The sequence below is a fragment of the Yersinia frederiksenii ATCC 33641 genome (assembly GCF_000754805.1).
GTDB classification, from domain to species: Bacteria; Pseudomonadota; Gammaproteobacteria; order Enterobacterales; family Enterobacteriaceae; genus Yersinia; species Yersinia frederiksenii.
Window position 1 is genome coordinate 55721 of sequence record NZ_KN150731.1, and the last position, 57671, is coordinate 113391.

A 57671-nucleotide genomic window follows, 5' to 3' on the forward strand; every position below is an offset into this window, starting at 1 on the left:
TCTTCCACTTCTACCATCAATTCTGATGGGCAAACCAATGCAGACTGGGCTGCCGTTTCCAGCAAAATAAATCAATCAATTAGCGATTCCATTAGTCAGTATCAGAAAGGGCAGACTACCCCTGCGATGATGGCGGTGCAGGATACCTATTTTGATTTATTTGAAGCCAGTGGCATGGAGAACAAAGTTGGCTCGCGCGATGCGGCATTTAAATCGACGTTAGAAGGGCACTTCACTCGGTTAGTCAGTTTGATGAAAGCCGGCCAGCCAGTCGAACAGTTACAATCTGAAGCCCAAGCCTTGCAAAAGGATCTGGCCAGTGCAGTAGAGATGCTCGGTGGCGGGGATGAAACGGATTGGAGTCTGTTTATTTACAGCCTGCTTATCATTGTCCGCGAAGGTCTGGAAGCCTTACTGATTGTGGCTGCTATCGTTGCCTATCTGGTGAAAAACAACCATCAGGACAAATTACCACTGATTCGCCAATCTGTTGTGGTGGCCTTAATCGCCAGTGTGCTGACTGCCTTTGTCTTCCAATGGCTATTTGCCAATTCAGGGCAAAGCCGTGAACTCTTGGAAGGTTTCACCATGATGATCGCCGTGGTGATGCTGTTCTCCATGAGCTATTGGTTGCTTTCGAAGACGGAGGCACGCCAATGGAAAGCCTATCTTGAAGGTAAATTCTCCAAATCTCTCAGTAGTGGCTCAATGATAGGGTTGTGGCTGACCAGTTTCTTGGCGGTATACCGCGAAGGGGCTGAAACTGTCTTGTTCTATCTGGCCCTGATGGGCGACGCCAGCACAGCAAGTGGTCACTTATCGATTTTAGCCGGTTTTGGCGTTGGCTGTGTCATCTTACTGGCCGCTTATCTGGTTATGCGTTTTACCGTAGTCAAATTGCCACTGAAGCCTTTCTTCATGTTTACTGGCGGCTTTATGTATCTAATGGCGTTTGTGTTTGCCGGTAAGAGTGTTCTTGAACTGATTGAAGGCAAATTGTTTGAGCCAACGCTATTGCCGGGCGTTCCTGAAATTAGTTGGTTAGGAATCTATCCATATCTGGAAACCTTGATTCCTCAAGGGATACTACTGATTGCTGCTCTGGTCGCCCTGTGGGTGATGCAACGGCGTGGTCGTGCTATCCCAGCATAATGGTCCGGCATGATGCCGGTGTGAAGAACGACAATGTATTTATCATTTGATACCAGAGGGTGTGCTACATGACCATGAAGAAAACGATTATTGCCAGCAGTATCATCGCCAGCATTTTTGCAGCCCCGGCTGCTTTTGCTTTTAAAGAGTATCCAGCCGGCGAACCTATCAAGATTAATGATATGGAAATTGCTGCAGTTTACTTACAGCCGATTGATATGGAACCGCGCGGCATGGGCTTGCCAGCAGCGAAGGCAGACATCCATTTGGAAGCGGATATCCATGCTACCGAAGGTAATAAAAATGGTTTCGGTGCTGGTGAATGGATGCCATACCTGACTATTGCCTATACCTTAGTAAATACCGACACCGGCGCTAAACAAGAAGGCACGTTTATGCCAATGGTCGCCAGCGACGGCCCACATTATGGGGCTAACATCAAAATGATGGGCGTGGGTAACTATAAAGTGACTTATCATATCAGCGAGCCATCTAAAGCGGGTCTGCATCGCCACACCGACAGTGAAACTGGTGTTGGTCGCTGGTGGAAACCGTTTGATGTGAGCTACGACTTCAAATATACCGGTTTGAATTGATAATGATGACCGCGATAGCTAATACCGTTATCGCGGTTTTTTTTCATGGCTGAAAGCTTAAGCATTGTTGTTATCAATCCCTGCCCAAGGTGTGCTCATGAGTTATTTTTTTGTTTCCGTATTACAAGCTTTTTTACCTGTGGCGCTATTGCTGGGGCTCAGTTGGGCGGTTCGGCCTGCACCCGCGCTAAATCGGGTCATATGGATAACAATACTCATGGCTATCGTAGGGATGTGGGCCAGTAACCATTACCCTAAATCTCAGCAATTACAGCTAGTGTTGGCTGTGGTTCAGCTTATTGCATTATTGTTATTCCTGTTCAGTCAATTGATTCTCCGCCAATCATTAGGCTATCTCTGGCAGGCTCTGTTGGTATTGGGGGCGGCATTCAATTGGGGTAATAACCCGAATCTGGGAGCCTTTACCAATACTCATGTAATCAATACTGATCTACTGCTTAATTTGGCAGCTATAGTGGTGGCGTTCGCTTGGGTTGTCTTCAGTGCGGTACTGCTGTTGATGATGATTAAGCAATTACCGCGTTGTCGCTGGCTGTTACTGATACTGTTAACGCTATTATTGATTTTGCCGCTCAGTGGCGATGCGATTCTGTTGTTGATGAAGTTACAGGTTATGCCGTTAACTAAATCACTTCTTAGCTATGTTGCGTTAGTCACTAATGGGCATGCCTGGTTGAGCTACGTTTGCGCGCTGCTATTGGCGTTTACCACGCTGTGCTATTTAATGCCACTGCGTCATGCCAGTAGGGTTGTCAGCGAAAATGCAGAACCTATTGCTCACCGCAAGGCCTTGGCCGATTATCGCAATGTACGCCGTATTTTGGTCTTCTCTTTACTGGCGTGGGTCGTGGTGGCGGGCGCTCAGCTCTACTGGGATAAAGTTGCCTCGCAACCACCTCAATTGTCTGAAGCTTTGCCCGTCACATTAGCGGCTGATGGGTTGGTTCATATTCCGGTTGAACAAGTGCGAGATGGCAAATTACACCGTTTTGTCTGGATTGCTGATGATGGCAAAGCCGTGCGTTTTTTCATTATTAACCGCTATCCGGACCGGTTACGCCTTAGCGTTGTTTTTGATGCCTGCCTCTTATGTGGCGATCAGGGCTACGTGATGGAGGGTAATCAGGTTATTTGTGTCGCCTGTGCTGTGCATATATTCATACCATCAATTGGCAAAGCAGGGGGGTGTAATCCCATCCCGCTGGAAGATTGGAAAAGTGATGATAAAGAGTTAGTGATTCCTAGGGCTTCTCTTGAGATGGGGGTTAATTATTTCACCACTGTCGTCACCTTAGATGTAATTGATCCAGTTGATAAAAGTCACCTAACCAACCAAAAAGCCGAATATAAATACAGTTATGGCGACAAAACTTATTTCTTCTCATCTGAGGCGAATTACAACCGTTTCCGTGAACATCCGGAGCAATTTGTCACTCCGGTTGAAGACAGTAGCGATATGCAGGAGAGCCGATAATTATGCTGTGGCGCATGCTAAAGCAGTCTTGGTTTAGGAATGTTCGGCGCAAATCACTGGCGGTATTCACGGTATTTCTTGCCGCAGGGTTGATTTCCTCACTGCTGGCGGTGTCAATCGATATTGGCGATAAAATGTCGCGTGAGCTCAAATCCTATGGTGCCAATATTCTGATAGAACCAGCGGGCCAGGTGGCGCTGCCATCATTATTTGGTGAGAAAAGTAACCCGTTAACTGGGCAGGATTTTCTGGACCAGGCAGAGTTACCCAATATTAAGGATATTTTTTGGCGCAATAATATTGTGGGTTTCGCTCCATTGTTGAGCGGTGAAACCGAAGTCAATGGCCAGAGTATCCCGCTACTGGGAACCTATTTTAATCACCCGGTAGATGTGCCCGATGAAGAGGATTATCACACCGGTCAGCAGATTATCAGCCCTTATTGGCAGGTTAATGGGAGTTGGCCGCAAGAGCCAGTCAAAGCCGGTGCCACCGAAGTTCAAGCCTTGCTCGGCAAACAACTGGCACAACAAACCGGCTGGAAAATAGGCGACGAGTTGCATCTTAACGGTGTTTCCGGCCCGTTAACCGTGAAGATAAGCGGAGTGCTGAGCAGTGGTGGTGAAGAAGAAGGGCGGTTGGTGTTGCCACTTGCTGCTGTCCAGTTGCTGTTAGGGCTGCCGGGGAAAATTCAGGCCGTGAGGGTTTCGGCCCTGACGGTACCAGAAAATGAATTATCACGTAAGGCACGTGACAATCTTGAAGCACTGAATGCCGAAGAGTACGACTTGTGGTATTGCACCGCCTATGTTTCTTCAATTGCCCATCAACTTGAAGAGGCAATATCTGGCTCTGTAGTGCGCCCTATCTGGCAAGTTGCTGCCTCTGAAGGGGTGGTGATTGAAAAAATACAGTTGTTGTTGGCGGTAGTCACACTGGCGGCGCTGATTGCGGCTGCGATGGGGATCGCATCACTGATGACCAGCACCATTATGGAGCGGGCGAAAGAGATTGGTTTAATGAAAGCCTTGGGGGCTCGGCAGTGGCAAATTCTGATGCTGTTCTATCTTGAAGCCGCAATCAGCGGCCTTATTGGCGGCTTAGCCGGTTGTCTGGCCGGTTGGGGATTGGCAAAAACTATCGGCTTGATGCTATTTGGCGCGCCGCTGAGTTTTGCCTGGATGGTTGTGCCTTGTGTATTGGTGATATCGGTGTTGATTGCCGTCATTGGAACCTGGTTCCCCGCTCGGCGAATTGCCCGTCTTTACCCGGTAGAGGTGCTCTATGGCCGCTAATCAACGGGTAGCATTGGATGGTATGTTTTGGCGGTTAGTGTTGCGTGCATTGCGCCTGCGAATGCAGCGGGTCAGTGTGGTATTTGCCGCTCTGACGGTTGGCGCGGCGATTGTGACGGCAATGTCGGCAGTTTATTTCGATATCAATGCCAAAATGAGCCAGGAATTACGTACTTTCGGTGCGAACTTTTATATTGGTCCAGGACACGGCAGCACATTTGAGCAGGAGCAGTTCCAGCCGATTATTGATGCTGCGCCGCAAGGGCTGATTAATGCCTCAAGTCCCTACATTTATGGTATGGCGCGCACTGAGCTGGAAAAAGTCGTGTTGATGGGAGTGTGGTTTGAATCTCTACAACAACTGGTGCCTTACTGGCAAGTGAGTGGTAATTGGATTGGGGTCAGTTTTGATGATCGCAACGCCATGATTGGCGTCAAACTTGCCGAGCGCTTGCATGTGAAAGTGGGCGATACCATCACGTTGATAAATGAAGGTGAACGTCAGCGCCTGCAAGTCAAAGGTATTGTGGAGTCAGGTGACGCCACGGATAACATGCTGATCGTCAATCTGGAGTTGGCGCAGAAATGGCTTCATCAACCGGGGCGCATCAGCAACGCGCTGTTGAGTGTCAGTAATGATGTGGGCCAGGTCGAGACCTTTGCCAGCCACCTTCGTGAGCAATATCCGGACCTTGAAATTAGGCCGATTCGTAAGGTTTCCGCTTCTGAGGGGCAGGTGCTCGATAAGATCAAAGGGCTGATGGGATTGGTCTCGGTGGTTATCCTCATTTTGTCATCTTTATGTGTCAATACCACATTAATGGCGATAGTGGGTGAGCGCTCGAAAGAGTTTGCTTTGCAAAAAGCGCTGGGCGCCAGCGGCGGGGATATTATTCGTCAAATGCTGACCGAAACCTTGATTATATCGCTGGCTGCCGCAGTCTGTGGTGCCCTGTTAGGTTATGTGCTAGCACAGGTCTTGGGGCAAACGGTATTTAGTGCGGCGATTGCTTTGCGTGCACCGGTATTACCGCTGACGTTGGTATTGTCATTGTTAGTGGCCGCTGTGGCGGCAATTGTTCCCACCCGCCGGGCTATTCATATTGAACCCGCTAAAGTCCTGAAAGGAGAGTAGCAAATGACATCGTCGCTAACACGGGTGAAACCTGAATACGCCGCAGATGCGGTGATTGAAACCCGGCACTTATATAAGCGTTTTGGCCAGGTGACGGCACTTGAGGACATCAATATCCGTATTAATCGTGGTGAGTTTGTCGCCATCATGGGGGCATCAGGTTCAGGTAAAACCACATTAATGAACATTCTGACTTGTCTGGACACGGTCAGTGAGGGGCAAGTCCTGCTAGATGGCATTGATGCTGCGGGTCTGGATGAAGAAGGGCGCAGAAAGTTTAGGGCAGACAAGATAGGCTTGGTTTTTCAACAATTCCATCTTATCCCTTATCTAACCGCACTAGAAAATATCATGCTGGCGCAGCATTACCACAGTGTGGTGGATGAAGATGCCGCTCGGCAAGTATTAGAACACGTTGGGATGACACCACGTATGAGCCATTTGCCCAGCCAGCTTTCGGGTGGTGAGCAGCAACGAGTCTGTATTGCACGGGCATTGGTCAATCAGCCTCCCATCATATTTGCTGATGAACCTACGGGTAACCTTGATGAAGAGAATGAACAGCGGGTATTAGACTTACTTAACCATATTCATCGCCAGGGTAGAACTATTGTTATGGTTACCCACAATCCAGATTTAGGGTGTGTTGCTGACCGCATAATTCGGCTCCAGCACGGTAAATATCTTAATGAAGAGAGCCGTCATCATGTGGCGTAATCGATTAAAAGCAGCTGGGTTGTGCGGTTTACTGTTATTACTCAGTGCCTGTAAACAAGAGGAAGTCGCTGTGGGTGAGGTCGCTCCCCAATTGGCCGCTTATGACCTGCAGGGCAAACCGGTTGCACTTGATCAGTGGAAAGGCAAACAGGTATACCTTAATTTTTGGTCGGCAAGCTGTGGCGGCTGTCTGGCTGAGATGGCAGCTTTAGATAAGCTGAGTCACGAATACCATAATGATATTGTGGTTGTAGCCATTAATACTGATCCTGAACAGGTGGATATTAATCCGGTATTAGCCCAGCGTAATATCAGTTACCCCGTCATTCGCGATCAATTGGGTATCACCCAAGAACGCTATCAAGTCATTGGTACACCAACTTCCTTTATGATTGACCGTAATGGCAAGGTGACACAATTGCATCAGGGCGCACGTAATGAGAAAGACCTCGCTACGCTGTTCCAACAATGGGCGGCGGGGGCGTAATGAAGGTATGGCTGCTGGCCATGAGTGCGGTGATGTTCAGTGCAACCATTCAGGCTGCAACTGACGGCGAGCATATCTACAAACAAACCTGCTCAAGCTGCCACGGACGTATGGCTGACCGCAAAGGTTTGGATAAAGCGCCACCCTTGATATCACTCTCTCGCGATGAAATCGTCGATGGGCTAACTGCTCGACGCGATGGCAAAATTGTTGGCAGGGGTAACAAAGCCAAAGCTCATCTCACTGATGAAGATATTCAAAAGTTGGCCGATCACATTGATAGATTAAAAACCGCGAAGCCTAAAACAGCACTTCAGTAAACGAGTACCGGTTAGTCTATCATTCGCCGTTAACAATCGTGGTGATAAAATAAAGATACGCAATAGCGCCTCGCCCGTTTGTGGAATTTCGCCGCTTCATCTGTTGACATTAATGCTGTATTGTATGTTGCATATTAAATGCATCTTTAAGTTATCTGAGGAATATCAGCATGGAAAATAGATCTGATTTGCTTTGTTATAAACAATTGCCGGTCTGGAACAGTGCCGGCGTGCCAGCGATGTTTCGTGAAAAGCATAATACTAAAGCAGGAACTTGGGCCAAACTGACCATTCTGAGTGGCGAAATGGATTTTCTGATCCTTGATGAAGCAGATAATACCTTGGAGAGGCATACATTTTCTTGTGAGCATCAACCACCGTTTATTGAGCCGCAAGTGTGGCATCGTATTGCGGGGTGTTCAGATGACCTGCAATGCCAGCTTAGTTTTTATTGCACTCCGGAAGATTTTTACCATAAGAAATACAATTTAACACCGACACATTCCGAAGTGATTGATGCAGTGAAAACCGTTAAACCAGGGAAAGCACTGGATTTAGGCTGTGGTTCTGGGCGTAATTCACTGTATCTGAACTTATTAGGTTTTGATGTCACCGCCGTGGATAAAAATGGCGATAGCATTAGCAATTTACAGCAGATCATTGCACAAGAAGAACTGCAAAATATTACCGCCAGTACTTACAATATCAATGAAGCTGGTTTAGATAATCGCTACGATTTTATTCTCTCAACTGTGGTGTTGATGTTCCTACAACCGGAGAGAATTCCACATATTATCAATAATATGCAAGAGTGCACTTTACCCGGCGGCTATAACCTGATTATCTCCGCTATGTCGACCGAGGATTTCCCTTGTACCGTGCCTTTCTCCTTCACATTAAAATCAGGTGAGCTCAGTCAGTACTATAAAGACTGGGACATTATTAAATACAATGAAGACGTTGGGCAACTGCATAAGACTGATGCACAAGGCAACCGGATAAAACTGCGTTTTGCCACTTTATTGGCGAAAAAACCATAATTATAGCGTTGCCCATAACTTGCTGCCTCGCGATTTCTAGCGCTCGATGAAATAACCCGCTATCTAGCGAGGCGGTAAGTTGGGTTCATTGCCTAAACAGCTGACAATATAGTCAATAAACACCCGTAATTTGGCGGGTAAATAACGCGTCGGTGGATAGAGAAGCCATAAACCACCACTGTATGAACTGATAAATCGCCATTCTGGTAATACCTGCACGATGAGCCCCTGTTGCAATGCTGTTCTGGCGGTAAAATAAGGCAAGCTGCCAATACCAAGATGTTGTAATACCGCATCCAGTCTGACACCCGTATGGTTCGCTGCATAGCGACCTTGCACGGCAACTGTAATCGCTTTGCTACCTTGGCGGAATTTCCAGCGCGCGTCTCCCGGTGTTTCGCCCAAATAAATACAACTGTGATGGGCTAAATCGTGAGGGTGCAACGGTACTCCATGAGTAGCGAGATATTCTGGGGTCGCACACAATAAATGCTCGATATTCATTAATTGTCGTCCCACCATCCCTGGTGGCGGCTGATTGGTAATTCGAATAGCTAAATCCACATGTTCGTCAATGAGGTCAACGTAGCGGTCATCTAATATTAACTGCACATTTATCTTGCTGTAGCGGCGTAAAAACTCAGGTAGATGAGGATGAATGACAAAGCGCCCAACAGCTTTGGGTACGCTAATCCGAATAAGCCCTTCGGGCTCTTGATTATATTGACCACCGACCTCCATGACCGAGTTGGCGGCATTAAGCATTGCATTACAGCGCTTGAAAACCTCCTCACCACTGTCACTCAGACGCAATTTCCGCGTCGTCCGCTGTAATAAACGGATTGTCAGTGCCTTCTCAAGTCGGCTAACACTGCGGCTAATTGCTGAGGTTGAAACGCCCAGTTGGCGGGCGACGGCTGAAAAACTACCGGTTTCAACTACTTTGACAAAAATAGCCATTTCACTGAGCAGAGAGAGGAAGATTTGTGCTCACAGCGCAATAGTCCTTTGATGAGGTAACGGATTATCACAGCAGACTGACATCAATATAATCATAATGGAAATGATAAAAGGATATTGAACATGACAACCTGTCTATTTTTTGAGAACGATATACTGGCTACGCAAGTTAATGTTTTGAGCTGTACACCCGATGGGGAGCAGTTTGCCGTCATATTGTCAGCGACAATCTTTCATCCACAAGGTGGTGGGCAGCCGTCAGATACCGGCTACATTGGTGATAATCGGGTCGTTCGCGTTGTTCAACAGCAACAGCAATTAATCCACTACCTGGAAACCCCCATCACATTGGGATGTCATGATGCCCATGTTGATAGTGAGCGCCGTTTGCTGAATACACGGATGCATTCGGCAGGACATCTTATTGGCAATATTGGTGAAATTTATGGCTGGCTTCCGGTGAAAGCACATCATTGGCCGGGAGAAGGGCGGGTGTCGTTTAAACGAGCAGAGGCTCCACAGCCGATTGATATTGATGCCATTCAGAGGGTATTAGAAAAATTTATTCGTCAGGATTGGCCTAGAGAAATTTCAGTGCAGGGGGATTTTCGTGAGGTAGGTTTTGGCGAGTTACCTGCCTATGCTTGTGGCGGTACTCATGTCGGTTCATTGCAAGTGTTGGGTAAAGTTACTGTGCTGTCTATTTCGGAAAAAAAGGGAATTATGTCAGTCAACTATACAGTTGATTAATATATAGACACATATCGTTTAGATGACTACCTGTTATTTAAATTATGGTCTCGTCAGGTAACGCTGTTGAGAATTATCAATTAACTTCATTGATAATCATTATCACTAAATGTAATAATATAATCTATATCGTGTCGTGGAGTATGGATTGTGTCGAATGCAGCTGAAGTGATTTACTCTTCAACACTGGCGATTTCTGATGAAGTCGCCAGTTTGTTTGCTAGTACATTCGTGCACTTTTCTGAATCATTTTATGTTGATGCCGATATTCCCAAAGAAAGCATGTTGTTAGACCAATGGGCGGCTGAAAATAGTTTGCCGAAATTGATGCAAGCTTATGAAAACCACTACTACAGCGACACGGAACTTAATCCGAATCATAAAGCTCTGCACTCACTATGGGGACAGTGGTATTTCGGTTTAGTTATCCCGCCTATGATATTGATGCTGCTGGCATTGCCTAAAGCGATAGATACTCGCCCAGAGAGAATCAGAATCAAGTTTCATGCAACAGGACGGCCGGAGGCTATTTACTATCAACATGACTGGCTGGATAAGTCACCGTCATCGTTGCTGGAACGGCTCTATTTATTACTCGATCATCATATTATTCCTGTTATGCAGAGAATAGAGCGCCAACCCAAAGCAAACATCCGATTAATATGGAATAACATCGGTTATTTGATGTTTTGGTACTTGCGTGAGTTTGGTAATAAGCTGGGTACTATTGATGGTTACGACAATATTATTGCAAATTTATTCCTCACCTCAAGTCTACCCGATGGTCGGGATAATCCTCTTTATCGTACTGTTATTCCACGTAATGGTGGTATGGAACGCCGTACTTGCTGTCAACGTAACAAATTGCCCGGCGTCGGCAATTGCCTCGATTGCCCATTAGAATCGCAGCCATAACCGGTATATGATTCAGCTTACAGAAAATGTAAGTGTTGAAGGGCATATCGGTGAATACAACGTTAGTTAATAAAAATTCAGTCAATCAAGAAAAAATTGCCCATTTAAATGCAGTGAGTCACAAAGCTCGCGCGGTGATGGAGCGAGAGGGGCTTGATGCTCTGGTCGTCACTGTTTGTGATAATTTCTATTATCTCACTGGGTTCGCAAGTTTCTTTATGTACACATTCCGGCACACCGGTGCAGCTGTCGCGATTATGTTTCGCGATGCAAGTATTCCTTCACATGTCATCATGAATGAGTTTGAGGCTGCCAGCGCACATTTCGATATGCCTAATAGGGTACTGAAAACCTTTCCTGTATGGGTTGATGTTGATGATCCGCGTAATCCACTTAATCATCAGAAAAAGAGTGAGCGGCCCATCGGCCCACCTATTGAGGCCGTTTTTAATTTAGTCAAATTGGCTCTCGATAATGCAGGTGTATTGGATAAGAAAATTGCTATTGAATTACATGCCATGTCCTATGGTGGTAAACGTGTTTTAGATCAAGTGGCTCCAGGATTAAAGCTGGTTGATTCGACGCCACTGTTTAATGAAATAAGAATGATCAAAAGCCCGTGGGAAATTCAACATCTACGTAAGAGTGCTGAAATCACTGAATATGGCATTGCCAGTGCGGCTAAGCATATTCGTGTTGGGTGCACCGCAGCAGAATTGACTGCAGCATTTAAAGCCGCAGTGATGAGTCATCCGGAGACAAACTTCTCTCGTTTTAATCTTATTTCTGTTGGTGATAATTTCTCACCTAAAATGTTGGCTGATGAAACACCAGCAAAGTTTGGCGATTTAATTAAATTTGACTGCGGCGTGGATGTGGCAGGCTACGGCGCTGATCTGGCGCGTACATTTGTACTGGGGGAGCCAGACCCACTAACACAGCAGATATATGACACTATTCGAACCGGGCATGAGCACATGTTATCGATGGTTGCTCCTGGCGTGAAGTTGAAAGATGTTTTTGACTCCACTATGGAGGTGATTAAAAAGTCTGGTTTGCCTCATTATAATCGTGGCCATCTTGGGCATGGCGATGGTGTATTTTTGGGGTTGGAAGAGGCACCGTTTGTCAGTACATTGGCAACTGAAACCTTTTGCCCAGGAATGGTACTCAGCCTTGAGACACCTTATTACGGCATAGGGATTGGTTCGATTATGCTGGAAGATATGATACTCATTACCGATGACGGCTTTGAGTTTTTGAGTAAACTAGACCGCGATCTGCTGCATTTTAATTAAGTTGTGGGTTAAATTCATTTAAAAAATAGACTCTATAGTTTTAATGAGAGTCTATTTTATTTCACTAATAAGATAACAGAGATATCTTAAAAACCAGAAGAAAAATACGCATATAAAATATAGGGTTAAGGATTGTTGCTGTTTTAAACTCTCACTTGGTTCAATTTTTTCAGCAGTATCCAATTTTGTACAATTTTATTGTTTAATTATAGCGGCAGTGATAATTTACTAAATGTTAATAGAATTCGTTACCAGACTAAAAATATAAAGAATCTTTTAGAGATTCAAAATTCTAAGTAGCAAAAAACTCCATAAAACAGCCCTGAAATCAAATCGTGCTATCTTTTAACAGGATACTGTATCGCAGCATTTGGTTAGTAAAAATATTTAGTCTTCATTTTTTGCTTTCTTGAAGAATTTTCCACTAAGATTAATCTTAATTGCATCTGAAATAACGCACATTCAACATTTTCACCTCTATTAATCGCTGGAATAACAATATGCTATAATAATTCGACAATAGTATTTTCTTTCAACTATCCTATGTAACATGCTGTAATACATTCAAAGGACTTCATTTCATCATAATTTGATAATGAAAATGGATGTTCGCGAAGTAGCTTTCCTTGATCATCAAACAAGTTGCTGGCTTAAGGGTTATATAATGTATAACGCATTTACGACACTGCTGCGCCCGTTGCACCGGCACAGAATTACTTTATTAGCGCTATTAATTTCTGGCCTTTCAGTTAATCCTGTTTTGGCAGACACACAGTATGACTCATTAATCATTGAAGCCAGAGCAGGGAATACCTCGCCGGTCCTCGATTACTTACAAAAAGAATCCAAAGCTAGAGCGCTTAATAGCGGTCAGGTAGACGACTGGCTACAAATCGCCGGTTGGGCAGGACGTGATCAGGAAGTGATTGACGTCTACGAGAGATACCATACCTCAATGAACCTCTCCTCGCGTGGTTTAGCCTCGGCAGCCCGCGCGTATCGCAACGAAAAACGTTGGGATCAAGCGCTGGCCTTGTGGCAAAGCAGTTTAAAGAAAGACCCCACCAACCCTGACCTTATCACCGGCATGATCATGACCCAGGCTGATTCTGGACGCGGGGGAGAGGCGCTGAAGCAAGCTACCGAATTAACTGAGCGTGATCCTACCGCCAAAAACTACATGACTTTGTCCTACCTGAACCGCGCAACCAACCGTAATTATGATGCATTGCAGGCTTCCAGCGAGGCGGTGCGATTGGCACCTGAATCTGAAGAGGTATTAAAAAATCACCTCGAGATTCTGCAAAGGAACCGTATTGCTGATCCAGCACTACGACTTGCTCGCGAAAATCCGAAATTAGTGTCGGCTGAAGAGTATCGCCAACTGGAGCGGGATGCTGCTGCTGAGCAAGTTCGGATGGCGGTGCTGCCAACGCGCAGTGAAACCGAGCGTTTTTATATCGCCGACCAAGCGCTTGCTGACTACCAGGATTTGTTAACTCGCTGGAGTAAAGACCCTGAAGCACAGGCTGACTATCAACGAGCACGTATTGACCGATTGGGCGCATTATTGGTTCGTCGTAATACAGCTGAATTAATTAAAGAATATGAAGCGATGGAAGCGGAAGGCTACAAAATGCCAGACTACGCTCGTCGCTGGGCGGCCTCTGCTTATATTGACCGCCGGATGCCAGAAAAAGCCAGCCCGATCCTCACCAGTTTGTATTACGCCGATGGTAAAACATTCCGTAACAGTGATGACTTACTTGATGCCGACGATCTCTATTACTCTCTGAATGAAAGCGAACAATTAGATAAAGCGCATCAATTCGCTAAGAACTATAGCGAACAAACGCCTTATCAGGTTGGGGTGTACGGTTTGCCAGGTAAAGAGCCCAATGATGATTGGATGGAAGGCCAGACACTGCTGGTTCAATCACTGGTGGCGCTCAATGATCTGCCTGCCGCACAAAAAAAACTGGAGACGCTATCCAGTACTGCACCGGCTAACCAGAATTTACGTATTGCCTTAGCTGGTGTTTATCTGGCCAGAGATTTACCGCGTAAATCTGAACAAGAATTGAAAGCGGTAGAGTCATTGGCTCCCCGCAGCCTTATTTTAGAACGCGCGCAGGCTGAGACGGCGATGGATTTGCAGGAATGGCGCCAGATGGAGTTGCTCACGGACGATGTGATTGCCCGTTCGCCAGAAGATGTCCCATCACAGGAATTAGATCGTCAACGCAAAGTTCATAACATGTATGAATTGCGTGTAAGAGGTAACCGAACTATTTCTTCAAACAGTCCAGTCACTGGCAACAAAGATTATGGCATTGAAACGCTGCTGTATAGCCCACCTATTGCTGACAACTGGCGAGTATTCGGTGGTGGCAGCTTTGACAACTCACAATTTGAAGAAGGAACCGGCATTAACCGGGTTATGCGGTTAGGGGGAGAGTGGACTTCTCGCGACCATTGGGTTGAGGCCGAAGTGAATAACCAGAATTACGGTTTTGGTAATAAAACCGGTGCACGTTTATCGACTTGGTATGATTTTAATGACCACTGGCGGGTGGGGGGGCAGGTCGAAAGATTGGCCAAAGACACTCCGTTGCGTGCTCTAAAAAACAACATTTACGCCAATAGCGCTTCAGCGTTTGTACTCTGGAAAGCTGATGATCGACGTGACGTCGAGTTTAATGTGACGCCGTCAGATTATTCAGATGGTAACAAACGGTGGGAATATGAACTCAATGGACGCCAGCGCATCTGGACTGGACCTTACTTGACCGCAGATTTCAATTTAGGTTTGGCGGCGAGCACCAATACTAAAGAAGACGTGATTTACTATAACCCGAAGAGTGATTTTACTTACCTTCCCGCGGTGACGATAAATCACATTATGTACCGTCATTATAAAACAGTCTGGAGCCAGCAAGTGCAACTCGGTGTTGGTGGCTATTGGGAGAAAAACTACGGCAACGGCCTGGTTAGCACCGCAAGTTATGGGCAGCGTGTTCAATGGAATGATGTTGTTGATGCAGGAGTGGCCGTTACCTACGACAAACGCCCCTATGATGGCACCCGTGAGCACGATCTCTCGCTCGCTTTCGATTTGAATTACCGTTTCTAAGGGGCGCTCCATGGCGAAGGTATTAATTTTTATTCGAATATTTGTAATTGGGATGATAACGCTACTGGCTGCTGTCTGTTATGCAGAAAAACCGGTATTTGTCCCACCAGCCGAGCGTGCATTACCATTCAGCGAAAGACCGTGGCAGAAGAATACCTTTGTGGTCATTGCTTACCACGATGTTGAAGATGATTCCGCCGACCAACGTTATTTGTCGGTACGCAGCAGCGCACTCAATGAGCAATTGGCTTGGTTAAAAGACAATCGTTATAACGTGGTTTCTGTGGATCAAATCCTTGCAGCCCGCAATGGCGGCGCACCTTTACCTGATAAGGCCATTTTACTCACTTTTGATGATGGCTATAGCAGTTTTTACACCCGGGTTTATCCATTATTAGAAGCTAATAATCTGAGTGCAGTGCTAGCCCCTGTTGGGACGTGGATCGACACGCCGTCCAATAAAAAGGTGGATTTTGGTGGCTTAAGTACTGACCGAAGTCGCTTCCTGACCTGGAAACAGATCAGTGAAATGTCAAAATCAAAATTGATTGAAATCGGTGCGCATACTTATGCCTCACATTATGGCGTGATAGCCAATCCACAGGGGAATACCGAACCGGCTGCGGCTAATCTAATGTATGACCCTAAGACCAAAAAGTATGAAACTGAAACTGCCTTTAAGCAGCGGATGGAAAAAGATATTTCGCTGATCACTCAGCGCATCACTCAAGCTTCGGGGAAACCACCACGGGTTTGGGTTTGGCCTTACGGTGCGGCCAATGGCACAGTGATCAGCATTTTGCGTCAACATGGCTACCAGATGGCGATGACTCTGGAGCCGGGCATTGCTAACGTCAATGACCTGATGAATATTCCGCGTATTCTGATCAGTAATAATCCATCCTTAAAAGATTTTGCCCAGTTGGTCACCTCCGTACAGGAAAAAGACATCATGCGGGTCGCGCATGTCGATTTGGATTATCTCTACGATCCAGACCCCGTACAGGAAAGGGAGAATCTCGATAAATTAGTACAGCGAATTTCTGATTTACGGGTGACGACCGTGTTTTTACAAGCATTCTCTGATCCGAAAGGGGATGGCAATATTCGCCAGGTTTACTTCCCAAATCGCTGGATACCGATGCGGCAAGACCTGTTCAACCGTGTGGCGTGGCAACTTGCGTCACGTCCCGATGTTGATGTTTATGCCTGGATGCCGGTATTAGCATTTGAGATGGACCCGTCTCTACCGCGGATTCAGCGTATTGATCCAAAAACAGGCAAAACCAGTATCGACCCGGACCAATACCGTCGCTTATCGCCATTTAGCCCGGAAGTCAGACAGCGCATTATTGATATCTACCGCGATATGGCTTACAGCGCGCCGATTGATGGGGTCCTGTATCACGACGATGCCGTCATGTCTGATTTCGAAGATGCGTCCCCGGATGCTATCCGTGCATACGAAAAAGCCGGTTTCCCAGGCTCGATTGTTGAAATACGTAATGATCCAGAAACCATGGCACGCTGGACTCGCTATAAGAGTAAATACTTGGTTGATTTCACCAATGAATTGACTCGTCAAGTGCGTGACGTTCGTGGCCCGCAAGTGAAGTCAGCCCGTAATATATTTGCTATGCCGATTTTAGAACCGGAAAGTGAAGCATGGTTTGCCCAAAATCTTGATGATTTCTTGGCTAACTATGATTGGGTTGCCCCAATGGCAATGCCGTTAATGGAGAAAGTGCCACTATCAGAATCTAACGAGTGGCTCTCTCAATTGGTTAATAAAGTTGCGCAGCGCCCAGGCGCACTGAATAAGACTGTATTTGAACTGCAATCGAAGGACTGGACCAAACCTGAAGACAAAAATGCCATCAGTGGTCCGATACTGGCGGGATGGATGCGTCAGTTGCAGTTAAATGGCGCGCAAAATTTTGGTTACTATCCGGATAACTTTATCACTGGCGAACCACCGCTAAAAGATGTCCGCCCTGTGCTATCTTCTGCCTGGTATCCTTTATATGATCGATAGAATTATTGCGTTACTCATCCTATGTCTGGTACTGAGTATTCCTGCGGGGATGATCCTGCTCTTTACTGGCGATGTTCTGCTGAACTTTGTTTTCTTCTATCCGCTCTTTATGTCCGGAATTTGGATAACTGGCGGTGTTTATTTCTGGCTACGTCGTGAAAGACATTGGCCGTGGGGCGATGATGTGCCTCCACCGGAGCTGAAAGGCAATCCGTTGGTATCCATTTTAATTCCTTGCTTTAATGAGGGATTGAATGCACGGGAAACTATTCACGCGGCATTGGCACAGACTTACACCAATATTGAAGTTATCGCCATCAACGATGGTTCCAGTGATGACACTGCACAAGTGTTAGATGCGATGTTGGTGGAAGACCCACGTCTACGTGTTATTCACCTGGCCCATAACCAAGGTAAGGCCATTGCCCTGCGCATGGGGACGGCGGCGGCACGTAGCGAATATCTGGTGTGTATCGATGGCGATGCCTTGTTGGACAAGAATGCCGTGCCTTATCTGGTCGCACCACTCATTGCGAATCCACGTACGGGTGCGGTAACCGGGAACCCACGTATCCGTACACGTTCAACCTTGATTGGGCGTGTTCAGGTTGGTGAGTTTTCCTCTATCATCGGGCTGATTAAGCGGACTCAACGAGTTTACGGTCAAGTATTCACAGTATCGGGTGTTGTCGCGGCTTTCCGTCGTAGGGCATTGGCCGATGTGGGCTACTGGAGCCCGGATATGATTACCGAAGACATCGATATCAGTTGGAAATTGCAAATAAGACACTGGTCGGTGTTCTTTGAACCACGGGGCCTGTGTTGGATTTTGATGCCAGAAACCTTACGAGGTCTATGGAAGCAACGTCTGCGTTGGGCCCAAGGTGGGGCTGAAGTCTTCCTGAAGAATATGTTCAAGCTGTGGCGCTGGCGTAATCGTCGGATGTGGCTGTTATTCCTTGAGTATTCACTGTCGATCACTTGGGCGTTTACCTATCTGTTCAGTATTATTCTGTTCCTGCTGGGCTTGGTTATTACATTGCCACCGGGAATTCATGTGCAGACGGTCTTCCCACCAGCGTTTACCGGAATGGTATTGGCCCTGACCTGTCTGTTGCAGTTTGCTATCAGCTTGGTGATTGAGCGGCGCTATGAACCTAAATTAGGGAATTCGCTATTCTGGATTATCTGGTATCCAATGGTTTACTGGATGTTAAGTCTGTTCACCACAGTGGTTTCGTTCCCCAAAGTCATGCTCAATACCAAGCGTAAACGTGCGCGTTGGGTGAGCCCAGACCGCGGGATCGGGAGGGTTAAACCATGAGTGCACCTTTGATTCATACCGAACAGCGGACGATCCCCCGCTGGATCGATATTATTATTACGGCTTTGGCTTGGTTTGGTTTTATCTTCCTATTCGTGAAGGGCTTCTTGGATATGATCCATCGAGCACCGAATATGGGGCCGATTCCATTCAGAGTGTATATTCTGGCAGGTCTAACGACCTTGGCATTGTATGCGGCGATTGCTGCATTTAATGCTGTGGTGCTGATTGTTTGGGCTAAATATAACCAGGTGCGTTTTCAGGTTGAACGCCGTGGGCATCGGCCACATCTCAATGACGATGAATTGGCTGACAGCATGGAAATGTCAGGTGACATGATTGCCCAATTAAAAGCCGGTTCCTGTCTTACGTTGTATAACGATGAACACGGGCAACTGTTAGAAGTCAAAGAAGGGTTACAGCTCCCCACTGTTGCGCCGGTAGTTAATTTACGCCGTGGGTAAGAGTTAATTATTCTGAATACCTGATAGTCAGTGTCTGTGCGCTTATATCGGGTATTCAGTACCAGTCTTATATTCCTCCTTTAGCATAAATATCATCAATTTCTACTTTCCTATATTACTTCCGCTTTATATATTGCTATGATTTAGTGGAATTTATCTTGGCCGATAATGTTCGGATGATAATTATTGGTATTCCTCTGGCAGTTGATTACAACGGGAGTATGGAATGAAACAAAACCACTTCGGACAAACTATCGGAGCAAAATTAGCGCATTGGCAATCGGCGCAGCGACCTCAGCGGGATATTTTGCCCGGTCATTTTTGTTATCTGGCTCCGGTAGATGCAGATAAGCATGAAAAGTGTCTATATCAGGCATATCACATGGTAAAAGAAGCGAGTGATTGGACTTATTTTTATTGTGAACGGCCTGAAAATGAAGATGATTTCCACCAATATCTACAAACATTAATTAATGCTAAAGATGCTTTTCATTACACAGTGGTTGATGCGCAATCAGGTCTTGCATTAGGAACTGTTGGGTTACAACGAATTGATGAAAATAATGGTGTTATTGAGATAGGGTCAGTTAATTGGTCACCGCGATTAAAACGTCATTCAGCGGGCACTGAGGCCATCTATTTATTATTACATTATGTCTTCGATAAGTTAGGTTATCGCCGGTGTGAGTGGAAATGTGATTCATTGAATGAGCCATCGAATGCGGCAGCATCCCGGTTCGGTTTTCAGTATGAAGGACAATTCCGGCAAGCTATTGTGACAAAAGGGCGTAATAGGGACACCAATTGGTATGCCATAACGGATCGTGAATGGCCATTAATTAAGCAGGCATTTAATGATTGGTTATCTATGGATAATTTTGATGGACAAGGAAAGCAAAAAACAAGATTACAAGAATTAAGAATCAGTCGATAGTGATTGCAAGGTTAATTATAGCTGACATTATCTTGTTGTATTCTTTGACTATTATTAATACTCACCTTTACTTAAAACACACATAAGAACAGTAAAGGTGGAATAATAAACCAAGTTTAATACGGGGAGCTTTGCAGGGCTAAATAGTATAGCGCGGAGTAAAGAATAATCAGAGTAAAAAATGAGCAAACGGTAAAAATATATTTTTTTACATTTAGATATCGCGAAAATTAAGAGTGTCATTATACTGTAATCATCTGGCGGTATTTTTCACACGGTGCACAGCTTAGGCTGTTGTTTATCACTGCGGGGATCGCTAATGGTAGAGTCCATGATTGGGCTGTTAAGACAAGACCAAAGTTTCATGCAAGCGACTCGTTGTTACGAGGGCTCTCTCTTCGACTCTAAAATTTCAGTAGTACAGCCATTACCTGTTCCAGCTATTTTTATATTAAAAATACTCTCGTTCCCTCAGCTCTTGTTCCTGGCATTAATATTACGTAATAACTCCCCTTGCGATACCGTAATCCCTCAAATGCTATTCTTACTCAAGTTATTTGGGGGCGTACATAATTCGCATTTTTCATCGGCTATTATTGGCTGCAAAGGAAGCCAAAACCTCATCTGTATGTGAAACATAATCGCGCAGGCAATTTCTGCTGCGGTAGGTGAATCAAACTGAAAGGTGCCACTATGGGAAGACAGAAAGCAGTGATCAAAGCTCGTCGTGAAGCGAAACGCGTAATTAGACGTGATTCACGTAGTCATCGTCAGCGTGAGGAAGAAAACGTGACATCGTTAGTACAAATGGGCGGTGTTGAATCAATAGGTATGGCACGGGATAGCCGTGATACCTCCGTTATTCAGGCGCGTACGGAAGCTCAAGGTCATTACTTATCAGCCATAGAAAGTAAACTACTCATCTTCGCCACCGGTGAAGCAGGGTGTGGTAAAACCTTTATCAGCGCAGCCAAGGCTGCTGAAGCATTAATTCACAAAGAAGTTGATCGAATCATTGTGACGCGGCCTGTACTACAGGCAGATGAGGATCTGGGTTTTCTACCTGGTGATATCTCTGAGAAGTTCGCGCCTTATTTCCGTCCGGTGTATGACATTCTGTTGCGCCGACTCGGCTCTTCTTTCCTGCAATATTGCCTGCGGCCAGAGATTGGCAAGGTAGAAATTGCGCCTTTCGCCTATATGCGTGGGCGTACCTTTGAGAATGCGGTGGTGATCCTCGATGAGGCACAAAACGTAACCGCCAGCCAAATGAAGATGTTTCTGACCCGTCTTGGCGAAAATGTCACGGTTATCGTTAATGGTGATATCACCCAATGCGACCTTCCGCGAGGAGTGAAATCAGGCCTTAGCGATGCGCTGGAGCGTTTTGCTGAGGATGAAATGATTGGCATCATTCGCTTCGATAAACAGGACTGTGTCCGTTCTGCACTGTGTCAGCACACCTTAAATGCCTATTCATAACTCAAGATTATGAATAGATGACCCGATAAAAAAGGGCCGGCGTGTTAAGCGCTGGCCCTTTGCTTATTTAACAATTTTTTAAGTCATATCGCTACAGCATAATTGTCATCATATAAGCGGCAAATAGCGCCAGATGAGCAGTGCCGTTAAGCACGTTGGTTCTGCCGGTGGAGAATGAAATCTGTGACAGGATCAACACACTGACCATCACCACAATGTGAGGCGCTTCCAGACCAAAGGTCAACTCTTGCCCGGTCAGTACTGCAATCAAGGTTACCGCAGGAACCGTCAGAGAAATGGTTGCCAGCACTGAACCAAAGAACAGATTCATAGCCCGTTGTACCTGATTGGCTAACACTGCTTTCAAAGCACCCAAACCTTCAGGTGACAGGATAAGCAAGGCTATCAGGAAACCGGTAAATTTAGCCGGGGCATTCAATTCTGTGAGCAGGGCTTCCAATGGGTTGGCATCAAACTTAGTCACTGCAATGACGGCAACCAAGTGAATCAAAAGCCAAATTGTGTGCCATAGGCTGCTATGAGATGAAGGCTTACCGTGGTGAGGGTCATCTCCTTCATCCTCATGTTCATAAACAAACAGGCTTTGGTGTGTTTTTGTTTGAATCAGCAGGAAAACACCATACATCGCCGCTGAAATGGCCGCGACGACCAGTGATTGCGCCACACTAAAATTCCCACCGGGCAAGGTGCTTGGCAGCACCAACACAATGATAGCTAACGGGAATATAGCCATCAGATACTGTTTGATGCCGACCAGATTGACGTGTTGGGTAGCAAATTTGCGGCCACCAAGTAATAAGGACACCCCAACCAATCCCCCAATAACAATCATGATGATGGAATAGAGAGTATCGCGCATCAGCGCTGGTGCAGCATCGCCGGTTGCCATCATCGCTGAGATCAAACTGACCTCAAGCATGACCACTGACAGACTGAGGATCAACGAGCCATAGGGTTCACCCAACCGGTGTGCCAATACGTCGGCATGACGCACGACACTAAATGCACTGCTCAGAATACCGACCAGTGCAATCAGGTTAATAATGATGACGGCAGAAAAATTGCTGGTATTACCCCAGATATTAAGAATAACCAGCGCAATAATAGGCAGAATAAGGGAGTATTCGTGATGGCGAGATTTAGATCGGCCAGGATCATTTTGCGACTTCATTTCGAGCACACTCCTAGTAACTTTACTGCATTAAACAGGCATTAGAGCCATTTAACGGTAATTAAGTGCCATATTGCAGGCTAAGTAGCTTTAAGACTAACAAATAACAGGGAATTGTCGCAGAAAATTTACAAGGTTTTAACGGGGAAGGGTAAAAAGAAAGATATCAAAATGGACATAGCAGAGTAATGTCCATTGATTTATAGAGATAAATGTAGCTTAGTCGTCGATATTGTCCATCACTTCATGGCGCTTGTGGTGATAATCTTCTTCATTCAGCCCTTCGCGCCAGTAGGGAACGGCATAAAGTTGTTGGCGTTCACAGCCTTTTTCACGGCGCAGATAACGGCGCAGTGCCACGACAAGTCTATCCTCACCCGCCAGCCAGAATGTGGCTTCGTCCATTAGCAAATCTAGCGAGCAAAATTGGGTGATGACATCATCCGTTTTCTCGGTGCCTCCGATGACCCAGCTCAGTTCAACACCCACGGGTTTAATCAGATTGAGCACATCGGCTGGTGTATCCACACGAATAATGGCATGGCCTTGTGCGTCGGCAGGCAATGTTTCCAATAATGCGGCAATAGCCGGGAGTGATGAGGGGTCGCCCACCAAATAGCTGTATGTCGCTGTTGGCAACATCGTTTCAGGACCACCTGGATTGGTCATTCCCATCCAGTCACCGATTTTAGCATTACGAGCAAAATTCACCGCCGGGCCATGATGGTCATGAAGGGCAAATTCAATATCGATCTCACCTTGTTCAGGGCGGACAGCGCGCACTGAATAGGTACGAACAATGGGGCGAACATCTGCTGCCGGCCAAACTGGACCTTTGTCACTTAGAACCGGCAATTCCGGCTTTGTTTGGTGTGCTAGCGGCAGGAAAACTTTCAGATGCGCGCCAGCACAATCCGACGGGTAATTTTCTAATGTGGGACTATGAAAGGTAATTCGGCGCAAATGTGGGGAGGTATCGACAATCTTTTTTACCTGTATCAGGCGCGGCGGAGTTGGGCGATATTTGGATTTTGCTACGGTTGATTCTGTCGTCACAGTTTGTCCTTCTTATTTTATGGTGTTTTATTCTGGTCTATCAGCCAGTAAGGGCTAGGGTAGTGGGCTAAATGATACCATCAACCAATGTTAATGATAATTATTTGCATAAAAAGAATGTAAGGGAAACGAAAAACATCGTGCCCACGGGAGTGGGACAGAATCATAAACTAACAAAGATGGTATTTAGCGGATGGCTTGCACCATAGCCGTGCGCCGAAAATGTATCCTTAAGCGCAACATGGTGACCACTGAAGGTCACAATACTCCAGATAAACAAGGTGAGAATCGCCGGTAAATAGAGGCCAATGGTGTAAGTAAGCTCATCGGGTCATCTCCTGTGCCGCATTCCTGTAACTTGAAATCAATTGGGCATATATTAAAAAGTAGTTGAATATAGCGAATTCTATTTATTGTCTTGGGCTTCACCAAATTTCAAAATTCTCGACGAAAGTGTATTGTCCTGATAAATAATATTATTTTTTCTCTTCTAATTAAAACTCCGTGTTCAGCATCAGCCTTTTGCGTGACTTAGTACAAAAAAACATAAGAAACGGTTTTTTTGTATTTGTTTGTCACCGTTATCCCTCGTAAATCTGTGTATCAATCAGGATAAAATGAAAGAGGCTTAGTGTGAATTTCCAGCAGCTTAAAATTATTCGGGAATCAGCCCGTTGCAATTACAATTTGACTGAAGTTGCCAACACATTATTTACCTCACAATCGGGTGTTAGTCGGCATATCCGAGAGCTAGAAGAGGAGTTGGGTATTGAAATATTTATCCGACGCGGTAAGCGCTTGCTAGGGATGACCGAGCCGGGCAAAGAGTTGCTAACGGTAGCGGAACGTATGTTAAATGATGCCAACCAAATTCGCCGTTTGGCTGATGTATTCAGTAATAATGATAGTGGTCAGTTACATATCGCGACCACTCATACCCAAGCACGTTATAGCTTGCCACGAGTGATTAAAGAGTTTCGTCTGCTGTATCCACAGGTCAAACTGGTTATCAGTCAGGGAACTCCACAAGAGATTGCCGCAATGTTGCAATCCGGTGAGGCGGACATTGGGATCGCCACTGAGCTGCTGCTGAGTGATGAGTCAGTGGCTGTATTCCCTTATTATCGCTGGCACCACGCGATTGTCGTACCGGAGAACCACCCGCTCACTCAAGAGAGCCATATCACACTGGAAACCTTAAGTCGTTTGCCATTAATAACCTATCGCCAAGGGATTACCGGGCGCTCTCGTTTGGATAATGCCTTCAAAAATGCTGGACTGATACCGGACATCGCACTGAGCGCACAAGATTCTGATGTGATTAAAACTTATGTCGAATTGGGACTGGGGGTCGGTATTCTGGCCGATATGTCCTATGAAGCACATCGCGATAAGGGGTTAGTGCGGCTGAATGCCGAGCATCTCTTTGATGCTAATACCGTTTGGTTAGGGCTAAAACGCGGTCAGTTACAACGTAACTTTATCTGGTTCTTTATCCAGCTCTGTAATCCAACACTGTCTCTGGATGATATTAAAGAGAAAGTGTTGGCTGAGGCGGCAGATGAAGTGGTGATCGATTACCAGATTTAGTGGCACTGGCTAACGGCTTGGGTGAAACATCAGTCAAGGTCATCGTTGTCAGGGGTAAACCGCACCCGAACTTCTGTTCCTCCTTCATCACGCTGACGAATCACACAATGCCCATTCAAGCTAGCAGCGCGGTCCTGCATGATGATCAAGCCGTAGTGATTTGGCCGTTCACTGGCTTGATCAATTCCACAGCCATTGTCGATAATTGACATAATCACTTCGCCTGCTTCGACGGTGACACTCACAGTGGCTTCACTGGCATGCGCATGTTTATAGATATTATTGAGTGCTTCGCGGGCAATATTGACCATGTGGATAGCTTGGTGGTCGGGAATCAACCCTGAAGGTAAATTAAAGTTGAAAGCGATAGGTAAACCGGCCCGTTCACTGAACTCGTTAACCAAGGTTTGCAGCGCGGCTTGTAATGTCGCCTCATTCAATTTCAGACGAAATGTGGTCAGTAACTCACGTAATTGGCGATAGGCGGTATTCAGTTCATCGCGCATTTGCTGCACCAATAGCTTGCTGGGTTCAGCTAAGTCTGGGGATTGCATCTGCAAACAGCTAACTTGTATTTTCAAGCAAGAGAGAGACTGGGCGATAGAGTCATGTAGCTCGCGGGCGATTGCCGAGCGCTCTTCCATTAGCAGCAATTGTTGTTGATGTCTGGCCTGACTTTCCAAGGCCAATGTACTGGTCAGTTGCTCGACCAGCATGTTGACCAGTTGCTGTTGATCAGAGTTAAGGGGTTTATCTGATGGCAGTTTTGCCAGCAGCAAACCATATTGACCGAGCTTATCACTCAAACTCCAACTCAGTGACTCACGTGATGTCGCCTGGCTCAGGGCTGCGGCTGGGCCGCTAATGGTTAATTGGGTAGGGCGATTTTGCGGTGGTAAATATTCACCATCGGCATGATCAGTGAGATGAGCACGATAAAGATGGTTTTCATACAAACAGATCTGAACATTTTCCAGTGGTGTCAGTGTTTGCAATTGCTCAATAATCGGTACTAAACGTTCCCCCAAAGGCTGGTGGGTATGCAGTTGGCGGCTGCTGTGATAGAGAAATGCCAACACCTGATTCTTCTGCTGTAAGTCGGCAGTTTTCTGGGCGACCCGTTGTTCCAAGTCATTGTAAATAAATGACAGTTCCTGCGACATTCGATTCAGTGCTGTGCCGAGCATTCCCATCTCGTCACGTTGATATGAGAGGGTGTAGCGCTTGCTGAAATCACCTCGGCCAATGGCATTAGCCATTGAAATTAACTGTAGCCATGGGCGTAATAAGCGGCGGCGTAAATAGTAAATAGTCGCGAGCAGCAGCCCCAGAGTCAGCACGATAAACACCAACTGGATCATGGTGACTAACAGCAGGCGCTGCTCTGTTTTATGGTCAATGGCTAATACCAGAGCATCAAGTTGATGAACGAAATCAGCCACACTGGTAGAGACGTCAGTGGGCTGTTTGGCTTGTAGCAACTGCGGCTTTAAGGTGGTTTGCCAGTAGCGCTCAATTTGTCGATATTGGCTGGTCAGCCCCTCTCGTTGAAGTGCATGCTGTAAATCGCTGCTGGTTTTGTCTTGCTCCAGTGCCGCCAGATAGGGTAAGTCATCCTGATCCAGCGGCACCATTGACAGTAGCCGGTAGCTTTGCATGCGCAGTGAACCCGCTTTATTGATGGCGTGCGCGTTACCCTGAATGCTTTGTGCCATCCATGATGAGATAGTCATGCCAGCCAGCCCCAACATACCCAGCAGTATCATCAGCAAAGCTATCTGATTAACTAATGGGATTAGATAACGTTTCATAAAGTGGAATTCCTTTAACCAATAAACGTGGCAACCTTGCCGCTTGGGTGACTCATCAGCATGAGGTTTAGTGAGATTTCATGCCAGCAGCAGTCATCATCATACGGAACAGCATAGAGACTGCCAATAACGCCAGCACGCTAGTGCACCAGATAAGCAGCATCCAGCCTACTTTCTTCCACCAAGGTGATTTTACCTGCGCCAAAGGTTGCGAGGGTGACGGTGATTTCATCATTCAGTGATAGCCCTGTTCGTGATTGATTTTCCCTCTGAATACGTAATAACTCCAGAAGGTGTAAACCAGAATGATTGGGATAATAAAGAGTGCACCAACCAGCATGAATCCCAAACTTTGTGGCGGAGCCGCGGCTTGCCATAACGTAATTGATGGCGGAATAAGGTATGGCCAGATACTGATACCCAAGCCGCTATACCCCAAGAACACCAGCAATAGTGTCAGTAGGAAGGGGGCATAATGACCCTCATGACTGACTGAGCGCAGCAACGCCCAACTGGCCAGTAACACTAATAATGGTACCGGCAGGAACCAGAACAGATTGGGTAAGCTGAACCAACGCGCGGCAATTTGTGGGTGTGCCAGTGGTGTCCATAGGCTAATGATGGCAATAATTAACAGCAGCATCAGTGTCAGTGGGATTGCCAGTTTATGCATGACTTGCTGGACATGGCCTTCGGTTTTCATGATGAGCCAGGTACAACCCAATAGGGCATAAGCGATAACCAGACCCAAGCCACAAAACAGGGCAAAGGGAGTAAACCAATCAAATTGACCGCCACTGTAACTGCGGCCGGTGACTGGGAAGCCGTGAATAAAAGCACCTACTACCATTCCTTGTGTAAAGGTGGCAATTATCGAGCCGCCGATAAAGGCTTTATCCCAAATATGCTGTTTTTCCAGGCTGGCTTTAAAGCGAAATTCAAATGCCACACCACGAAAAATGAGCCCCAATAACATCAGGGTTAATGGGATTGCCAGTGCATCCAAAATAACCGCATAGGCCAGAGGAAACGCGCCCAGAAGGGCAGCCCCACCAAGTACTAGCCAGGTTTCGTTGCCATCCCATACCGGGGCGACGCTGTTCATCATCAGATCCCGGTCACGGCTGTTTTTGACCAGCGGAAATAAGATCCCGATACCCAAATCAAAGCCATCCATAACCACATACATCATGGTGCTGAATACAATAATGACAAACCAAATCAGTGGAAGATCAATGCCCATGATGAGCTCCTGTTATTGGCCCTTTGCGGATGAGCCGCATCATGTAGGCATAGCCCACACCAAACACCGAACCATAGACCACGATGAAGATAAGCAGACTGATACTCATATGTATTTCACCGTGGGATGAAACCGCATCGCTAGTGCGCTGTAAGCCATAGACAATCCAGGGCTGACGACCCACTTCGGTAGTAAACCAGCCCGCCAGAATGGCAATCAGCCCTGACGGCCCCATCCACAGCACGAAATAGAGAAAAGGGCGAGATTGATACAATTTGCCACGCCAACGTAGCCATAAACTGCAAAAACCAGCCAAAATCATCAACATGCCTAATCCGACCATAATGCGAAATGACCAGAATACAATGGTGGAGTTGGGCCGATCTTCCGGTGGGAATGATTTCAGCGCCGGGATCTGTTTGTCTAAACTGTGTGTCAGGATCAAACTCCCTAAATAAGGAACTTTCAGCGCAAAATGGGTTTTCTCCTGTTTCATATCTGGCCAGCCAAACAGAATCAATGGGGTGGACTCGCCGGTCTTGTTTTCCCAATGGCCTTCAATGGCTGCAATCTTAGCCGGTTGATATTCCAGCGTATTCAGACCGTGGGCATCCCCGATAACTGCTTGAAGTGGGGCGACAATTAGCGCCATCCACATCGCCATTGAGAGCATTTTTCGCATCGCGGGAGTGTCGCGCTTACGCAATAGATGCCAGGCAGCAGAAGCCCCGACAAAGAATGCGGAGGCAAGGAAAGCGGCGGTTGACATGTGTAGCAGCCGATAGGGGAATGACGGATTAAATATCACTTTTAACCAGTCAACCGGCACCACTTGCCCATTGATAACTTCAAAGCCTTGAGGGGTTTGCATCCAGCTATTGGAGGCCAGTATCCAGAAGGTCGACATTAAGGTCCCCAATGCCACCATGCAGGTGGCAAAGAAGTGCAAACCGGGGCCAACACGATTCCAGCCAAACAGCATGACACCAAGGAAACCCGCCTCAAGGAAGAATGCGGTTAACACTTCATAGGTCAACAAGGGGCCGGTGATGCTGCCAGCAAATTCAGAGAAAAAGCTCCAGTTGGTGCCAAATTGGTAAGCCATTACCAGGCCAGAAACCACGCCCATACCAAAGTTGACGGCAAAGATTTTTGACCAGAAATGATACAGGTCGCGGTAATCCTCATTTTTGGTTTTGAGCCATAAACCTTCCAGTACCGCCAGAAAGCTGGCTAAACCAATAGTGATTGCCGGGAAGATAATGTGGAATGAAATGGTGAAAGCGAATTGGATTCTGGCCAACTCGAGAGCGGTTAAGCCAAACATAGCGACCTCGCTGCAAGCATGGTACTGCCTCATTAATCTGTAAAATGAATCATGCGCACAATGGTTATTCGTTGGAGTAGCCATTGGCGATTATTTCGCGGAGTAAACTTGGCAGTTAGTTAACCATAAGTTAAAGTGGCTATAATAGTGACAATTAATTCAATCTTACCTATAACAGTTGGCCTATGACTCGATATGAACAGTTAGCACAACAAATTCGGGCACAAATACAGTCCAAGGTTTGGCAAGCCGGTGACAAACTGCCCTCGTTACGCGAAAGTTGTAAGCAATCAGGTTTAAGTTTAATGACCGTGGTGCAGTCTTATCAGTTGCTGGAAAGCCAGGGCTGGATCGTGGCACGCCCGCAATCGGGGTATTATGTTGCTTCACGCCCAACCCAATTACCCCAACCCCAGCGGGGTAAAAAACTGCATTTAGATGAACAGGTCGACATTAATACCTTTATCTTTGATGTGTTACAGGCAGGAAAAGATCCGGCAATTATGCCCTTTGGCTCAGCATTTCCCGATCCCAGTTTATTGTTACAGCCGCGTCTATCACGTGCTCTGGCCGGTGTTGCTCGCAAGATATCACCGCAGAGCTCGGTGACTAATTTACCACCAGGCAATGAAAGTTTGCGTCGCAATATCGCTCAGCGTTATGCCGTCAGTGGGATGAATGTTTCACCCGAAGAGATTGTAATTACGGCGGGCGCGATGGAGTCACTGAGCCTGAGTTTACAAGCCGTTACTCAGCCCGGAGATTGGGTGGTTATCGAGTCGCCGGCATTTTATGGTGCCTTGCAGGCAATAGAGCGTTTGCGCTTAAAAGCCATTGCTATTACCACGCACCCGCAGCACGGCATAGACTTGGATTCGCTTGAGCAGGTCATCAGTCAGTACCCCATCAAAGCCTGCTGGCTGATGACGCATTTTCAGAACCCATTGGGTTGCAGTATGTCTTGGCCACAGAAAAAACGGCTGGTGGCGCTGTTACAACAAAATAATATCTCGCTGATTGAAGATGATGTTTATGGGGAGCTGTATTTCGGTGCTGAGCGGCCATTACCAGCAAAAGCACTCGATCAACACCGGCAAATTCTACACTGTTCCTCATTTTCTAAATGTTTGGCACCGGGGTTTCGCGTGGGATGGGTGGCGGCAGGGGAACATGCGCAGCGGATCCAGCATCTGCAACTTATGAGTACCGTCTCTGCCAGCGTGCCAACCCAGTTGGCGATTGCGGATTATCTGACTCAAGGCGGCTACGATACCCACCTGCGACGCTTACGCCGGGTCATGGAGCAGCGGTTAAATGCGCTACGTCAGGCGGTAGTCGAGCATTTCCCGAAAAATGTTAAAATCAGCCATCCTGATGGGGGGTATTTTCTGTGGTTAGAGCTGGAGCCCCCTTTTAATGCCAGTGAATTATACCGGCGAGCACTGGAGCAGGGAGTCAGCATTGCACCGGGTCGAATGTTTACCACGGGCAACCAATTTGACCACTGTTTCCGCCTTAATGCTTCTTTTGCCTGGTCAGAGCAGAGCGAAAAAGCCATCCGTATTCTGGCCTTGCTGATTACCCAATTAACCAGTAGCACAGAACGCCGCACTCGCTAACCGCATCGCTATTTCCCGCCAATATATGATGCTGGCGGCACCAAAAAAAGGTGCTAAGCCAGCATAATTCTCTACAGATACTGTCACCCTCCGTTATGCATAAACAGCTTAGCTCTATACTTTCAGTCCCTGATCTTGGTAGCAGAAATGCACTTAATTGATGCATTCACTGCCCATTTATAGGGCGTAGGCAATCTCTAATGTTATTTTCATGTTGCTAAAATGTGATCCGGTAGAGCAAAAATCAAAATTGATATCGAATGCATATAATTTCGAGAAACCCTAACAAATCGCTCATTAAATCCCCTTTAATGCAGTATGAATGCGGGCAATTTGCATAATTATGCATTATAAATTATTGTTTTTATAGAATTTATACAATTTATTCACATCAAGACTGGTGTGGCATGAAAGCTGCTGTACACTTTATATCAGGTGAATATATTTCATTTTTCATTGTTAACAGAGTAAGAGAATTTTGTTGGCCGATGCAGCAAACCCTAGCCACAAGTCTCTCAACCCAATATTTACGCTGATTAAAGAGGCCAATATGGAACAGCCAATCGCGGTTACCCGACAGTCTTTTGATGAATGGATCGTCCCAACCTATGCTCCGGCAGAATTTATTGTGGTGCGAGGAGAAGGTGCGACGCTGTGGGATCAGCAGGGCAAATCTTATATCGATTTTGCTGGCGGTATTGCCGTAAATGCTTTGGGGCATGGGCATCCGGCGGTTAAAGCCGCGCTGGTGGAGCAAGCGGATAAAGTGTGGCATTTGGGCAATGGTTATACCAACGAGCCGGTGCTACGTCTGGCGAAACAACTGATTGACGCCACTTTCGCGGAGAAAGTGTTTTTCTGTAACTCCGGGGCTGAGGCTAATGAAGCGGCCCTGAAGCTGGCTCGTAAGTATGCACTGGATAACTTTGCCAATAAGCCGGGGCAACAAGGCGAGAAGAACCAGATTGTCGCTTTCAGAAATGCATTTCATGGCCGGACATTGTTTACGGTTTCTGCTGGCGGGCAACCGAAATACTCACAGGATTTTGCGCCGTTACCTGGAGGCATCAGCCATGGCATTTTTAATGACTTAGCCTCGGCACAAGCCCTTATTACCGATCAAACCTGTGCCGTTATTGTGGAGCCAATCCAAGGTGAGGGCGGTGTGTTACCCGCAGATAGAGAATTCCTGCATGGCTTGCGCGCGTTATGCGACCGGCATAATGCGTTATTGATTTTTGATGAGGTACAAACCGGTGTTGGCCGTACCGGAGAGCTCTATGCCTACATGCACTATGGCGTCACTCCTGATGTGTTGACCAGTGCCAAAGCACTTGGTGGAGGGTTCCCCATCGCGGCGATGCTGACAACAACTAAATATGCCAGTGCGCTGAATGTTGGTAGTCATGGAACCACTTACGGTGGTAATCCGCTGGCTTGTGCGGTGGCGGGCACTGTTTTATCCCTGATTAATACGCCGGAAGTGTTGACCGGTGTGAAAGAAAGGCACCAGTGGTTCTTGGATGGACTGGCTGAAATTAATGCGCGTTACAAGGTGTTTGCAGAAATTCGCGGGCGTGGGTTACTCATTGGCTGTGTGCTCAACAGTGATTATGCCGGTAAGTCAAAAGAGATAGTTCAGGCTGCCGCTCAGCATGGATTGATGGCCTTGATTGCAGGCCCGGATGTGGTGCGTTTTGCTCCGTCACTGATTATTTCGCAGCAAGATATTAAAGAAGGCTTAGCTCGACTTGCTCTGGGTATCGAGCAGGTCTGTCGCAAGGCTAAGTCGTAACATTTATGCAGTCAGCAAGGGACCTTGAATATGATGATTATTCGCCCGGTAGAGCGCCGTGATTTAGCTGATATTTTGGAATTGGCTGGAAAAACCGGTGTTGGCATGACCTCACTGCCACAAAATGAACCACATCTGGCGGCTCGGATTGAGCGCGCATTGAATACCTGGCAAGGTTCTTTGGCTGCGGGTGAACAAGGTTATTTGTTCGTGCTCGAAGATAGCGAGCGCGGGAAAGTGGTGGGTGTTAGCGCTATTGAAGTAGCGGTGGGGATGAATGACCCTTGGTATAATTTCCGGGTCGGGACACTGGTGCATGCTTCCAAAACGCTCAATGTGTATAAATCAGTGCCGACCCTATTTCTGAGTAACGACCACACGGGTTATAGCGAATTATGCACACTGTTTCTTGATCCTGAATATCGTAAGGATAAAAACGGCCCTTTCTTATCTAAAGTCCGGTTTTTGTTTATCGCCGCATTTCGTCAGTATTTTTCACGCAAAGTGATTGCAGAGATGCGGGGTTACACTGATGAACAAGGCCGCTCACCATTTTGGGAGAATGTCGGTCGCCATTTCTTCTCGATTGAATTTGCCAAAGCAGACTACCTCAGTGGCACGGGGCAGAAAGCATTTATTGCTGAATTGATGCCCAAACATCCGCTGTATGTTGATTTTTTGGCGGAAGAAGCCCGTGCAGTGATTGGTCAGGTTCATCCTCATACTGCCCCAGCGCGTGCGGTACTTGAGACTGAAGGTCTGCAATATCAAGGATATGTCGATATCTTTGATGGTGGGCCGACCTTGGAAGCCAACACTGACGAAGTCCGGGCGGTGCGTGATAGCACTAAACGAAAAGTGGTTATCGATGATGTCGATATCGACCCAAGCGGCAGCACCTATCTTGTGGCAAATGACCGTTATCAATATTTCCGCTCAATATTGATTAACACTCATCTATCAGACGAATTACTGCATTTAACCACTGAAAATGCAGCCGCACTGGGCGTCGTGGCCGGTGATTCAGTTCGGATAGTCAGCCTTTTTGCTTCGGAGACCCGAAAATGACCCATCCTGCACTGTTTATTCAGGGGGAGTGGCGCACCGGCAAAGGTGCTCATTTCGATAAGCATGACCCTATGGACCAGCAATTATTATGGCAAGCGCGTGCGGCTGACAGTGCTGATGTTGCCACGGCTTGCCACGCGGCACGAAAAGCCTTCCCTGCCTGGGCGCGTGCACCACTGGAACAGCGAGTGGAAGTGGTACAGCGCTTTGCAGCATTACTTGAGCAGCATAAACAGCAACTGGCGCGCACTATTAGTCTGGAAACGAGTAAGCCACATTGGGAGACGTTGACAGAAGTGCAGGCGATGATTGGTAAAGTGGCCATTTCATTGCAAGCCTATCAAGCCCGAACGGGCAGCAGCCAAACCCCCATGGCCGATGGGCTTTCAGTGTTACGTCACCGACCTCATGGCGTGCTAGCGGTATTTGGTCCCTACAATTTCCCTGGGCATTTACCTAATGGACATATTGTTCCTGCATTGTTGGCAGGTAACACGGTGGTGTTCAAACCCAGTGAGCTGACACCACTGACGGCAGAAGAAACGGTCAAATTATGGCAGTTGGCGGGCATTCCTGATGGCGTCATCAATTTAGTACAAGGTGGGCGAGAAACTGGCGAAGCACTGGCGGCTCAAGCTGATATTGATGGCTTGTTGTTTACCGGCAGTGCCAATACCGGCTATCACCTGCACCGTCAACTGGCGGGCCAACCAGAGAAAATTCTGGCACTGGAAATGGGCGGGAATAATGCATTGATTGTTGAGCAGGTAACCGACCGTGATGCTGCGGTGAACCTTGCTATTCAGTCCGCTTTTATTTCCGCCGGTCAGCGCTGCACCTGCTCGCGCCGCTTGTTAGTGAAGCGCGGTGCGGATGGCGATGCTTTTTTACAGCGGTTTGTCGCGGTCGCTAAAGCGCTACGTATTGGTCGCTGGGATATGCAACCCGCTCCTTTCATGGGGGCAGTCATTTCATCTCAGGCGGCAGAAAAAATGCTGGCAGCGCAACAACATTTGATAGCACTCGGGGGCACGCCTCTGTTAACCATGACTCGCCCCGATAGTCAAAGTGCGGTATTGACGCCGGGTATTATTGATATTACTGATGTCAGCGATGTTCCCGATGAAGAGTATTTCGGGCCGCTGGTGAGTGTTATTCGCTATAGCGATTTTAATCAGGCGCTACAGATTGCTAATCAGACTCGATTTGGCTTAGCCATTGGCCTGGTCTCAGACGATCGCCAGCAATTTGATCAACTGCTGCTGGAGGCCCGTGCGGGGATTGTTAACTGGAATAAGCCACTGACCGGAGCTTCAAGTGCCGCGCCATTTGGCGGGATAGGGGCATCAGGTAATCATAGGCCAAGTGCATTTTATGCTGCTGATTATTGTGCCTGGCCAATGGCTTCACTAGAAAGCGAAAGCCTGACATTGCCAGCAACACTGTCGCCGGGTATCACTTTCGACCTGCCTGATAGCCATTTTTCACCTGAGATCAAATAGGCCAATAAGGATAATACGATGGCTGGATATGAAGTTAACTTTGATGGATTAGTCGGGCTGACACATCATTATGCTGGATTGTCTTTTGGTAATGAAGCTTCTGCCAGGCATCAAAATAACATTTCCAACCCCCGACTGGCGGCAAAGCAGGGCTTGCTGAAGATGAAAGCTTTGGCTGACTTGGGGTACAAACAAGGTGTTTTGCCCCCACAAGAACGCCCAGCGATCAATGTTTTGCGTCAGCTCGGTTTTAGTGGCTCAGATGAACAGGTATTGAGCGAGGTTGCGCGCAAATCTCCACGTTTGCTCTCTGCGGTAAGCTCCGCGTCATCCATGTGGACGGCCAATGCCGCAACTGTTTCCCCGTCGGCAGACAGCACTGACGGGCGAGTTCACTTTACCGTGGCCAATTTGAATAATAAGTTTCATCGGGCAATAGAGGTTGATACCACCGTCGCGATATTAAAAGGTGTTTTCGATAATCACCGGCACTTTGTGCATCATGATGCCTTGCCGTCGGTAGAGTTATTCGGCGATGAGGGGGCGGCGAATCATAATCGTCTGGGGGGGGAATATGACCGTCCGGCGATTCAGGTGTTCGTATATGGCCGTAAAGGGTTGGAAAACGGTGATGCACCAAGCCGATATCCAGCCCGTCAGACTGTGGAAGCCAGTCAAGCTATTGCGCGTTTACATTTGCTAGACGCGGATCGTACGGTTTTTGTGCAACAAAACCCCGCAGTGATTGATCAAGGGGTATTCCATAACGATGTCATCGCGGTCAGCAATCAAAACGTGCTATTCCACCATCAGCATGCATTTATATCCGGCATCAATGTTATTGAAGATATTCACCGAAAAATGGGGCTAATCGAGCAACAACTGGTGTCGATTGAAGTGCCCGCGGCACAGGTGTCGGTAGCGCAAGCGGTATCGACCTATCTGTTTAACAGCCAGTTGCTGAGTAAGCCAAACGGCAAAATGTTGTTGGTTATTCCACAAGAATCACAAGAAAGCCCAGCAGTGTGGCGATATCTTTCTGAATTGATTAATAGTGGTGGGCCAATTGATGAAGTGAGGATATTCGACTTACGCGAAAGCATGCGCAATGGCGGGGGGCCAGCTTGTTTGCGCTTGCGAGTGGCGCTAAACAGCGCGGAATTGCAGGCGGTGAATAGCAGAGTCATGCTGACGCCAGCACTGTTTGTTACGCTGAATAATTGGGTTGACCAGCATTATCGCGATCATTTGCAATTTAAGGACTTAGCTGACCCGCAATTGTTACAAGAAGGGCGGCAGGCACTGGATGAGCTGACAAGAATACTCAACCTTGGCTCGATATACCCGTTCCAACGTAATTAGCGGCATAAGCCATAAAGCAGCATAGAAAGGGAAGAAAATGCCAGATTTCTTGTCGGTCACACTATCGGGTCATTCACCGTCTATCAGCGATGGTGAAACGCCAAGCCTTAAGTGGCAATGGCTGGGTGAAGGGATATTGATGCTGACGCCTCACGGTAGCCATACACAGTCAGTGGTGTTATCAGCAGGCATTCATGGAAATGAAACTGCACCAATTGAGATTTTAAACCAATTGGTATCAGACTTATTAGCAGGAAAATTATCTTTGGCAGTACGTCTGTTAGTGATACTCGGTAATCCGCCAGCAATCAGAGCCGGTGAGCGTTATCTCGTTGCGGATATCAACCGTATGTTTGGCCAGCGCTATCAGAACTATCCAGCCAGTGATGAGACATTGCGCGCCGAAATACTTGAGCAAAAAGTTATCGAGTTCTTTGCTGCTGACTCGAAATCAGCCCGGCTGCATTATGATTTACACACGGCAATTCGTGCTTCTTATCATACCCGCTTTGGGTTGCTCCCTTATCAACCCACACCATACTCATCAGCAATGCTACGTTGGCTACAGGATATTGAGCTAGATGCATTAGTTATGCACACCTCAGCGGGAGGAACCTTTGCGCATTTTAGTAGCGAGCATTGCCAGGCTGCTAGTTGCACGTTGGAGCTTGGTAAAGCACTGCCCTTTGGGGAGAATCAGCTTGAACAATTTAAGATGGTCATCGCTGGCTTACGCACCTTAGTTAGCGGTGGGTGCCTGCCACAGCGATCTACAGGAGAAATGATATTTTATCGTGTGACGAAATCACTGCTCAAGCAGCAGCCAGATTTTAGATTATGGGTCGCGGATGATGCTGTGAATTTTGCGCGATTTAACCAAGGTACCTTGTTGGTAGAACAACATAATGAGTGCTATCGCGTTGAACATGAATACGAGTGGATTCTGTTTCCAAATCCGCGAGTCGCATTGGGATTACGTGCGGGGATCATGTTGGTGCAAATGGCGGAAGATGAACTGCCGCAAGTATAAGTCAGGCTCTATTATTAATACCGAAAAATATAGTTACGTGGGGTAATATCACCAAGGTGAGTTTTACTTAATCTAAATTTAAAGTTATATATCGTTTTTAACATACAAAAAGACGAGCTGCTAGTGTTAACTGCTCGTTTTTTATTCACCTTGCTAAATGTCTTCCCATTTTATTCTTTATAAATAATCTATCGCTTACTAAAACCCGTCTAATTAGAATTGAGTTAAAACCACATTTTTTATAAATCTATTAATGGTATTGATGTTTTATTCAATTATCACTGCACCAAATGTGACGTTCATCTCTTTGCTGTTTGTATTTTAAATAGTCAATTAATCACTTTGAATATATAAAAAATGCATGGGAATTGTGATATCAACTCCATTTTACAAAACTAATCACCGAATAGAACAAAAAAGAAACAAATTGAAATGACTTTGCACTAATTTAGTGCTAATGCACCATTTTAGTTATATGTAATTACTTAAAAACTCAATTAATCAAAGGGTTATGAAAAGTTCCGTTAAAAATATTTTGTTACAATTAATTACCTATCTATACCTATATATCTTCAATTTTACCGTTTTAACTTTTCGTGCTTAATGATAATGTCTATTCGCTTTACAAAGACAGGTAATTATAAAAAATTAAAAGTTAACTTTTATGAGGCTGAAAAATTAATTCAGCCCGCGGGTTAACTTTATTAAAAATTTAAAGGAAAAATAATGATAAAGCGCAGTATTCTGGCCTTGGCGGTCACTTTGAGTATGGTTCCAACTCTGTCAAACGCGGCTGAGATTTATAATAAAGATGGCAACAAGTTGGATCTTTATGGCCGTGTAGCCGCTAAGTATCTTTTTTCAAATCATAATAACGCCGATGATACTTATGTGCGTTTTGGTTTTAAGGGTGAAACACAAATCAATAGCCAACTGACCGGTTTCGGCCAGTGGGAATATAACGTTGCCGCTAAAAATGCTGAGTCTCAAGGTGATAAAGGCAACAAAACTCGTTTGGGCTTTGCGGGTTTAAAATTTGCTGAATTCGGCTCTTTCGATTATGGCCGTAATTATGGCGTAGTGTACGACGCACTGGCTTATACCGACATGTTGCCAGAATTCGGCGGTGACTCAATCGCTTACACTGATAACTACATGACAGGCCGTTCAACCGGCCTGGCAACTTACCGTAACTCTGACTTCTTCGGTATGGTGAAAGGCCTGAACGTTGCAGCTCAGTATCAAGGTCGTAACGATGACGGCGATACTAGCAAGAATGAGCGTGCAATTCAGAAAGCTAACGGCGACGGTTTCGGTTTGTCTGTTGACTATCAAGACATCGAAGGCAGTGGTGTTGGTTTCGTAGCAGCATACTCCTCTTCTAACCGTACGTTGGGCCAGAAGAATCTAGCTGACAGTGCTACCGGTGACAAAGCTCAGGCTTGGGCCACTGCGTTGAAATATGATGCAAACCAAGTGTATCTGGCAGCAATGTACGGTGAAACGCTGAACATGACTCCTTATAAGGCACTGATTGCCAACAAAACCCAAAACGTAGAATTGGTTGCTCAGTATCAATTCGAAAATGGTCTTCGCCCGTCTATCGCCTATGTTCAGTCTAAAGGCAAAGACTTGGCCGTAGTAGGTGATGCTGATTTGCTGAAATATGCTGAAATTGGTGTGACTTACTACATGAACAAGAACATGTTTGCTTATGTTGACTACCAGATTAACTTGCTCGATCAAGACAACAACCCACTGGGTCTGGGCACCGATGATACCGTTGCTGTTAACTTAACTTACCGTTTCTAAGTTAATTTAAGCAGTAAATATTACCCTTTTCTGTGTCGGAAATTGGTGAATGGAAAGGCGAGGATAACCTCGCCTTTTTTGCATATTCAAACTTGCTAATCTCAGTAAATGCAAGGAATAGCTAGGGTATGGCCAAACATTAGCGCGGGTAGTGCTCTTTACCCCACTTCAGCATGGTACTCACCAGTTGTTGAAGTAATTGCTGTAGATGAACAGCCCGTTCTGGCAGATAGGAGTAAGGTTCAGTTTCAGACATATAGTTTAACTGTGATAACTCAAGTTGCACTGCATGTTGATGATTCTGCGGTTGGCCATATGCTCGTGTAATATAACCGCCCTTAAAGCGACCATTTAAAACATGGCTGAATGTGGTTTGATGTTTGCAGCATTCGATTAATTTCTGACTTAGCGATGGGTTACAGCTGGCTCCGCTATTTGTGCCAAAATTCAAATCGGGCAGTTGTCCTTCAAATAACCGCGGAATAACCGAGGCAATTGAGTGTGCATCTAACAGTAATGCATAACCAAACTCAGCTTTAAGCCGTGCCAGTTCTCGCTGAAGTTGCTGGTGGTAGGGACGCCAGATTTGTAGTAGGTAGGAGTGACGTTCCTGCGATGACGGAGTTTTATCCGCCATAAAGCACGGGCGCCCATCAAATAGAGTGTCAGGAAATAGACCAGTAGTTGCCGTGGTATAGAGTGGTTGATCGTCCTCCGGGCGGTTCAGGTCTACAACCAAACGGGAATAATTGCCTATCACTATGCTGGCACCGATATCACGGGCAAAGTCATAGAGACGAGGAATATGCCAGTCAGTATCTGAAAGTGGGCGAGCAGCCTCTGTCAAGCCTGCTTCAACTACGGGAGTTAACCGTGTTCCTGCATGTGGAATACTGATTAACAAAGGTAATTTACCGGTATGAAAACTCAAAGGCTCAGGTAGGTTCATCAACGGATATCTCCTTGAAAAACGGCTGTTGCAGGCAGTTGACCGCCAAGCCAGTAAGCCAGTTCGGCAGGGTGCGATAATGGCCAATGCACCCAGTTTGCCAATTTACCTGCTTCGAGCGTGCCCTGAGAGTCTTGTAATCCAAGCGCTTGAGCTGCATGGCACGTGATACCAGCCAGAGCTTCTTCAGGAGTCATCCGGAATAATGTACATGCCATATTAAGCATCAAGCGCAAGGAAAGTGCTGGAGATGTGCCGGGGTTAGCATCACTGGCCAATGCCATTGGTACGTTATATTGACGAAATAGTTCAATTGGCGGGCATTGAGTTTCCCGCAGCAGATAATAGGCACCGGGTAGCAATACCGCGACGGTGCCCGCTTTACTCATTGCCTGAACATCAGACTCAGTTGCATATTCAAGGTGGTCTGCGGAAAGTGCATTAAATTTGGCTGCCAGAGTACTGCCATTAAGGGCAGAAAGTTGCTCTGCATGGAGTTTGACGGGCAAGCCAACTAGCTGTGCGGCTAAAAATACACGTTCAACTTGTGCAGGAGAAAATGCCAGATGTTCACAAAATGCATCTACGGCATCAGCCAGACCTTCAGCAGCAATGTGAGGAATGATGGTATTACATACAAAATCAATATAGTCATCAGCCCGGCCTGAATATTCAGGAGGTAATGCATGTGCAGCCAGACAGGTTGTTTTAACTGTAATTGGCAAGAGTTCACCCAATTTGCGGGCAACACGCAGCATTTTTATTTCACTTTCAAGGCTAAGACCGTAACCGGATTTTATCTCAATGCAGGTCACACCTTCTGCGAGTAGAGGTTTTAGGCGAAATAAAGCTTGTTCGAGCAATTGCTGCTCGCTGGTATTTCGTGTCGCTCGGACTGTTGACACAATACCACCGCCATTAGCGGCAATCTCGGCATAGCTCACACCATTGAGGCGTTGTTCGAACTCTGTACTGCGATCGCCACCAAAAACCAGATGGGTATGACAATCAATTAATCCGGGGGTTATTAGGCCACCTTGATAGACGACTTCTCGTGATGCAATGACTGAGGGCAATTCGTTATGCGGCCCAATCCAGACTATTTTGCCGTCAGTGACTGCCATCGCCCCTTGCGGTATCAGGTGATACTTCCCTCCACACATGGTCACGATATCGGCACCATACCACAGACTGTCACAGTGAATTGTTAACACCATCTGACTCCCTAAGAATGCACAGAATTAAGTTGTATATACAATTATGGACAACCTAGCGTATAAATTCACTATCGGCAAGATAGGGATTTAAACAATTGCGTAACACTTCGCAGTTCTTGCAGAGAAATAAAATTGATCAGGACGTCACGGTACCTTGTGCGGTAAAACGGCCATAGAGTTGATAACGGGAACCGGGATAGAGCAGTTGAGCGGCGGTCACAATTGCTTTTCCGTACCAGGTTCTGCGGCGAATCAATAAGCAGGGCTCATGTTCACTTAGTTGTAGTAACTGCCGTTCGGTTTGATTTGGGGTCACCGCTTCAACAATGTGTTCACCTTCGGTTAATGGGGCGACTTGGGTGAGGTAGCTGTAAGGCGTTATTTGATTGAAGTCCTGCTTCATATAATCAGGGGCAGTGTTCGGATTGACACAACGGTTTTCGACTTGAATGGGGATGTCGTTTTCATAATGAACAATTTGTGAGTAGAACAGTTGTTGGCCGGGTTGAATACTCAAAGCAACCGCTTCTTCAGGGCTTGCGGGGCGCGCCTCTAATTGTAAGATTTTACTGCTGTGACGATGACCGCGAGCAGTAATTTCGTCGGCAATATTATGGACCTCAAGTAAGGCACTGTGCGCTTTTGCCTCGGCAACAAAGGTACCCACGCCTTGCATTCGGATGAGGAAACCTTCATTGGTGAGCTCACGTAGCGCCCGGTTAATGGTCATGCGGCTGACCCTTAACTCGGTAACAAGCTCGCTTTCTGAAGGAACACGTTGATGTGGCTGCCAGACACCTGTTTTTATCTGGCGAATGATAGCCAACTTAACCCGTTGATAAATTGGCGCGGGAATATCGTCCATTGCGGTACTTAATTTTAAGAGAGTTTGCTGTTCCGCCACGATATTAACCTCATTAAATAAGAGAATTTATAGGCTAAGTCTACGGTTGAAATTAGCCGGTGTATATGTATATACAAGTAAGTGATTTAATTAATTGACGCAGCTGCTGCTTGGCGCGTTTAACTCTGAACCAAATTTTTGGGATATCGCTATGCCAGTTTATTTTACCAAACGTGCTTTTTTATCTGATGGATGGGCAACTGACGTACAGATTACGGTCGATGAACAAGGGGTTATTCAGCGTATTATTACCGGCAGCAGCAATGAAGGTTGTCAGATTTTATCCGGGCCAATAGTACCGGGAATGCCAAATCTTCACTCTCATGCTTTCCAGCGCATGATGTCTGGGTTAGCTGAGGTGGCGGGTCATCCGCAGGACAGCTTTTGGACTTGGCGGGATCTGATGTATCGGTTGGTACAGCAACTGACACCAGAACAAGTTGGAATAATTGCTCGTCAGCTGTATATAGAAATGTTGAAAGGTGGCTATACCCAAGTTGCCGAATTCCATTATTTACATCATGGCCCTGACGGCATTCCTTACAGTAACCCCGGAGAAATGACATCACAGCTGAGCCAAGCCGCACAAGATGCCGGAATAGGGATGACTTTGTTACCCGTGTTATACAGTTATGCAGGGTTTGGGGCTCAACCCGCTCAACAGGGGCAACGTCGTTTTATCCAAAACACAGAAAGTTATCTCAAGCAGCAGCAAGTGATTCGCCAACAGCTGGCAAATCAACCACTGCAAAATCAAGGGCTCTGCTTCCACTCATTACGTGCCGTGGAACTAAGCCAAATGCAGGAAATTTTGCAAGTTTCGGACAAGCAGTTACCTGTGCATATTCATATTGCGGAGCAGCAAAAAGAGGTTAATGACTGCCTGGCCTGGAGTGGGCAACGGCCTGTCACCTGGTTATACGATAATTTACCTGTTGATAGTCGTTGGTGTTTGATTCACGCCACACATCTGGATGAAACCGAGCTTGTGCGTCTGGCGAGTAGCCAGGCTGTCGCTGGTTTATGTCCCACAACGGAAGCTAATTTAGGGGATGGTATTTTCCCCGCAGTAGATTATTTAGATTATCAAGGGCGATGGGGAATAGGTTCTGATAGCCATGTTTCGCTCAATGTGGTGGAGGAATTACGTTGGCTGGAATATGGTCAACGTCTACGGGATCAACGTCGTAATCGTCTAACGAATGAAAAGTATCCTGCGGTGGCCGATTTACTTTATAGCCAAGCTTTGGCGGGGGGGCGGCAAGCTTGTGCCAGTAAAATTGCGCAGCTGGCTGAGGGGTATCGTGCTGATTGGTTAGTTTTGGATGGCGACGATCCTTACATTGCTGGTACAGAGTCTGCTTCATTGTTGAATCGGTGGTTATTTGCGGGGGATAAATCGCAAATTCGGGATGTTTATGTGGCGGGAAAAGCGGTAATAGTGGATAGATATCATCCAATGCAACAGCAAACTGCACAGGATTTTCTGGCTGTATTGAAAGCCTGTCAACAGGAGGTCTGATGAGCTTTACCGTTTTTGATTTTGCCAGCTTACCCGTAAGTCGTTGGCGAAATGGTGGCGGAGAAACCCGTGAAATTGTGTGTTGGCCAGTCGGCGGCGATGATTTTGCCTGGCGCGCCAGTATCGCGACTATTGAACAAGATGGTCCATTCTCGGTATTCCCCGATATAGACCGGTCCATTACATTGCTCTCTGGAGAGGGTGTTGTGTTGTCCAGCCCAAACTGGGAAGCTCACACACTTTCACAGCCATTACAGCCTTTTGCTTTTCCCGGGGATATTCCTATCTATGCACATTTACTCGGGGGGAGCAGCCAGGATTTTAACATTATGACTCGACGAGGTTGCTGGCAGTCTTCAGTAACATCTATTAACTCAGCACAAGAGCTACCCGTATCTCATGGTGGGTTGATTTATGTTGTGAAAGGGAAATGGCTCATTAGTCACACTGAAACACATGAATTAACCGCTTCACAAGGATGCTGGTGGTTACCTGCTATCAAGGGGGGACAACTGCAACCACTGGTTGCTGGCAGTTGTTTATTGTGGGTAGACTTACTTCCCGAGAGATAGAGTACTTAATCAGTTTGATTGTTTAAGGAATTAATTATAATCAATTGATTTTAAATAATAAATTTAGATGGCTTTCATCAGAAATGTCCAGTTTATGCTCGGCACTTGAGAGTGAATGGGCATAAATTCTGGGTTTTTCTGTTTTTCTGTTTTTCTGTTTTTCTCTTCTCCTCTTCTTCCCATCTGATTAAATCTGCCATAGATAACTTGGCTGTAGTTTAACCGTGCGTTTAATCACGGGTTGGCGCTCAAATTACCAGCATTTGTTAGATCCCTGTCATAGTTTTGTTATTTGCTCGATGCAAAACACATATTTCGGTTGTTTGGTGTTAAAAATTTCAATAATCTTTATTTTGAAATAAACATTTAATAAATAGGAGGAGGTGTAACTAGAAAAAGAAAACTCATTAACTCATTAACTCATTAATTTATATTAAGTTATGAGGGCTGTAGGCCGGGGATGGGGCGGTTGCATTCACGGAAAGCGTACTGAGATGTCTAAAATAGTGATAGTTACAACTGTTCAAGTTGAGTCGTTGTAAAAAAATATTTTCAATAAATAGACATCGAAATGTTAATGCATTCCACTATTGAAGGGTATAGATCATGAAGCTGAAAAAAATCATTATTACCTCACTCGCTATCTGTATGCTGCCATTGGGCGCTTATGCTAAAGACTTGAAGATTGGCGTTTCCATGGCCTACTTCGATGATAACTTCCTGACTATATTGCGTCAGGCTATGCAAAATAAGATGAAAGAAGAAGGAAATGTCTCTGGGCAATTTGAAGATGCAAAAGGAGATATTGCTCAACAAATTCAGCAGGTAGAGAATTTTGTCAGCCAAGGGGTCGATGCCATTATTCTCAACCCGGTTGATACTCAAGGTGTAAAGCCAATGATTAAATTGGCTGAGCAGGCCAAAATCCCACTGGTTTTTGTGAATCGCCGCCCTGAAATAACCTTACCTTCTGGTATGGCCTATGTGGGCTCAGACTCTGAACTTGCAGGGCGTTTGCAGATGGAAGAACTTGCGAAGTTGATGGGGGAAAAGGGTAACGTCATGATTCTTATGGGTGAGCTTTCAAGCGAGGCGACCCGTGACAGAACCCGAGGTGTTGAGAAGGTTGCGGCCCAGTATCCAGGTATCCATATTATTGATAAGCAAACTGCAAAATTCTTCCGCAAGGAAGCTGTTGATGTGACTACCGATTGGATTCTTTCCGGGCAGCAGATAGATGCAATCGCTTCAAATAACGATGAAATGGCTATTGGCGCTATTCTTGCTTTAAAACAAGCCAAGAAAACAGGTGTTGTTATCGGGGGGATTGATGGTACACCGGATGCACTTGAGTTTATTAAGAAAGGAGATCTAAATGTCAGCATTTTCCAAGATGCGAAAGGACAAGGGGAAGGCGCAGTAGATACCGCTATTAAATTAGCATCTGGTCAGAAAGTAGAAAGTAGTGTGATGATCCCTTACCAGCTAATCACCAAAGATAATTATCAAGATTTTGCCAATAAAAACAAAAAATAAAACAGGCGCTATTCTAAACAGGTAATTGAGATAATAACTTGCAGAGAATAGGCCAATGTCTTTTTTAAATTAGAATTACACGCAATGAAATGTGTGCATTAACTCTATTTTAATAAATAGATAATGCCGTATTTATCATTTTGTTTAGTGAATAAGTACGGCACATTCAACAGAAGATAATGAGATGACGGAGATGATTATATGTATCCTTACATTCTCGAAGCTGAAGGTATCAGTAAGCAATTTCCTGGCGTAAAAGCACTGAATAAAGTGGGTATTAAAATAAAGCCAGGTAGTGTCCATGCATTAATGGGAGAGAATGGTGCAGGAAAATCAACACTAATGAAGTGTTTGATTGGAATATATCATCCGGATGAAGGTACGATAAAAGTGAAAGGTGAGGTTGTCACTTTTAACGATACCTTAGATGCACTTCATGTCGGTATAGCAATGATCCATCAGGAATTAAACCTGGTTCCACATATGACGGTTGCAGAAAATATTTGGCTAGGACGAGAGCCTGTTCATTATGGGTTAGTTAATCATGATTTACTGAACAGTAAAACGCGAGATTTATTACAGCATCTCAATATAAGATTAACGCCAGAAATGGTCGTTGGTGAGTTAAATATTGCCAGTCAACAAATGGTCGAAATAGCCAAAGCAGTTTCTTATGATGCCGATGTTTTAATCATGGATGAGCCAACATCGGCATTGACTGAGGGGGAAGTTTTTCACCTTTTTGCAATCATTAATGAATTAAAAGAACAAGGGAAAGGTATTATTTATATTAGCCATAAAATGGACGAAATTTTTGAAATTACGGACGAAGTTAGTATTTTTCGTGATGGGATGTTTGTTGCCACAGATAAGACAGAAAATCTGACAAAACAATCTTTAATCACCATGATGGTTGGACGTGAACTGACCCATATGTTCCCAAAATTCAATAATAACATCGGTGAAGAAGTGCTTAGAGTCAGTGCATTGCGACGTGATGGTTTATTCCGTGATATTTCATTTACGGTTAAACGAGGTGAGATATTAGGTGTTGCTGGTTTAGTCGGTGCGGGGCGGAGTGAAGTAATGGAAAGCCTATTCGGCATGCATCCAGCAGATAGTGGTGAGATCTTCATTGAGGGTTTGCCTGTTAATATTGACTCACCCTCAAAGGCTATTGAACAAGGATTAGCTTTTTTGACCGAAGACCGTAAGAAGTCAGGATTATTTCTAGTGCTATCAGTAGTTGAGAATATGAGTATTGTAAATCTGTCTGAGTATATCAATAAAAAAGGTTTTGTCAGTCATGGGCAAATGGCACAAGACTGCATGGAGCAGATTAAAAAGCTAAATATTAAAACACCTACCATGGACCAAATTATTAATAATCTGAGTGGCGGAAACCAGCAAAAGGTTTTGATTGCACGCTGGTTATTAGCCCAGCCTAAGATACTTATTCTTGATGAACCCACCCGCGGTATTGATGTTGGAGCAAAATCAGAGATTTACCGCTTAATTAGTGAATTAGCCAATCGTGGTGTTGCTATTATTTTAGTTTCTTCTGAATTACCTGAAATTTTAGGGATGAGTGACAGAGTTATAGTCATGCATGGTGGTCATATTTCGGGGATATTAGACAAACAAGATGCCAGCCAAGAAAAAATAATGGCGCTAGCCTCTGAATAATTGCAGGAAGGTAATGATAATGAATAATATTAAAATTGATAAATCACTGACGGCTAGTTCGATAAAAGAACATTCGTTTATGTCTGGATTAAAAGGTAAGTTACCTAAAGATACCGGCATTTTTATTGTTATGATCGGTATTGCATTAATCTTCGAGTTTTTGGGTTGGTTTATCCGCGATCAGTCATTTTTATTGAACCCTAATCGGTTATTATTGATTATCTTGCAAGTTGCAATAATAGGTATTATTGCTGTCGGGGTGACGCAGGTTATTATCACCACGGGTATTGATCTTTCCTCTGGTTCATTAATTGCACTAACCGCAGTGGTTGCTGCAAGTTTGGCGCAAACCACTGATAGTATTTCTCCGATGTATCCACATCTATTAGATTTACCTGCAGTTGTTCCCATTACTGCAGGAATTGGGGTAGGGATTCTATGTGGCTTTATAAATGGATTCCTGATTACCCGTACCGGAATCCCGCCATTCATTGCAACTTTGGGGATGATGGTTTCTGCTAGAGGGCTTGCTCAGTATTATACTAAAGGTAATCCGGTAAGTTTTCTCTCCGATGATTTTACAGCGATCGGCCAAGGGGCAATGCCAGTCATCATTTTCTTAGTTATTGCTGTTATTTTCCATATTGCATTAAAGCACACCCGCTATGGTAAATATGTCTATGCCATTGGTGGAAATATGATTTCCGCAAAAGTTTCGGGTATTAACGTTAATAAATATCTGGTGACGGTTTATACCATTGCCGGGGGATTGGCAGGTTTAGCTGGCGTGGTTCTGGCAGCGCGTGTGAGCAGTGGGCAATCCAGTATGGGTCAATCATATGAGTTGGATGCCATAGCCGCGGCAGTCATTGGTGGTAGCAGTTTGATGGGGGGAGTTGGGAGAATTACCGGTACAGTGATTGGGGCGGTGATCTTGGGATTGATCAAAAGTGGTTTTACTTTTATTGGTGTGGACTCATACATCCAAGACATTATTAAAGGGATTATCATCGTTAGTGCAGTCGCTATCGATATGCACCGTAATCGAAAAAAACGCTAATTGTTCATTGTAAGTGCCGATGGTTTGAGAGTGCCAAACCTATTGATTGCTTGTTATGTTATAGTATAACATAACACATCAAGTAATTAATCAGGAGGCATAGATGCCAAAGAAAATTAACCACTTACCCTTAATAGCACTCAGTGTTTGTGCTTCATTAATCAGTTTTAATTCGTTAGCTCATGGTAAGCATAGCCATGCTCATGAGCATCACCAGTCGGATGCTGCTCGTCAGGCGAGCGAGGGTATTTTTGCCGATAAAGATGTCAAAGATAGGTCGCTTAGTGATTGGGACGGTGTCTGGCAATCGATTAATCCTTATTTATTAAAAGGGGATTTAGATCCAGTATTAGCCGATAAGGCGAAGAAAAATAAAGATAAAACGGTTGAACAATACCGGGAGTATTATAAAAAAGGTTATGCTACCAATATCACTATGATAGGTATTGAGAATAACACTATTGATTTTCATACTGCTGAGTCGGTTAACTCCTGCCAATATACTTACTCAGGCTTTAAAATAATGCACTATGAGTCAGGGAAGAAAGGGGTGCGCTATTTGTATGAGTGTAAAAATACTAATTCCAAAGCCCCTAAATATGTTCAGTTTAGCGACCATATTATCGAACCGCATAAATCCCACCACTTTCATATGTACATCGGTAATGAGTCACAAGAAAAACTACTTAAAGAAATGGAGAATTGGCCAACTTTTTATCCAATATCTTCGGACAAAGATGAAATTATTCACGAGATGCTACATCACTGATATTACTTAAATCAGGTATCCTGTGTTACAACAAAGCCGCGCAGTTGACATTACGCGGCTTTGTTGTAACCCCTTAACCTCAAATAGGATTAAGCTGAGGGAAGGGGAGAACCGAACCCTTCGAGGCGGATCATGCTGATGTGTGACATCGGTAGAACTAATTTTCATTAAAATTGAAATGTTGTTTTGATAGTGATATCTTCGCTACAATCTAGCAAAACAACACATTCAATGGACTCGGTTTCATTGACCAAATCGGAGAGAACATAATGAAAATTGCACTGATGATGGAAAACAGTCAGGCAACTAAAAACGCGATTATCCTGAAAGAGCTGAACGCCGTAGCCTCAGAAAAAGCGTACCCGGTATACAACGTGGGCATGAGTGATGAAAACGACCATCACCTGACTTATATTCATCTGGGTATTATGGCCAGCATTCTGCTTAACTCTAAAGCAGTCGATTTTGTAGTGACTGGCTGTGGTACTGGTCAGGGTGCGATGATGTCACTGAATATTCATCCTGGTGTTGTATGTGGTTATTGCATTGATCCAGCGGATGCTTTCCTGTTTGCTCAGATTAACAACGGTAATGCACTGTCACTGCCATTCGCCAAAGGTTTTGGTTGGGGTGCGGAACTGAATGTACGCTACATTTTTGAGAAAGCATTTACCGGTGTGAAAGGCGAAGGCTACCCACTGGATCGTAAAGAGCCACAAGTTCGTAATGCGGGTATTTTGAACCAAGTGAAAGCTGCGGTTGTGAAAGAAAACTATCTGGATACACTGCGCGCTATTGACCCAGAATTAGTAAAAACTGCAGTAAGTGGCGAACGTTTCCAACAGTGCTTCTTCGACAACTGCCAGGTTGAAGAGATTAAGGCATTTGTGAAACAAGTTTTGGCGTAACGATAATATCTTAAGCCATAACACAAAGGCCCCTTCAAGGGGTCTTTTGCTTATCAGTGCCCGTCTAAATAAGACCCATGTCTGATCTTAATTAACAGAAAATAATATAATTTAGATATGCCCAAACTGATTAATGCCTGGAATTTACAGGTGATAAAGCGATGATTTTATCGACACATTGAATAGCAGATAATTTCGCGGTATCCAGCTGTAAGTGAATTCTATCCCAGGGTTCATAGTGCCGGTTGATGACCTTCTGCCAATCAGGGAGAGTGAATCCTTTAATATCTGGCGTCCGATTTTCTACCCGCAGCCGATGTTCATCAAGATTGGAGCAGATAATTTCAACGTCCAAAAAAGGCACATTTACCGATAGAGCAACATCACGATAAGCATTGCGTGTAAGAGCCATAGGATTGACGGAGTCAGTAATAACCGTTGAGCCGATGAGCAAATTTTCTCGTGCTACTTCATAAGCGATAATATAGCCAGTAGGGCCCATTGCTATATTTCCCCCTTAGAATCTGCAGAGCGAATAGCCTGTTCTATCGTATCAATGCGTAAGTACACGGCCTTCAATCGTTCAGCCAACAAATGGGCAATGGTACTTTTTCCTGTGCCAGGTAAACCGCTAAAAATAATTAACATTGCATATCTCCTCATCATGCATATCAGATATTTTATCTGACCTTATTGGCATCATTATGCTCTTTCATTTACCCCGACGATTAGCGACATAATTTCATCATTTTGCAACGCGAATGAGTGTGGCAGTCTGATATACTGGTGAGATATTGTTGTAACTTAAGATAATAACTAGAGTTTATTTTTTTAACCAGTTATTGGAATCAATTTGGGGCAAAGTGTGTGAACGCGAATTCTACAGTTTTACTTTCTCGGCATACATTTAGCTACGCCCCGTTTCGAAACTTATTCTTCGCCCGGCTTCTTACTGTCTTAGGCAATGGAATTGCACCTATTGCACTGGCCTTTGCAGTGCTCGATATTGGAGGGACGGCTACCGATTTAGGCATGGTGGTTGCGGCACGTTCTATCTTCAATGTTGCTTTCTTACTGATCGGCGGTGTATTGGCAGACCGCTATTCCCGTAGTCTTGTTCTGGTGTCATCATCTGTTATTGCCGCATTATCTCAAGGAGTGGTTGCCTGGATAGTACTTGATGGAACAGCAACAATCATGTGGCTTGCGGTGCTGGGTACGATTAACGGCGCGGCTGCAGGTATTGCATTGCCGGCTTCTTCAGCAATGGTTCCACAAACTGTGCCTACACGTAATCTTCGGGAAGCGAACGCCTTTATCCAGTTGGGTATTTATGCGGGGACAGTGATTGGTGCCTCTTTGGGGGGCGTTTTAGCCAGTGCTGTTGGGCCCGGTTGGGGATTGGCCATCGATGCTTTGGGATTTGCTGCTGCCGCACCACTTTATATGTTAATCCGTATTAACCCAATGCAGTCATCCGAATCACAGACTAATATTTTGCAGGATCTCCGTGATGGCTGGCAGGAGTTCATTTCCCGTGCTTGGGTTTGGGCTATTGTCGCGCAGTTCACGATTGTTAATGCTGCTTTTAGCGGCGTAGTGATGGTGCTTGGCCCCATAGTGGCAGATGCTTCATTTGGGCGAACCGGTTGGGGGATGATTGTTGCTACTCAAAGTATTGGCTTGATTGTCGGTTCTTTTATTGCGCTTCGATGGCGTCCCCGGCGTGATCTGTTAGTCGGTGTCATGCTGATTGCACTTTGCGCCATTCCTATCGTCCTGTTGAGTCTGGTTTCTTCGACGTTTATTTTGATGGGCGCATTCTTTATCGCCGGGGTGGGTTTTGGGCAATTCGGTGTTGTTTGGGCCCATTCTCTGCAAACGCATATTCCACCAGAGAGGCTTGCGCGAGTTTATGCTTATGATGCCATGGGGTCATTTATCGCTATTCCTCTAGGCGAAATTGCCGCAGGCCCTCTCGCAATGCACTATGGCAGCACGGCTGTTTTGCTGTCTTCAGCCATTGCAGTTGTCATCGCGACTGTTGCTGCTAGCTTTACTCCAGCCATTAGGCAGCTCGATAATGCCCCTAGGGTAAAGCAGCATATTTAGTTGAGAGGTTATTCGGCACGGTGACATATTATTCAGTATGACTCTAGTGGGTTTAATGGTATTTGATTATTTATATAGTGCTAATTACAACCTGATACTCTGTGATGTCTATGTTCTGGAACAATAATAATAACTTTTAGAGGATCAATATATGGGAACTGTTTTAGCACTAATGGGGTTGATTTTAGGTGCTTGGGCTGTACGTAGCATTTGTCTTAAAGTGCAAAGTACCGGGAAGAAGATCGCAAAATCTATTTTCGCGGCTTGGTACTTTCTGACCGCTGGTGGGATAGGGGGAACTGAAGAAGATAAGATTGTGCTTGTTGTTGTCGCTATGCTGATTGGCGCCGCTGTTGTCCTCTATTCGAATCATGCTGATAAGGCGGGGTCTGAGCGATTATAAGGATAAAGCTATTTGTGTTTTAAATCAGTCAGTTAACGGATATAAGTAGAACATAAATGCTTATCGGATTAACGGGAAAGACGTGTTCTGATTAAAGCACCATAAATGAAAATGTTGGAGATGAAAAATGGCTGAATTAATCAGGAAGAATTACTCGACACTTGGGCAAGTTAAAGGGCCTTACGTCCATGCGGTGAAGCACAACGAAACCCTTTATATTTCCGGTTTGACTGCTTTCGGCACTGTATCTCAAGGCAAGAGTATGGCAGAACAAGCGGAGGAGATATTTAGTCAGTTTCATCGTATTGCTTCAGCAGAAAACACTTCACTTCACTCATTAATTAAAGTGACAATTTTTGTGACGTCACTTGACGATATTGAACAACTACGAGCTGTGCTATTCCATCATTTTGGTGCACATCTTCCTGCGAGTTCTCTGGTGCAGGTTACTCAGCTTTTTTCTCCGGAAATCAATGTGGAAATTGAGGCGATTTTAGCTTTGAGTATTTAGTTGGTAACCCGTAGCCCTGCGATTGTCCATTTCTGCTCTTCATTGTTATATGTTTAATTATATAACGATTGCTACACTGGTAAATATATCAAAAGGATCGCAATTGCCCCTACTGAGGTCTTAAGATTCGTCGGTCAGTCCTTTATTAAGGTGTTGCATAACTTGCAACCAGGCCACTTCAGTTTCTTTCCCCAGTTGCAGGAATACCCGCTGCAATAGCTGCTTTTGTGTATGGGTTAATTGTGATTCAAGTTTTTTGCCGGAAGGGGAAAGAGATAATTGCCGCACTCGCTGATCATGAGCGGCGGCAGTCACCGTTATTAATCCCATTTTAACTAATTGCTTTAGAGGGCCATTCAGCGCCTGTTTACTGATCTTTAAAATTCCCAGTAATGCATTGATAGCAATATCGGGATTGTGCCCGACAAAGTACAAAATGCGGTGGTGTACCCGCCCTAATCCTTGTTCTGCCAATAATTTATCGGGCAACTCAGTAAAGGAGCGGTAACCAAAATAGAATTGCTCGATAGCTTGATGGAGGAATAGGTCTTCCGGTTGCGATTTATTTTTAGCAGTTAGCATCGAATTCTTATCACAAATAAAAAATAATTAGGTCAATAGTATTGACGTAACACGCTGTCCATTTTATGTTCCATAAAGGTCAAATTTGTTGGCCTCTATGGAAGGACTGCAATGAATAAGACAGTAGTAGACCAGAATAATCGATTTTCCTCACGGCTGCACGATCTTCACCCATCACCTATACGAGAAATACTCTCAGTTATTGATAGGCCTGGCATGATCTCATTTGCCGGTGGGTTACCCGCGATAGAAAGTTTCCCTCACTTGAATCTTGAGGGGATGCCACAGTCGATGTTGCAATACGGGGCCAGTGAGGGGGAGGCTGAATTACGCGAGAAAATTGCACGGAATCTGTGCGAGCGTGGTTTAACCTGTACTCAGGAACAGGTCCTGATTATTTCAGGTTCACAACAAGGAATTGATCTGGTCGCAAAGTTATTCATTGATGCCGGGACACCTGTTGCTGTGGAATCACCAACGTATTTGGCAGCTTTACAGGTGTTTCGTTTCTTCGGCGCACAGTTTATTGCTTATGATTCAGCTCTGCCTGATATTGATAAACTTAGAGCAGAAAAGCCTGCTTTTGCCTACAGTATTCCTACATTTCAGAATCCAAGTGGCCACTGCCTCAGTATTAATCAGCGAGCCGCTTTAGCCAAAGTTTGTGACGATATTATGTTGCCGCTTTTTGAAGACGATCCCTATAGTGACCTGGTCTATGATCCTTGTGAGCGAAAGCCCGTGTGTGCCTTATTACAGCATGCCCCATGGATTTATCAGGGATCATTTTCTAAAAGTTTATCTCCGGGGCTTCGGCTGGGTTATCTGGTCGCTTCGCCGGAGTTAATTCCTTATCTGACTCGGTTAAAGCAGGCGACGGATTTACACAGCAGTCGTATCAGCCAATGGTTGGTATTACAGCAACTCAGTGATCCTAATTATTCCAAACATATGCAGGAACTGGCGGCATATTATAAAAAACGCCGTGACTCCTTTGAGATCTCTTTACAGCGCCACTTAGGTTCCCTCGTTTCATGGGAAAAACCTGCTGGTGGGTTATTTTTCTGGTTGAGACTTAATCACTGCATAGATACTCGTAAGCTACTGCCTAAAGCTCTTGAAAATAATATTGCGTTTATGCCGGGCGAACCCTTTTTCCCAAATTCATCAACAGGATGTGGTCAGTTGAGACTTAACTTCAGTCACGCAACAGAAGAACAGGCGGATAGAGGACTAGAGAAGCTGGCTAATTTAGTTCGAGAATATTCATAATATAAGCCGCTCTCTATCAGGCAAATGCGGTACCCATGGGCTAATGGGTACCGTTGAAATCTTAATAAGTAAACTGAAACCCTGAATTAACTTAATTGCGTCAATATCGTCAGCAATAAAGACATTTTAATCACCATAGTATTCGCTATATCCATATGCAGAGGATAAATGTATTTTTTAATTTGCTGTGAAAGAGGCGAGATAACAGAGAAATCGGGCAGTTAAATTGGAGTCATAACCCCTAATGATTTAACTAAGGCTTATCGCGGTAGACTTCACCACAAATCAATACCACATCAGGCCTTCTTTCATGAAGGCGGACAGCCACGACCATGCATTCGTGGCGTGTGGCATAGATTTCGTCAGTCACGGGCAGAGCCTCACAAGCATCCATTCCGCAGGTGCTAACCAGTAAAACAAACCCTATGAGCATATATTCTCCTTATTTATAGGATTTATATGAGTATAGTCGGTTTGTCGTAGAGGTTGCCTGCTTGTTTTTATCAAAGCAATAGGTCATACCACTATTTGATTAAACATTAGCCAAATTTGGTAATAACAACCCCAGCCATAATGACGGCACTGGCGATAAGACGCAGCATTGAGGGTTTTTCTTTTAACATCCAGATAGAAATAACCATAGCAAAAAGTACGCTGGTCTCACGCAAGGCAGCGACTAGCGCGATTGGCGTACTTTTCATCGCCCAGATAACGATCCCGTAAGCCAGTAACTGCATAGCACCACCGATGAGACCGTGACGCCAATGTTGCCGAATTTCACGAAAAACTACTTTACGATGCATTATCCAGAGTAGTGCGAACATGGTTAATCCATTAAACATAAATAGCCAGAGAATATAGCTAAGAGGTTCAATACTGGCTCGGCTCCCCGCACCATCTGATAGGGTATAGCAGGCCGTAAAGGTGGCAGTAATAAGGGCATAAATTATCGCTCTGATATTGAGTTTATTAACACCACGGCGGCCATCAAAAGTCATCATAATTACCCCTGAAACCAAAACTACCGCGCCTAATAAAGCGACTGTTCGAGGTATCTCTGACAAGATTAACCATGAGAGTAGGGCACTTAATAATGGAGCGACACCTCGGGCAATAGGATAAATTTGACCAAACTCCGCTTGTTCGTAGGCTTTACTCAGAAACAGGCAATAACCGGTATGGAAAACAACAGATAAGAGTAGCCAAGGGAGTGCACTAAGAGAGGGAAGGCCAACGAAGAAAACGCCGATAAGTGAAATAACACCAGAGAAGATAGCCATCAGTGAAATAGCAACAAAACGATTGCTGCCAAATTTAACTAATGCATTCCAACTAGCATGTAGTAGTGCTGCACCCAGGACAGCAAGAAATATCTCACTACTCATCTTATCTCCTTATTTTATCAACACAGTTTATCGTAACTGTATTTATTTTCACTGGTGCAATACGTGAAAGTGGCATCCACTGCCTGATTTTGGGTGCCAGAGTGAGGGGTGGGCAATATCAACTCGGTTATTGGGTGTCAGAGGAAATAGAGATTATCACCAATATTCTTATCATTATATTTATCTTATTATAAGATAAGTTATGGAGGTTTACTCTGCGGAATGATGTATTTACTTACTTTATAAATATGGATGTTACACGCAATAACTAATTTGTATTATTTTGTGATTAAAATAAATTATATTTAACGTGTGGATTAACTCGTGGGTTTAATTAATTAGGA

At 45.4% G+C, this 57671-nt stretch carries 49 protein-coding genes and 2 pseudogenes (1 of these 51 cut by a window edge); 37 read left to right on the forward strand and 14 right to left on the reverse strand.

The genetic code is table 11. The features are described from left to right. The 9 genes from DJ58_RS21045 to tehB all read left to right on the forward strand — a co-directional run. Positions 1-1152, forward strand: the 3' portion of a protein-coding gene (locus tag DJ58_RS21045; RefSeq protein WP_004706443.1) for an FTR1 family iron permease. The gene continues 783 nt to the left of window position 1, outside the view; the window shows 1152 of its 1935 coding nt (coding positions 784-1935); the start codon falls outside the window, past its left edge; it ends in the stop codon at positions 1150-1152. A gap of 68 nt (positions 1153-1220) precedes the next feature. Next, positions 1221-1748 (forward strand): iron transporter, encoded by a 528-nt coding sequence (locus DJ58_RS21040; protein ID WP_004390794.1) that lies wholly within the window; start codon positions 1221-1223, stop codon positions 1746-1748. A 97-nt stretch (positions 1749-1845) separates the two neighbouring features. Then, positions 1846-3243 carry a Fe-S-containing protein gene (locus DJ58_RS21035; RefSeq protein ID WP_004706444.1) on the forward strand — a complete coding sequence of 466 codons (1398 nt, stop codon included), beginning with the start codon at positions 1846-1848 and terminating at the stop codon, positions 3241-3243. Positions 3244-3245: 2 nt separating this feature from the next. Further along, complete coding sequence (locus tag DJ58_RS21030; RefSeq protein WP_004706445.1) at positions 3246-4538, forward strand: ABC transporter permease; 1293 nt, start codon at positions 3246-3248, stop codon at positions 4536-4538. Further along, entirely contained in the window at positions 4528-5673 is a 1146-nt protein-coding gene (locus DJ58_RS21025; RefSeq protein ID WP_032910113.1) for an ABC transporter permease, read from the forward strand. The genes DJ58_RS21030 and DJ58_RS21025 overlap by 11 nt, the downstream gene beginning before the upstream one ends. Positions 5674-5676: 3 nt before the next feature. Further along, positions 5677-6390, forward strand: coding sequence for an ABC transporter ATP-binding protein (locus DJ58_RS21020; protein WP_032910114.1), 714 nt, complete (start codon positions 5677-5679; stop codon positions 6388-6390). Further along, on the forward strand, positions 6380-6877 hold the full coding sequence (locus DJ58_RS21015; protein WP_032910115.1) for a TlpA family protein disulfide reductase: 498 nt from the start codon (positions 6380-6382) through the stop codon (positions 6875-6877). Before DJ58_RS21020 ends, DJ58_RS21015 begins: the two co-directional genes overlap by 11 nt. Beyond that, positions 6877-7197 carry a c-type cytochrome gene (locus DJ58_RS21010; RefSeq protein ID WP_032910116.1) on the forward strand — a complete coding sequence of 107 codons (321 nt, stop codon included), beginning with the start codon at positions 6877-6879 and terminating at the stop codon, positions 7195-7197. Before DJ58_RS21015 ends, DJ58_RS21010 begins: the two co-directional genes overlap by 1 nt. Positions 7198-7367: 170 nt before the next feature. Then, the gene (tehB, locus tag DJ58_RS21005; RefSeq protein WP_004706449.1) at positions 7368-8237 is read left to right on the forward strand and encodes an SAM-dependent methyltransferase TehB; all 870 of its coding nucleotides are present in this window, start codon (positions 7368-7370) and stop codon (positions 8235-8237) included. Between the two features lie 63 nt (positions 8238-8300). Here the strand turns inward: tehB and DJ58_RS21000 are convergent. After that, a pseudogene (locus tag DJ58_RS21000) lies at positions 8301-9231 on the reverse strand (LysR family transcriptional regulator). Between the two features lie 89 nt (positions 9232-9320). Between DJ58_RS21000 and DJ58_RS20995 the strand changes: the two are divergent. The 9 genes from DJ58_RS20995 (at position 9321) to phoH (ending at position 21532) form a co-directional block, all read left to right on the forward strand. Continuing rightward, positions 9321-9947, forward strand: coding sequence for an alanyl-tRNA editing protein (locus DJ58_RS20995; protein ID WP_004706451.1), 627 nt, complete (start codon positions 9321-9323; stop codon positions 9945-9947). Positions 9948-10097: 150 nt separating this feature from the next. Continuing rightward, a complete protein-coding gene (gene fhuF / locus DJ58_RS20990) occupies positions 10098-10862 on the forward strand; it encodes a siderophore-iron reductase FhuF (RefSeq protein WP_004706452.1) in 765 nt (254 codons plus the stop codon). A gap of 137 nt (positions 10863-10999) precedes the next feature. After that, the gene (locus DJ58_RS20985) at positions 11000-12160 is read left to right on the forward strand and encodes a M24 family metallopeptidase (protein WP_050413874.1); all 1161 of its coding nucleotides are present in this window, start codon (positions 11000-11002) and stop codon (positions 12158-12160) included. A 664-nt stretch (positions 12161-12824) separates the two neighbouring features. Then, positions 12825-15293, forward strand: coding sequence for a poly-beta-1,6 N-acetyl-D-glucosamine export porin PgaA (gene pgaA / locus DJ58_RS20980; protein ID WP_032910118.1), 2469 nt, complete (start codon positions 12825-12827; stop codon positions 15291-15293). Positions 15294-15303: 10 nt separating this feature from the next. Continuing rightward, positions 15304-17328 carry a poly-beta-1,6-N-acetyl-D-glucosamine N-deacetylase PgaB gene (gene pgaB, locus DJ58_RS20975; protein WP_032910119.1) on the forward strand — a complete coding sequence of 675 codons (2025 nt, stop codon included), beginning with the start codon at positions 15304-15306 and terminating at the stop codon, positions 17326-17328. After that, positions 17318-18652, forward strand: coding sequence for a poly-beta-1,6-N-acetyl-D-glucosamine synthase (gene pgaC / locus DJ58_RS20970; protein WP_032910120.1), 1335 nt, complete (start codon positions 17318-17320; stop codon positions 18650-18652). Before pgaB ends, pgaC begins: the two co-directional genes overlap by 11 nt. Further along, positions 18649-19116 (forward strand): poly-beta-1,6-N-acetyl-D-glucosamine biosynthesis protein PgaD, encoded by a 468-nt coding sequence (pgaD, locus tag DJ58_RS20965; protein WP_032910122.1) that lies wholly within the window; start codon positions 18649-18651, stop codon positions 19114-19116. Before pgaC ends, pgaD begins: the two co-directional genes overlap by 4 nt. Positions 19117-19342: 226 nt before the next feature. Then, complete coding sequence (locus tag DJ58_RS20960) at positions 19343-20050, forward strand: GNAT family N-acetyltransferase (protein ID WP_032910123.1); 708 nt, start codon at positions 19343-19345, stop codon at positions 20048-20050. A 693-nt stretch (positions 20051-20743) separates the two neighbouring features. Next, complete coding sequence (gene phoH, locus DJ58_RS20950) at positions 20744-21532, forward strand: phosphate starvation-inducible protein PhoH (RefSeq protein ID WP_032910125.1); 789 nt, start codon at positions 20744-20746, stop codon at positions 21530-21532. Positions 21533-21623: 91 nt separating this feature from the next. On the opposite strand, the gene chaA is transcribed toward phoH, so the two are convergent. Continuing rightward, entirely contained in the window at positions 21624-22724 is a 1101-nt protein-coding gene (gene chaA, locus DJ58_RS20945; protein ID WP_004706461.1) for a sodium-potassium/proton antiporter ChaA, read from the reverse strand. A gap of 219 nt (positions 22725-22943) precedes the next feature. Continuing rightward, on the reverse strand, positions 22944-23780 hold the full coding sequence (locus tag DJ58_RS20940) for a siderophore-interacting protein (RefSeq protein WP_004706462.1): 837 nt from the start codon (positions 23778-23780) through the stop codon (positions 22944-22946). A 633-nt stretch (positions 23781-24413) separates the two neighbouring features. Between DJ58_RS20940 and cbl the strand changes: the two genes are divergently transcribed. Then, positions 24414-25370, forward strand: a complete 957-nt coding sequence (gene cbl / locus DJ58_RS20935; protein ID WP_004706463.1) for an HTH-type transcriptional regulator Cbl — start codon at positions 24414-24416, stop codon at positions 25368-25370. Positions 25371-25399: 29 nt separating this feature from the next. Here cbl and narX read toward each other — a convergent pair whose 3' ends face one another. The 4 genes from narX to DJ58_RS20920 form a co-directional block, all read right to left on the reverse strand. Further along, the gene (gene narX / locus DJ58_RS20930; RefSeq protein ID WP_004706464.1) at positions 25400-27181 is read right to left on the reverse strand and encodes a nitrate/nitrite two-component system sensor histidine kinase NarX; all 1782 of its coding nucleotides are present in this window, start codon (positions 27179-27181) and stop codon (positions 25400-25402) included. A gap of 67 nt (positions 27182-27248) precedes the next feature. Continuing rightward, entirely contained in the window at positions 27249-27416 is a 168-nt protein-coding gene (locus DJ58_RS22290; RefSeq protein ID WP_004706465.1) for a DUF2474 domain-containing protein, read from the reverse strand. Next, positions 27417-28424: a cytochrome d ubiquinol oxidase subunit II gene (gene cydB, locus DJ58_RS20925; RefSeq protein ID WP_032910127.1), complete on the reverse strand. Its 1008-nt coding sequence runs from the start codon at positions 28422-28424 to the stop codon at positions 27417-27419. After that, entirely contained in the window at positions 28414-29751 is a 1338-nt protein-coding gene (locus DJ58_RS20920; protein WP_004706467.1) for a cytochrome ubiquinol oxidase subunit I, read from the reverse strand. The genes cydB and DJ58_RS20920 overlap by 11 nt, the downstream gene beginning before the upstream one ends. Positions 29752-29936: 185 nt before the next feature. Here DJ58_RS20920 and DJ58_RS20915 point away from each other — a divergent pair, with 185 nt between their 5' ends. From DJ58_RS20915 to DJ58_RS20885, 7 genes are all read left to right on the forward strand, one after another. Next, positions 29937-31370: an aminotransferase-like domain-containing protein gene (locus tag DJ58_RS20915; protein ID WP_004706468.1), complete on the forward strand. Its 1434-nt coding sequence runs from the start codon at positions 29937-29939 to the stop codon at positions 31368-31370. Between the two features lie 550 nt (positions 31371-31920). Next, entirely contained in the window at positions 31921-33165 is a 1245-nt protein-coding gene (locus DJ58_RS20910; protein WP_032910129.1) for an aspartate aminotransferase family protein, read from the forward strand. Between the two features lie 30 nt (positions 33166-33195). Continuing rightward, the gene (gene astA / locus DJ58_RS20905; protein ID WP_004706470.1) at positions 33196-34233 is read left to right on the forward strand and encodes an arginine N-succinyltransferase; all 1038 of its coding nucleotides are present in this window, start codon (positions 33196-33198) and stop codon (positions 34231-34233) included. Then, on the forward strand, positions 34230-35735 hold the full coding sequence (astD, locus tag DJ58_RS20900) for a succinylglutamate-semialdehyde dehydrogenase (protein WP_032910131.1): 1506 nt from the start codon (positions 34230-34232) through the stop codon (positions 35733-35735). Before astA ends, astD begins: the two co-directional genes overlap by 4 nt. Positions 35736-35753: 18 nt before the next feature. Further along, the gene (astB, locus tag DJ58_RS20895) at positions 35754-37097 is read left to right on the forward strand and encodes an N-succinylarginine dihydrolase (protein ID WP_004706472.1); all 1344 of its coding nucleotides are present in this window, start codon (positions 35754-35756) and stop codon (positions 37095-37097) included. A gap of 37 nt (positions 37098-37134) precedes the next feature. After that, positions 37135-38127: a succinylglutamate desuccinylase gene (gene astE / locus DJ58_RS20890; RefSeq protein ID WP_004706473.1), complete on the forward strand. Its 993-nt coding sequence runs from the start codon at positions 37135-37137 to the stop codon at positions 38125-38127. A 726-nt stretch (positions 38128-38853) separates the two neighbouring features. Beyond that, positions 38854-39939, forward strand: a complete 1086-nt coding sequence (locus DJ58_RS20885) for a porin (protein ID WP_004706474.1) — start codon at positions 38854-38856, stop codon at positions 39937-39939. A gap of 139 nt (positions 39940-40078) precedes the next feature. Here the strand turns inward: DJ58_RS20885 and hutG are convergent, their stop codons facing one another. The 3 genes from hutG to hutC all read right to left on the reverse strand — a co-directional run bounded on the left by hutG (position 40079) and on the right by hutC (position 43009). Then, positions 40079-40888 carry an N-formylglutamate deformylase gene (gene hutG, locus DJ58_RS20880; RefSeq protein ID WP_032910133.1) on the reverse strand — a complete coding sequence of 270 codons (810 nt, stop codon included), beginning with the start codon at positions 40886-40888 and terminating at the stop codon, positions 40079-40081. Then, positions 40888-42105 carry an imidazolonepropionase gene (gene hutI, locus DJ58_RS20875; protein ID WP_004706475.1) on the reverse strand — a complete coding sequence of 406 codons (1218 nt, stop codon included), beginning with the start codon at positions 42103-42105 and terminating at the stop codon, positions 40888-40890. The genes hutG and hutI overlap by 1 nt, the downstream gene beginning before the upstream one ends. A 136-nt stretch (positions 42106-42241) precedes the next feature. Then, on the reverse strand, positions 42242-43009 hold the full coding sequence (hutC, locus tag DJ58_RS20870; protein WP_004706476.1) for a histidine utilization transcriptional repressor HutC: 768 nt from the start codon (positions 43007-43009) through the stop codon (positions 42242-42244). Positions 43010-43160: 151 nt separating this feature from the next. On the opposite strand from hutC, the gene DJ58_RS20865 reads away from it, so the two are divergent. From DJ58_RS20865 to DJ58_RS20835, 7 genes are all read left to right on the forward strand, one after another. Beyond that, positions 43161-44531: a formimidoylglutamate deiminase gene (locus DJ58_RS20865; protein ID WP_004706477.1), complete on the forward strand. Its 1371-nt coding sequence runs from the start codon at positions 43161-43163 to the stop codon at positions 44529-44531. Further along, on the forward strand, positions 44531-45103 hold the full coding sequence (locus DJ58_RS20860; protein WP_032910134.1) for a HutD/Ves family protein: 573 nt from the start codon (positions 44531-44533) through the stop codon (positions 45101-45103). The genes DJ58_RS20865 and DJ58_RS20860 overlap by 1 nt, the downstream gene beginning before the upstream one ends. Positions 45104-45709: 606 nt before the next feature. Beyond that, positions 45710-46639, forward strand: coding sequence for a sugar ABC transporter substrate-binding protein (locus DJ58_RS20855; protein ID WP_004706479.1), 930 nt, complete (start codon positions 45710-45712; stop codon positions 46637-46639). Positions 46640-46840: 201 nt separating this feature from the next. Continuing rightward, positions 46841-48325, forward strand: a complete 1485-nt coding sequence (locus DJ58_RS20850; RefSeq protein WP_004706480.1) for a sugar ABC transporter ATP-binding protein — start codon at positions 46841-46843, stop codon at positions 48323-48325. Between the two features lie 19 nt (positions 48326-48344). After that, entirely contained in the window at positions 48345-49385 is a 1041-nt protein-coding gene (locus DJ58_RS20845; protein WP_032910135.1) for an ABC transporter permease, read from the forward strand. 103 nt (positions 49386-49488) lie between these two features. Then, complete coding sequence (gene zinT / locus DJ58_RS20840; RefSeq protein WP_004706482.1) at positions 49489-50154, forward strand: metal-binding protein ZinT; 666 nt, start codon at positions 49489-49491, stop codon at positions 50152-50154. A gap of 269 nt (positions 50155-50423) precedes the next feature. Next, on the forward strand, positions 50424-51062 hold the full coding sequence (locus tag DJ58_RS20835) for an RpiB/LacA/LacB family sugar-phosphate isomerase (RefSeq protein WP_004706483.1): 639 nt from the start codon (positions 50424-50426) through the stop codon (positions 51060-51062). A 130-nt stretch (positions 51063-51192) separates the two neighbouring features. Here DJ58_RS20835 and DJ58_RS0121380 read toward each other — a convergent pair. Next, positions 51193-51710 (reverse strand): annotated as a pseudogene (locus DJ58_RS0121380) (P-loop nucleotide/nucleoside kinase family protein). 219 nt (positions 51711-51929) lie between these two features. Between DJ58_RS0121380 and DJ58_RS20830 the strand changes: the two are divergent. The 3 genes from DJ58_RS20830 (at position 51930) to DJ58_RS20820 (ending at position 54088) form a co-directional block, all read left to right on the forward strand. Continuing rightward, a complete protein-coding gene (locus DJ58_RS20830; RefSeq protein WP_032910136.1) occupies positions 51930-53174 on the forward strand; it encodes an MFS transporter in 1245 nt (414 codons plus the stop codon). 151 nt (positions 53175-53325) lie between these two features. Beyond that, positions 53326-53577, forward strand: a complete 252-nt coding sequence (locus DJ58_RS20825) for a hypothetical protein (RefSeq protein ID WP_032910137.1) — start codon at positions 53326-53328, stop codon at positions 53575-53577. Between the two features lie 127 nt (positions 53578-53704). Next, on the forward strand, positions 53705-54088 hold the full coding sequence (locus tag DJ58_RS20820) for a RidA family protein (protein ID WP_004706488.1): 384 nt from the start codon (positions 53705-53707) through the stop codon (positions 54086-54088). 120 nt (positions 54089-54208) lie between these two features. Here the strand turns inward: DJ58_RS20820 and DJ58_RS20815 are convergent, their stop codons facing one another. Continuing rightward, positions 54209-54670: a MarR family winged helix-turn-helix transcriptional regulator gene (locus DJ58_RS20815; protein ID WP_004706489.1), complete on the reverse strand. Its 462-nt coding sequence runs from the start codon at positions 54668-54670 to the stop codon at positions 54209-54211. A gap of 111 nt (positions 54671-54781) precedes the next feature. On the opposite strand from DJ58_RS20815, the gene DJ58_RS20810 reads away from it, so the two are divergent. Next, positions 54782-55942 (forward strand): aminotransferase-like domain-containing protein, encoded by a 1161-nt coding sequence (locus DJ58_RS20810; RefSeq protein ID WP_032910138.1) that lies wholly within the window; start codon positions 54782-54784, stop codon positions 55940-55942. 253 nt (positions 55943-56195) lie between these two features. Here the strand turns inward: DJ58_RS20810 and DJ58_RS20805 are convergent, their stop codons facing one another. Next, complete coding sequence (locus DJ58_RS20805; RefSeq protein ID WP_032910139.1) at positions 56196-56375, reverse strand: hypothetical protein; 180 nt, start codon at positions 56373-56375, stop codon at positions 56196-56198. 106 nt (positions 56376-56481) lie between these two features. Then, on the reverse strand, positions 56482-57327 hold the full coding sequence (locus DJ58_RS20800) for a DMT family transporter (RefSeq protein ID WP_004706492.1): 846 nt from the start codon (positions 57325-57327) through the stop codon (positions 56482-56484). Between the last annotated feature and the right edge of the window lie 344 nt (positions 57328-57671).

Excerpts from the sequence above, each read along its gene's own strand:
- pgaD (WP_032910122.1), top strand. The coding sequence starts at position 18,649 with ATGAGTGCACCTTTGATTCATACCGAACAGCGGACGATCCCCCGCTGG.
- DJ58_RS20820 (WP_004706488.1), top strand. The coding sequence starts at position 53,705 with ATGGCTGAATTAATCAGGAAGAATTACTCGACACTTGGGCAAGTTAAA.
- DJ58_RS20865 (WP_004706477.1), top strand. The coding sequence starts at position 43,161 with ATGCCAGTTTATTTTACCAAACGTGCTTTTTTATCTGATGGATGGGCA.
- pgaB (WP_032910119.1), top strand. The coding sequence starts at position 15,304 with ATGGCGAAGGTATTAATTTTTATTCGAATATTTGTAATTGGGATGATA.
- cydB (WP_032910127.1), bottom strand. The coding sequence starts at position 28,424 with ATGGGCATTGATCTTCCACTGATTTGGTTTGTCATTATTGTATTCAGC.
- DJ58_RS20995 (WP_004706451.1), top strand. The coding sequence starts at position 9,321 with ATGACAACCTGTCTATTTTTTGAGAACGATATACTGGCTACGCAAGTT.
- DJ58_RS20835 (WP_004706483.1), top strand. The coding sequence starts at position 50,424 with ATGAAAATTGCACTGATGATGGAAAACAGTCAGGCAACTAAAAACGCG.
- DJ58_RS20985 (WP_050413874.1), top strand. The coding sequence starts at position 11,000 with ATGGAGCGAGAGGGGCTTGATGCTCTGGTCGTCACTGTTTGTGATAAT.
- astE (WP_004706473.1), top strand. The coding sequence starts at position 37,135 with ATGCCAGATTTCTTGTCGGTCACACTATCGGGTCATTCACCGTCTATC.
- tehB (WP_004706449.1), top strand. The coding sequence starts at position 7,368 with ATGGAAAATAGATCTGATTTGCTTTGTTATAAACAATTGCCGGTCTGG.
- DJ58_RS22290 (WP_004706465.1), bottom strand. The coding sequence starts at position 27,416 with ATGATGAAATCACCGTCACCCTCGCAACCTTTGGCGCAGGTAAAATCA.
- hutI (WP_004706475.1), bottom strand. The coding sequence starts at position 42,105 with ATGGTGTTAACAATTCACTGTGACAGTCTGTGGTATGGTGCCGATATC.
- DJ58_RS21040 (WP_004390794.1), top strand. The coding sequence starts at position 1,221 with ATGACCATGAAGAAAACGATTATTGCCAGCAGTATCATCGCCAGCATT.
- DJ58_RS20915 (WP_004706468.1), top strand. The coding sequence starts at position 29,937 with ATGACTCGATATGAACAGTTAGCACAACAAATTCGGGCACAAATACAG.
- DJ58_RS21025 (WP_032910113.1), top strand. The coding sequence starts at position 4,528 with ATGGCCGCTAATCAACGGGTAGCATTGGATGGTATGTTTTGGCGGTTA.
- DJ58_RS20800 (WP_004706492.1), bottom strand. The coding sequence starts at position 57,327 with ATGAGTAGTGAGATATTTCTTGCTGTCCTGGGTGCAGCACTACTACAT.
- astB (WP_004706472.1), top strand. The coding sequence starts at position 35,754 with ATGGCTGGATATGAAGTTAACTTTGATGGATTAGTCGGGCTGACACAT.
- chaA (WP_004706461.1), bottom strand. The coding sequence starts at position 22,724 with ATGAAGTCGCAAAATGATCCTGGCCGATCTAAATCTCGCCATCACGAA.
- DJ58_RS21035 (WP_004706444.1), top strand. The coding sequence starts at position 1,846 with ATGAGTTATTTTTTTGTTTCCGTATTACAAGCTTTTTTACCTGTGGCG.
- DJ58_RS20805 (WP_032910139.1), bottom strand. The coding sequence starts at position 56,375 with ATGCTCATAGGGTTTGTTTTACTGGTTAGCACCTGCGGAATGGATGCT.
- DJ58_RS20845 (WP_032910135.1), top strand. The coding sequence starts at position 48,345 with ATGAATAATATTAAAATTGATAAATCACTGACGGCTAGTTCGATAAAA.
- DJ58_RS20855 (WP_004706479.1), top strand. The coding sequence starts at position 45,710 with ATGAAGCTGAAAAAAATCATTATTACCTCACTCGCTATCTGTATGCTG.
- astD (WP_032910131.1), top strand. The coding sequence starts at position 34,230 with ATGACCCATCCTGCACTGTTTATTCAGGGGGAGTGGCGCACCGGCAAA.
- DJ58_RS21030 (WP_004706445.1), top strand. The coding sequence starts at position 3,246 with ATGCTGTGGCGCATGCTAAAGCAGTCTTGGTTTAGGAATGTTCGGCGC.
- narX (WP_004706464.1), bottom strand. The coding sequence starts at position 27,181 with ATGAAACGTTATCTAATCCCATTAGTTAATCAGATAGCTTTGCTGATG.
- hutG (WP_032910133.1), bottom strand. The coding sequence starts at position 40,888 with ATGAACCTACCTGAGCCTTTGAGTTTTCATACCGGTAAATTACCTTTG.
- DJ58_RS20810 (WP_032910138.1), top strand. The coding sequence starts at position 54,782 with ATGAATAAGACAGTAGTAGACCAGAATAATCGATTTTCCTCACGGCTG.
- astA (WP_004706470.1), top strand. The coding sequence starts at position 33,196 with ATGATGATTATTCGCCCGGTAGAGCGCCGTGATTTAGCTGATATTTTG.
- pgaA (WP_032910118.1), top strand. The coding sequence starts at position 12,825 with ATGTATAACGCATTTACGACACTGCTGCGCCCGTTGCACCGGCACAGA.
- pgaC (WP_032910120.1), top strand. The coding sequence starts at position 17,318 with ATGATCGATAGAATTATTGCGTTACTCATCCTATGTCTGGTACTGAGT.
- DJ58_RS20910 (WP_032910129.1), top strand. The coding sequence starts at position 31,921 with ATGGAACAGCCAATCGCGGTTACCCGACAGTCTTTTGATGAATGGATC.
- phoH (WP_032910125.1), top strand. The coding sequence starts at position 20,744 with ATGGGAAGACAGAAAGCAGTGATCAAAGCTCGTCGTGAAGCGAAACGC.
- DJ58_RS21010 (WP_032910116.1), top strand. The coding sequence starts at position 6,877 with ATGAAGGTATGGCTGCTGGCCATGAGTGCGGTGATGTTCAGTGCAACC.
- DJ58_RS20815 (WP_004706489.1), bottom strand. The coding sequence starts at position 54,670 with ATGCTAACTGCTAAAAATAAATCGCAACCGGAAGACCTATTCCTCCAT.
- DJ58_RS20850 (WP_004706480.1), top strand. The coding sequence starts at position 46,841 with ATGTATCCTTACATTCTCGAAGCTGAAGGTATCAGTAAGCAATTTCCT.
- DJ58_RS20885 (WP_004706474.1), top strand. The coding sequence starts at position 38,854 with ATGATAAAGCGCAGTATTCTGGCCTTGGCGGTCACTTTGAGTATGGTT.
- DJ58_RS20960 (WP_032910123.1), top strand. The coding sequence starts at position 19,343 with ATGAAACAAAACCACTTCGGACAAACTATCGGAGCAAAATTAGCGCAT.
- DJ58_RS20825 (WP_032910137.1), top strand. The coding sequence starts at position 53,326 with ATGGGAACTGTTTTAGCACTAATGGGGTTGATTTTAGGTGCTTGGGCT.
- DJ58_RS21015 (WP_032910115.1), top strand. The coding sequence starts at position 6,380 with ATGTGGCGTAATCGATTAAAAGCAGCTGGGTTGTGCGGTTTACTGTTA.
- DJ58_RS20860 (WP_032910134.1), top strand. The coding sequence starts at position 44,531 with ATGAGCTTTACCGTTTTTGATTTTGCCAGCTTACCCGTAAGTCGTTGG.
- DJ58_RS20920 (WP_004706467.1), bottom strand. The coding sequence starts at position 29,751 with ATGTTTGGCTTAACCGCTCTCGAGTTGGCCAGAATCCAATTCGCTTTC.
- DJ58_RS21020 (WP_032910114.1), top strand. The coding sequence starts at position 5,677 with ATGACATCGTCGCTAACACGGGTGAAACCTGAATACGCCGCAGATGCG.
- zinT (WP_004706482.1), top strand. The coding sequence starts at position 49,489 with ATGCCAAAGAAAATTAACCACTTACCCTTAATAGCACTCAGTGTTTGT.